A 57,671-nucleotide genomic window follows, 5' to 3' on the forward strand; every position below is an offset into this window, starting at 1 on the left:
TATAATACAGATATTTTCGCTATAATCCTAAAGGATTATAGCGATTTTTTTGATGTAAAAAGAAAATTTGAAAATAAAAAATTTTATTGACATGAGATAAAACTTATAATATAATCAATGCAACTTATAAACATACTAATTTTGTAGGTAAATAGGTTACTATATATTTATATTAGGACATACAGTAGGAAGGAATGCTCATGGAAAAGAAAGAACACAATCACGAACATAATCACGAACACCGACACGGCCATGGTGTAGACCATATTCACAGTCATAGAAATCTTATCGGATTTGATGAACATGGTATACCGACAATTACTTTAAAGTCGGACCATGAAGAAGACGGAGATGATAAAGCATTTATCAGAGATTATATGAATGCGGTTTCAGAGTATAGGAAAACTTTTCCGTCAAAAGATGAGGTGTTAGAAAATACTCCCGATCCGGCAGTAAGAGAGATGATCTTACGTCAGAATCAGCTTGGATTTGATACCACATTTGACAGATTTGACAAGCAGCAGCCACAGTGCGGTTTCGGTATGGCGGGAATCTGCTGTAAAATCTGTAATATGGGTCCATGTAAGATAACTTCAAAGAGCCCTAAGGGAATTTGCGGTGCGGATGCCGACCTTATAGTAGCCAGAAACCTGCTCCGTTCCGCTGCTGCCGGTGTAGCTCAACATGGTATGCATGGTCGTGAAGTTATTTTATCTTTGAAGTGGGCGGCAGAAGGTAAACTTGATTTGCCTATTTTGGGACAGCAAAAGATAAAGGATACTGCAAAGGCTTTTGGAATAAAGACGGAGAGAAGAAGTATAAAAAAGATTGCATCAGAGCTTGCAGATGTACTTTTGGAGGATATGAGCCGTACAGTGCCGGGAGAATATAAGATTATAGAGGCGCTTGGATCCGAAGAAAGAAAAAAGGTGTGGAAGGAACTTGATATTCTTCCTATCAGTGCTTACCATGAGGTATTTGAGTCCTACCATAAAACAGGTGTAGGTACAGACGGTGACTGGAAGAGTATAATGCAACAGTTCTTACGCTGCGGACTTGCATTTACATATTCAGGTGTTGTAAGTACCTCAATAGCTACAGACGGGCTTTTCGGAGTAGGTGACAGAGTTACATCAAAGGTAAACATCGGTGCTTTAAAAAAGGGCTATGTAAATATTGCAGTTCACGGTCATCTGCCGACGCTTGTAAGTGAGATTGTAAGAGTGGGACAGGAAGAAAAGTTTATAAATCTGGCAAAGGAAGCGGGAGCAAAAGGAATCAGATTCTACGGTATATGTTGCTCGGGACTTTCATCTATGTATCGCTATGCAGGAGTTATTCCGCTTTCAAATGCGGTATCTGCCGAGCTTGTACTTGGAACCGGAGCACTTGATCTTTGGATCGCGGATGTTCAGGATGTATTCCCGTCTATTATGGAAGTGGCAAAATGCTTCAGAACAACTGTTGTTACAACAAGTGAGTCTGCCAGACTGCCGGGAGCTGAAAGATTTGAATATGACCATCATCACTCAAATATAGGAGAGACAAGGGCACTTGCAGAAAGAATAGTGCTTCGCGGTATTGAAAGTTTTAAAGACAGACAGGGTATACCTGTATATATACCGCCATATGAAGTGGATGCCGAGGTAGGTTTCTCTCCTGAATATGTACATAAGCACTACGGTTCTATGAAGCCTTTATATGAGGCTATAAAAGAAGGCAAGATACTCGGAATTGTAAATATAGTCGGATGTAACAATCCTAAGGTGGTATATGAAAAATGTGTTATTGATGTGGCCAATGCACTCCTTAGAAATAATATCCTGATTCTTACAAACGGCTGTGCTTCATTCCCGCTTATGAAGATGGGATATTGTAATATTTCAGGACAAGAGCATGCAGGTGAGAGCTTAAATGAATTCCTTGGAGATCTGCCTCCGGTATGGCATGTCGGTGAGTGTATTGACAATACAAAGTCAAGCGGAATCTTTGCAGGTGTTGCAGGTGAGGCGGGTAAGCCGCTGTATGAGATGCCTTTTGCATTTTCATCTCCTGAGTGGAGTAATGAGAAGGGAATAGATGCGGCACTTGGGTTCAGACTTATGGGAATCAATTCATATCACTGTGTGGAAGCACAGATACATGGTTCAAAGAATGTTATAGAGTTTTTAAAGGAAGGCACAAAAGACTTACTGGGCTCCGTCATGGTGGTGAACCCTAATCCGGATGCGCTTGGTGAAAAAATAGTTGCGGATATTATAGAGAAGAGAAAAGCACTTGGTTGGGCGGTCCCGGATGAAATAGTACATAAGAATGAAGAGCTTGCATTGGTATAAGTTTTAAAGGGTAAAGTTTACATACTTTACCTTTTTTAAAATATTTTTAAATCCACATGTAAGATTAAATTTCAATTTAAAGCATAAAATAATATGTTTTTATAGATAATTAATATAAATATATATATTTATATCTTTATTAAAAATTCTTATTGTTAAAAAAGTGCTTATAATTGAAATAAACAAATAAAATTACTGCATATTATTTGAATATAAAAAACTTTGGCGGACAATTAAAAAATTTAGATTTACTTTTATTTTTATTCTGATTGTGCTAATATGTCCCCATCAGTTAGGGATAAGGCAAGCAGGCACTGCAAAGGCGCAGGGTTTGTTTGCTTTTTTCATTTATCTGAAAGAAATATTTCTTTATGGAGCTCCTTGGTGTAAATTCTTTTTAAAAGGTGAGAACAATGTTAGGAGTTATTTTACTGTATGTCGGTATGGTTCTTATGAGCAACGGATTTTATCGACTTGAAAAGATAAATGACAAGTCAAATGTAGTGATGAATATATTTACAGGCGGACTTGGACTTATCTTGAATTTAATCGCCATCGGTTACGGTGCGGCAACAGGTGCAGATGCAAGCTGGTTTTATGCAAGTGCAACAGGGCTTTTGTTTGCATTTACATATCTGTATACCGCTATCAATACTATATGGGATTTGGATCAGCGTCTATATGGGTGGTTTAGCCTTTTTGTTGCTATAAATTCTGTTCCTGCAGGTTTGCTTTGCTTTTACGGCTATGGCGGAAACCGGCTGTACGGAATTATATGGTGGCTATGGGGGATCCTGTGGCTTACAGCCTTTATAGAAATCAATTTGAAGAAAAATCTTGGGAACTTTGTTCCATACCTTGCAATTTTTGAAGGTATTGTAACGGCTTGGATTCCGGGATTTCTTATGTTGGTAGATAAGTGGCCAAAGTAGAAAGGAAGATTTTATGCAGTTAACTGAACGTGAGCAGGAAAAGATGATTATCAGTCTGGCTGCCATGATTGCACAAAGAAGAAAAGATAAGGGGTTGAAGTTAAATCACCCTGAGAGTGTAGCGATTATTACAGACTATATTTTGGAGGGTGCCAGAGAAGGAAAGAGTGTGGCGGACCTTATGAATGAGGGAGCTAAGGTACTGAAAAGAGATGATGTAATGGAGGGTGTACCTGAGATGATTCCTATGATTCAAGTAGAAGCAACATTTGTTGACGGTACAAAGCTTGTTACAATTCATGATCCGATTAGATAGGAGTAGATATGATTCCGGGAGAATATATTTTAAAAAATGAGCCTGTTGATTACAATGTAGGCTATGAGGCGATTAAGTTAAAAGTAAAAAATGTAGGTGACAGAGCCGTTCAGGTAGGTTCACATTTCCATTTTTATGAGGCAAACGAGGAAGGGTTAAAATTTGACCGTGAAAAGGCATATGGCAAGAGACTTGACATTGCGGCAGGTACGGCAATCCGTTTTGAGCCGGGAGAGGAAAGAGAAGTATCTTTGGTTGACTTTGGCGGAAAGAGAAGAATCTTCGGTTTTAACAATAAGGTTAATGATTATTTAGATAGGAAATATTAAGGAGATACATATGAGTTTTAAAATGGATCGAAAAGCCTATGCTTCACTATACGGACCTACTGTAGGAGACAGCATCAGACTGGGTGATACAAATCTTTTTGCCTGTATTGAAAAAGATTATACAGTATATGGTCAGGAGAGTATATTCGGTGGCGGTAAGGTTTTAAGAGACGGAATGGGTGTCAATGCCACTGAGACAAGAAGAGATAACCCGAAGGTAGCCGATACTATTATTTCAGGTGCCACTATAATTGATTATACCGGAGTTTACAAGGCTGATATCGGTATTCGTGACGGAAAGATTTTGGCTATAGGTAAGGGCGGAAACCCTGACAATATGGATAATATAGATTTTGTTGTAGGTGCTTCTACAGAGGCTGTTGCAGGTGAGGGACTTATAGTAACAGCCGGAGGTATTGACCTTCATGTTCACTATATTTCACCGGGACTTGCTCACGCGGCACTTGACAACGGTATTACAACACTTTTCGGTGGAGGTACAGGACCTGCCGACGGTACAAACTCTGCAACCACAACACCGGGTGCATTCCATATTCACCGTATGTTACAGGCAACTGATAATGAACCGTTAAACTTCGGATTTATGGCAAAGGGAAACGGTGCCATAGTTGATACGGTAGGTGAGCAGATAGAGGCAGGTGCGGCAGCTATAAAGACTCATGAGGACTGGGGTGCTACAGCGGCGGCTATCGACAATGCACTTAAGGCTGCGGATAAGTATGATGTACAGCTTGCGGTACATACCGATTCTTTGAATGAGGGAGGCTTTGTAAACAATACTATCAATGCCTTTGCAGGTCGTACAGTTCATGCATTCCACTCCGAGGGTGCCGGCGGTGGACATGCTCCTGATATTATGGTAGTAACAGGACAAAAGAATATACTTTCATCTTCAACAAATCCTACAGACCCTTATACTACAAATGTTGTAGATGAGCTTTTTGATATGACAATGGTTTGTCACCATCTGGATCCTAAGGTACCTGAGGATGTTGCTTTTGCAGAGTCACGTGTAAGAAAGCAGACTATTGCGGCTGAGGACGTGCTTCAGGATATGGGTGCAATCAGTGTAATGACAAGTGATGCTATGGCAATGGGACGTGTAGGCGAGGTTGCTATGAGATGTTGGCAGCTTGCAGACAAGATGAAGATGCAAAGAGGACCGCTTACAGGAGACAGCGAGTACAATGACAATAACCGTATCAAGAGATATGTTGCAAAGTATACTATCAATCCTGCTATTGTAAACGGTATTTCAGAGTATATCGGTTCTGTAGAGGTTGGAAAGTATGCAGACCTTGTTATCTGGGAGCCTTCAAGATTCGGCACAAAGCCGAAGATGGTTTTAAAGGCGGGAGTTATAAGCTACGGAATAATGGGTGATGCTTCATCTTCACTGCCTACTCCTGAGCCGAGACTTATGAAAGATCTTTACGGTTCTTTAGGTAAGTCTTGCGGAAAATCAAATATTGCATTTGTTTCAAAGTATGCATATGATCATGGTATCAAGGAGGAACTTGGACTTGATAAGATTGTACTTCCTGTAAAGAATACCAGAAATCTTACAAAGAGAGATATGAAGTGGAATGATTATACTCCAAAGACTATCAAGATTGATCCGCAAAGTTTTGTGGTTACTATTGACGGTGAGGAGATTACCTGTGAGCCTGTAGAGAGAATATCTTTGGCTCAGAGATATTATTTATTCTAAATAATTTATTACATTGGAGAGTAGACAAAAAAGCTTTCACTTTTATCTACTCTCTTTTTTCTAATAAGGGGTATTTATGATTTTTACAAAGACAGACGGAAATATAAAGGAAAGAGAAGACTTGGGTCATGTACATATTGAGACTGCAATGGTAAAGAGTGACGATCTTGCAAAGAGCATACTTCGTGTAAAGAGTGATCACCACAATGAATACGGCATCAGACTTGAAGAAGGAAAACTTGAAAACGGCTCATTCTTTTTTATAGATGATCACAATATATTGGTACTTAATGTTATCCCTGAAAAGATGATTGTTATTACGCCGAAGGATATGGATGACTGCGGTATCATTGCACATATGCTTGGAAATATGCATAAACCGGTTAAAATAAAGGGTGGGAAGATTTCACTGCTTTATGATTCTGTAGTTGCAAAGAATCTTGAGAAGTCCGATATAGATTTTAAGGTGGAAGAGATTCAGCTTGAAGAATCTCTTCGATATGTTGATTTATCATGAACAAAAATAAATTAAATATGGATAAACTAAGCCTTCTTGAAATATTTCAGGTATGTGATTCCACCTTTCCTATAGGAACTTTCAACCATTCTTTCGGAATGGAGAATTATCTTAGTGACAGAAGAATAAAAAAAGCACCTGAGTTTGAAATCTGGTTTAAAAACTACTTTGACAATCAGTTTAAATACAGTGAAGGTTTGCTTATTTTATTATGTATGCAGGCACTAAAGAAAAGTGATTTTGAAAAAATCTGCAAGTATGATAGGATTATCACCATGTCCACACTTGCAAAGGAGACCAGAAACGGTACAAAGCTTATTGCAAAGCAGATGATAAGGCTTCTTAAGGGAATGTATGGAGATATTGATACAGTCAACAGATATGAAGAAGAGATAAAGGGAAAAGAGTGTTTCGGCAGTCCTGCAATTGTATTTTCCATGTTTGCATTTGAAAAGGGCATCAGTATTGAAGATGCCTTTATTCTTTACGGCTACAGCATTGCCTCCACTATGGTTCAAAATGCTGTACGTGCAATTCCTTTGGGACAGATGGAGGGACAGGTGATTTTACACAATATAATTGAGAGACTTTTTTCTGTTTATGAGAAGATTAAAGACTTGGATGAGGAGTATCTGGGTGCAAGTATGATAGGTATCGAGCTGGCTCAGATTAGACATGAAAGTCAAGAGTCAAGGCTTTTTATGTCGTAGTAGAAAGGTTAATTATGAAGAGAGCGATTCGTATAGGTGTCGGTGGACCTGTAGGTTCGGGAAAGACACTTTTGATAGAGAGGTTGACTCGCCATATGGCGAATGACTACAGTATAGCTGTAATTACAAATGATATTTATACAAAAGAAGATGCACAGTTTATGGTGGCAAATTCCGTACTGCCGGAGGAGAGAATAATAGGTGTGGAAACAGGCGGTTGCCCACATACCGCTATCAGAGAAGATGCATCTATGAATCTGGCGGCAATTGATGAACTTGAAGAAAGATTTCCGGGGAAGCTTGATCTTATTTTCTTGGAGAGCGGAGGTGACAATCTGGCGGCTACATTCAGTCCTGAGCTTGTGGATTTTTCAATATATATTATTGATGTGGCTGAGGGTGAGAAGATTCCACGAAAAGCCGGACAGGGAATGATAAAGTCCGATCTTTTCATTATCAACAAGATTGATCTTGCACCATATGTCGGTGCGGATCTTAACAGAATGAAGACCGACTCTGAAAAATTCCGTGAGAGCGGAACCTTTCTCTTTACAAATTTAAAGACTGATGAGGGATTATCAGGTGTTATAGACTGGATAAAAAAAGATGTTTTGCTTGAGGGATTATAAATGAACGGATCCTATGACGGAGTAAGTGATATTGCCTTTGAAAAGCGTGGTGACAGGACGGTTCTTACCAATCGTTTTAGAAGCGGTAATTCAAGGATTTCCGCATTGATTCCAACAGAAGATGATATTCCTTTGTACTTTTTGGTGGCTACGGGCGGAGGATTTATAGAGGGTGAAAAGTATTATAATGTCGCAACACTTGAAAGAGAAGCTCATGCCGTTTTGACCACTCAGACTCCGAACTATATCTACAAATGTCCAAACAGCAAAACTACATCACAGTTAAATGAGGTGACGGTAAAAGAAAATGCATTCCTTGAGTACTATATAGATGAGGTTATTCCATATGAGGATGCCATATATTACCAAAAGACATTTGTTGATGTAAAAAAGGGTGGAAGCCTTATATTAACCGACGGATTGACTGCCGGTTGGTCAAAAAGTGACACACCTTTTTTGTACAACAGAGTGGATTTAAAGACAAGGATTTTATATGATAATGAGCTTGTGTTCAATGATTATTTGATAGTGAATCCTGAAGAAGAGGATATGGGTGAGATTGGACTTTTTGAGGGCTACACCAATTTCAATTCGGTTGTAATTATTGATGAAAATTTTTGTACCGAATGGATAAAAAGAAGTAAAGAAGCATTAAACACAAAAGAGTTTACCGGAATCTACGGTATCACAGCTTTGGAAAAATACGGTTTTGTGCTTCGTGTTTTGGGTAAGAGCAGCCACAACAATCTGGGAATTATGTGGGACTTTATAAACTTTTATCGCGAAGAGATAAGAGGCTTAAAACATTTGGAACTTAGAAAAAATCAAAGATAGAAAAAATAAAAATCTAAATAAAATAGAGGAGAAATATGCATATACCTGATAATTATTTGGGGCCGGTTACCTGTGCGGCTCTTAGTGTAGTATCATTGCCGCCTTTGGCTGTATCTATATCTAAAGTAAGACTTGAACTGAAAGAAAACAGAGAACTTGCACCGATGCTTGGCGTGGGAGCTTCTTTGTCATTTTTGATGATGATGTTTAATGTACCTATACCGGGCGGTACAACCGCACATGCCATCGGAGGTGTGCTTTTAGCCGTTTTGATGGGACCTTATGCCGCAAGCCTTTGTGTGAGTGTGGCACTTATACTTCAAGCCTTTTTATTCGGTGACGGAGGAATACTCTCGCTTGGTGCAAATATCTTCAACATGGCAATCCTTATGCCTTTTAGCGGATATACAATCTATGATCTTTTGAGAAAAAGAGGGCATAGCTATATCGGAGCGGGTGCGGGAGCATTCCTTGGAATAAATATCGCTGCATTTTTTACAGCAATAGAGCTTGGGATACAGCCGATAATAGCTTCAAGTAACGGATTGCCGCTATATAATCCTTATCCTCTTTCGGTTACCATACCTGCAATGATGATTCCTCATATTGTGATAGCAGGCTGGGTGGAAGTATTTTTCACTGTGGTGATTTATCGCTTTGTGAATATTGCCTCTCCGGATGCAATATACAGTGAGAAGAATGTAAGTAAAGGACTTATCGGCAAACTCTACGGTCTGATACTGTTTCTTGTAATTATCACGCCTATAGGACTTCTGGCTTCAGGCACAGCCTTTGGAGAATGGTCGGGAGAGGAATTACTTGAGAAGCTTCAATCTTCAAATACCATGGCTGCATTGCCTACAGGAATGGCGAACGGAATCTTCTTTAACTCATTATTTACAGACTATGAGATACCCGGGATAAATGTAGGCATAGGATATGTGCTTAGTGCAGTTACTGCGGTACTTTTATTTTTTATATTTGCAAAATTGATTGGAAGCATGTATGACAAATCAGACATTGCCTGATTGGATGATGAGAGAAGAAATAACGGTGAATGACTCTGAAGTTAAAAGCGGTTTTCTTCAAAGTAATCTCTCAACCGTTATTTCTCTTTTATCATATTTAAAGATTGAGGACAGAAAAAAATATAGCGGAAGTCCGGTCATAAGAATCTGTGAATTGCTTATCTTACTTGTGCTTATTTATAACAGTAAAAGCATAGTGTTTTTGTGGACGGTCGGAATTTTTCTCTTAGCTGAGATTGCTTTTTTTAGCGGTAGAGAAATAAGGTCTATTGTAAGAAAGCTTATCAGACTTGTTATTTTTACCGCCGTTATTTTACTGCCAAGCTATTTGCTTCATCCAAGTATTCATCCGACTTTTTTTCTTATCAGAACTGTGCTTTTGCTTTTAAACCTCTCCGTATTTTTGACAAAGACCTCATGGAGCGATTTTATAACGGGGCTTAGAGGACTTTATCTGCCGGAGGAGTTGGTGATGATATTTGATATTGCAATCAAATATTTTTATATTTTGGGAAATCATATAAAGAGTATATTATATGCAATAAGAATAAGAAGCTTACAGGGAGTTCCAAAAAAACTTACAGGTGCAATCTTAGGTCAGGTATATCTTATAAGCAAAGAGCATATGAAGAGTTTATATGAGGCAATGCTGCTTCGTGGATACGGTACTAAGGTTAAAGTGAGGAGAAGATTGCAATTAAATAAATCAGATATTTTGCATATAAGTATTTGTATAATACTTATAATTTTATTTTTTACTTTGAAAGGACAGATATGATTCATATTGAAAACGGAAAATATATTTATGAGAATCAAATAGGGATGGATCATATAAACCTTGATATAAAAAAAGGAGAAGGTGTATCCGTAATGGGTCCGAACGGAGCCGGGAAATCCACTTTACTTAAGATTATTGTAGGACTTTTTGCCCTTACTGAGGGCAAATATACATTTAACGGAGAAGATATAAATAAGGCATATATAAAAGACTTAAAAAAAGTATCAAATCTTTACAGAAAAATCGGATTTGTATTTCAAAACAGCGATGTACAGCTTTTCAACTTTTCGGTTTATGAGGAACTTGCCTTCGGAGTGAGACAGCTTGGACTGCCTGAGGTTGAGGTGGAAAAAAGAGTGGAAGATTGCTTAAAACTCTTACAGATAGAACATTTAAAAAACAGAGTACCTTATCAATTATCAGGCGGTGAGAAAAAACTTGTGGCTATAGGCTCCGTGCTTACTATGAATCCTGAGGTGATTATACTTGATGAGCCTTTTAACGGACTTTCACCAAAGTATGTGGAACTTATAAAGGATGTTTTATATTCTTTGAAAAAGGCGGGAAAGACAATTATAATTACAAGTCATCATTTCAATCAGATAAAGGATTTGGTGGACAGTTTGTATCTTTTCGGTGAAGAGCATACTATAAAGAAAAGAATAGAAAGACATGAATGGGACAATCTGCCTACCTTTATGGAGTTTTTGGATAATATATAGAAAATATATTGAACATAATATTAATTGATGTAGTAACTTTCATAGGGAACCTCCAACCTCCTATTATAGCACACAATACTATATAATAAGATGAACATTTTGGTAAAAATTTAACTAAAGAATGTAGGTTATATGCGGGTTGTAGGATTTTTTATGATTATTTAGGTAAACAAACTGTCAAAGGCTCTGTAAAATTTCACAATTTATAATTGCATTTAAGGAGATATTGTGGTATTATATATATAAATAGTAAGTAGAATCATTGGAAGAAATAAAAATATGTAATAGTTCGGCTTCATTGAGAAAAGCCAAAGGCTGTACGAAGATAGAGTTATTAAATTTAACAAATTTGTCTCAACAATATATTAGCAATGTAGAGAGAGGTTATACTTCCGTCTATTTATAAAACTATTATATTAGCAGATGCTTTGGGAGAATGTTACTGTAATATTTTTTATAAATGTATAACAAGCTAACATGCATAAAATTGACAAGTTCATTTATCTGAACATATAAAGCTTATATTAAATGCTCGGCAATGTAGTTTGTTATGTGGAACAATTTAGATGGAATTATTTTGATACTATATTAAAGATTAGAAAATATGTAATTTAATGAGGGAGAACTTTGATGGAAAATTTGGAGAATAAAAAAATATACAGATTTAAAAAGTTTTTAGGATTTCTAGGATTTCTAGGATTTCTAGGATTTTTAGGATTTCTAGGATTTGTATTTGATAATATAGTATTTTTTCATTTTTTTTGTTTTTATTGTTTTTTTTCATTTTTTTTCGTGAATGATACGCAGAGTATTAAGAATAAAGATGACAAAAGACATACTTTATACAGAGGTATTTTGGCCGCCATATTTACAGCCAATATAGTTGTAACTCAAAGTGGATATATCCATGATAAATACTCGGCTATGACTATTTTGATCAATGTAGCTTTTGCTATAGCTGTAATAGTGGATACTATTATTGGTAAAAGTTACGTGTAGTTTAATTTGAGTTAGTGTTTATTGTGTTTGTACTGTTGGTTACAATATATTTATACAATTGACAATTTTTCTTTATTATAGTACTATGACGATGTACACATCTTGTGTACATAAATATTGATACTAATCTCTAGCAGTAAGCTCTCCAACATCAGGAGTAAGCCGAGCCTAGAGATTTTTTGTTTTATGTGGAGGAAATATAATAAGCCGCAGCTATTGACAACTGATATATAAGATGTACAATGAATTTAAATAAAAGCTTCGTGAAAGTTTTATGTGGGGTATAAGGAGGAATCTTATGGATATGCAGTTGTTTTGGGATATTGTGGCAATAGTTATAAATATAGGAGTTTGGGTTGCCCTTGGACTTTTTATAAGGTGGTTGATATTAAAAATTAAAAAGTAATTATGCAAAAGAGTAGTTTGCCTGTTTTGACAAACTACTCTTATTACATTCTCCTTATTTCCGCCTGTAGCATATTTCCGACCAAAGACGCAAAGTTATCAAGTGATTTTACTTTTACAAAACTTCTGCCGAATATTTTTTGTACATTAGGAAGGTCTGCATTATCTCCGGTAAAGGCACATAGCACATATATGTTTTCAAGTTTTGCTTTATGTACAAGCTCAGTCATATCTTCAACAGCAATATCGCCGCTGTAATTTCTTGATTTGCCCTTTACTTCAAGCATATCATTCGGCTTGATATCAGTCAGCCATATCACAACTCTGTGAGAAGCGTTGTTTTTCTTCATCTGCTCAATCAGTGCATTTAGAGCAAGTCCGTCTCTGTTGGCACCTGTTGTAAAGAATCTGAATATTTCATTGTTTTTTGAGGTCTCATTATAATCTCTGTAAAGATTCATTACAGTGTATCCGTTCATTGAAGAATACCCCCAAACCCTTACCGGGACATGGCAGTTATCAAGTGCTTTTGCAATAATGTAGCCCTGTGTGGATACAGTGTCCATACGATGTATCTGTGAGGCGGAGGCATCAAGTAAAATATCTACAGAAATATTGCCGCTGCCTTCCGCCACCTGTTTTTCAAAAATTTTATTATTGTTAAGATACAGAGCCTTCCAGACAAGAGAAGGATTTAACTTGCCGGTTTTTGAATAAACAGCAGCAGGCTCAAGCTGTGTAAGCAGTGCGTTCTTTATGCGATTTGTAAGCTCCAGTATAGCCGCATTATTACTCCCTATATTGTCAAAGAAGAATTCTTCATTTTTCTTATACTGTTTTTTCATTTCCGTTCGCATCTTTGCGGCAAATCCGGTTACTTTTTCTTCACTCTCACCTCTTGTAAAAAATATTCTGGTACCTGTGTGGTTGCCTACACAGCACTCTCTTTGTATTTTTTCAGAGGTTTTATCATCATAGATGGATTTGCCGAAATAGCTGCTGATATATTTTCTTAAACCTTCCTCCGTAACTCTGTTAAATTTTTCCGAGTCGGTTTCAAATGCAGAGGCATCTGCACCTCCCTGATTTTCAACATAGCCAAGTACCAGTTTGGTCGCACCTGATACTTCGTTTGATACACCTGCTTTTTTACCGAAGAAAAGTCTTGGTATAGGAACTTTGAATCTGTGCTTTTGAAACCTTGCAGATACTCCGGGAAGGTAGGTAAAATATTTTGCAAGAGTACCTGAAAGACTCTTTATAAACCCTTCAGTATCCACATCCGCACCGATTTCAACTTCAGATAAGAGCTTTCTGTCCACCATATCGGGCAGTCCGCTGTCCTCACCGATTGAGATTCTATAGTGGCCTTCAAGTATCCAACCCTCTCTGCTTTCCGCAATACTTGGCATAAATTCCTTAAGCTTTTGCCTGCAATACTCTTTTCTAAGGAGTAACAGACTCGGTCTTAAATTCTTTTCCTTTTCAAAGGTGGCGTTTTCAAGCGCAATCCAAAATAATGTCTCATAGGTTCCCTGACCTATGGTTTCATGGAAAGTATTATAAAATTCCTTCAACCTTTTCCAGTCAAAATGTGCATAGCTGCTGCCAAGTATGGTATTCCAATAAAGATCGGCTCTTGCCTCATTATCATACATACGAAAGCCTATGGAAACATTATAATTACCTGCGGCATTCCAAATCATATTTGCGGCTCTCTTTTTTTCAAACTCTGTCAAGATCATGAAAAAACACTCTCCCCCGAAAGGCTTTCAGGCAATCTGGCACTTACAATATCAAGTACAAGCTGTCTTTCATACTCATCAAAGCATTTATTTATAAGTCCCATCTGTAAAGCCTTTGTAACTCCAAGTCCTTTTTTCATCATTCCTATACAGGAGATAAGGCCTCTGAGATCAAGACTTCTTGTAGAAATTTCACCACCCTCACATTTTTTCCTTATCTCATCAAAAAGAGTGGCAAATTGTGAAATATATTCAGGCTTTAGAGTAGGGTATTTGTCCTTTATAAGCTTTTGTAAATTCTCTTCCGATATAACAGGCATATGCAGTACCATAAATCTGGATGCAAGTGCTTCATTCATCTCCCTTGTTCCGGCATATCCGTAGTTCATAGTACTGATAAATCTTGTAGCCTCATGTAAAGTTATTCTGTCGTATCCCGGTAAATCAACGGTTCGTCTAAAGTCAAGCACTGCATGAAGCACAGCAAGTGATTCATTCTTTGCCATATTTATTTCATCAAGTACACCGAAACCTCCTTTTAAGGCACAGTTTAATATAGGTCCTTTTCTAAGCTTTACCTCTCCGTTTTCAAAGGTGTCGGAACCTATAAGAGATGATGCATCAGTATTGATATATAGTGATATATCCCATTGCGGTCTTGCAAATGCCGTTGCAAGGTTCTGAGCCAATACATTCTTACCTGTAGCTTTAGGACCGTCAAGCAGGATGTTTTCACCTGCTATTATAGCTGTGGCGGCTTCTTCCCAAATTTCTTTGCCATAGTAGAGATATGAATCTTTAGGGATTCTCTTTTCATCTTCAGCTTCAAGTTTATAGAAGCTTCTGAATGAACTTATCTCTGAAATAATTTTATCTGATACATTTTCCTGTTTTAAAAATTCTAAAATTTCCATATTCCCTCTGTTTAATAAAATAATAAAAAAACTCCCGAGACAGTATTATATTACAACTGCCTTGGGAGTAGCAAGTTTATTTATTTGTCTGCCGGGGTAGTACCGCCTTTTTTACCTCTCCAGATAACAAGCACCACATAAATTGCAGCGACAACTGCACCTCCGATATATGCAACACCCCAACTTTGACCGAAGCCAAGTTTTGCATTCAATATATAGCAAGCACATATATATGTATAGAATGTACCGGGGATAAGTGTCATCCAAGCCCATTTTGCTTTGTCATTTATCATAAGATAGATAGATGCGGCAGCAAGCGGGAAGAGTGCCATTGTCTGATTTGACCATGCAAAGTATCTCCAAAGTGTGTTAAATCCTTTAGGATCAACCTTAGCCCAGATAAGTATTACAGCTACGATAGCAAAAATCGGTACGGCAAGACTAAGTCTTCTTGCATTGTTGTCCTGCTTGATATGGAATGTATCGGCTATTGTAAGACGTAGTGCACGAAGTGCGGTATCACCTGATGTAACAGGTAAGATAATGATACCGATAAGTGCTACGGCACCTCCGATAGGACCGAGTGCATATCTACATACCACACCGACAACACTGGTAGGAGAAATAGCAACAAGTTCTCCACCTTTTTGTATCATATACTGCCATACACCCTTGTCACTAAGCTGCATTGTGATACCGCCTTTATCAGCTGTAAACTGAATAAGTGCCATTGTACCTGCTGCCCAAACCATTGCAATGAATCCCTCTACAATCATCATATTGTAGAATGTCATACGACCGTCTTTTTCACTCTTTATTGTACGAGCCACCAAAGCTGTCTGTGATGAGTGGAATCCGGAAAGAATACCACAGGCTACGGTAACAAAGAAAATCGGGATAAAATGCCCTGCTTTAAAGTATGCACTGTAGTCAAAAGACTGTGTTGCCCAACTGCCCCAAACTTCTACCAGCGGGTAATGTAATATAACCATTGCACCGAATACTCCGAGTGCTGAGAATACTAGGATTGCACCGAAGATAGGATAAACACGACCGATAATCTTATCTATCGGGAATACGGTTGCTATAAGGTAATAAGCGAAGATAGTTCCGTAAATAACCCATGTGGAAACTTCTGTAGGCGCACCGCTGAAACCGAAGACCTGTGTCGCCGCAATATCACCGGGTGTGTAAATAAATACAGTACCTACCAATAAGAGCAATAAACATACAAATACATCATAAATCCAGAACACCGATTTGCTTGTGTACTTGCGAACCATCTCCGGCATCTGAGCACCGCCGTCTCTTGTACAGATCATACCTGCAAAATAATCGTGAACGGCACCTCCTATTACATTACCTATCGGTATTGTAAGAAGTGCTATAGGTCCGAACAGTATACCCTGGATAGGTCCGAGAATAGGGCCTGTACCTGCTATATTAAGTAGGTTGATAAGTGCATTTTTCCATGTCGGCATAGGAACATAGTCAACACCGTCCTGCTTTGCATAAGCCGGTGTTTCTCTGTCATCAGGCCTGAAAACATGGTCACAAAGTTTACCCATAAAAAATCCGCCGACGATTAGAATCACAAGGCCGATCATAAATGTTGCCATAGAAAATTCCTCTCTTTCTTTCTATGTTTATTTTATACACATTTAAGATACTACTTGTTAATAAAATTTTCAATATTTTTTTAATAAAAACAATGAAAATACATTCATATTTAAATATCGGTTTTGATTTCCCGACTAAATATATTGACTATAATTCAGATATATCACAGAGCACTGAATATAAATAAAACACTTGACAAAGGGTTGCTACAAATTTAAAATACTTTGAGTATCAAAGTATTTTAAATCGTGATTGTGAGCGGTATATTTTAACAATCCGGTGCCTTATAACTTTGATAAAAGTCTTACGAAAGGACTTATGTAAAATGGGAATAGCACTTGCAGGAACAGGCTCAAAACTGCCGTCTAAGATTTTGACAAATGATGATCTTAGTAAAATCGTAGATACAAGTGATGAATGGATTAGTCAAAGAACAGGAATCAAACAAAGACATATAGTGGAGGAAGGTGAAAATCTGGTAAGTCTGGCATTTGAGGCCGGAAAGGAAGCACTGAAATCTGCAAATGTAGAAGGTAAGGATTTGGGTCTGATAATAGTAGGTACATCCACTCAGGATAAAAGACTTCCAAATACTGCATGTGAGTTACAACCGCTTTTGGGTGCAAGTGATTGTGCCTGTATGGATGTCAGCTCGGCCTGTTCAGGTTTTGTATATGCACTGAGTATAGCATATTCTATGATGAATACTCTGGACATTGATTATGCACTTGTAGTGGGCGGTGATGTGTTGTCAAGAGAAATGGACTGGACCGACAGAACCACATGCGTACTGTTTGGTGACGGTGTGGGTGCGGCGGTACTGAAAAAGAGCGATAATGAAGCCGGATTTTTGAGCTTTGATATCGGAGCGGACGGAAGTAAAGGGTTTGCACTGTATGACAACTCCTATGGTGATGACAGATATATAAGAATGGACGGACAGGAAGTCTTTAAATTTACTATCAGAACAGTGCCGCACAGTATAGAAAAGGCCGTCAAAAGAGCGGGAGTACATAAGGATGATATAGATGTATTTCTTTTGCATCAGGCAAACTTAAGAATACTTGAGGCGGTATCAAAAAAGCTTGATATTCCGCTTGAGAAGTTGCCGCATAACCTTGAGAGAACAGGAAATACTTCAGCAGGCAGTATACCGCTGTTACTTGACGAAGCGGTAAAAAAAGGCATAGCAAAAAAAGGAGATTTGATTTTGCTTTGCGGATTCGGAGCAGGATTAACCTGGGGAACTTGTGTATTAAGATTGTAGCTACCGGCTGCAACTTACTATAAAATAAAAAAGCCTTCGGCTTAAAGAATGGAGAAAATTATGTCAGAGAAGATGAAATCAATTATTGCGGAACAGTTAAATATCGATGCGTCGGAGATTACTTTGGAGTCAAACTTTAAAGATGATTTGAATGCGGATTCACTTGATCTGTTTGAGATGGTAATGGCACTTGAGGACAACTACGGTGTTGAGATACCTTCTGAGGATTTAGAGAAGCTTTTGACTGTAGGTGATGTGGTAAATTACCTTAAGAGTAAAGGCGTAGATAATTTATAAAAATAAAGAAACGCCTGCGGGCGTTTTCTTAAAAATGTCAGAGGAAAGTAATGCAAACAGATATAACAAAGTTATTAGGTATAGAATATCCGATAATTCAAGGCGGTATGGCATGGGTTGCCGAGCATCACCTTGCGGCTGCTGTAAGTGAGGCAGGCGGACTGGGGCTTATAGGCGGTGCCAATGCACCGGCTGATGTCATCAGAAATGAGATAAGAGAGACAAGAAAGCTTACAAGTAAGCCTTTTGGTGTAAATGTAATGCTTATGTCGCCACATGCGGAGGATATTGCAAAGGTAGTAGTGGAAGAAGGTATAAAGGTGGTTACTACCGGAGCCGGTTCTCCTGAAAAGTATATGAAAATGTGGAAGGAAGCCGGCATAGTAGTCATTCCTGTTGTTGCAAGTGTAGCACTTGCAAGAAGAATGGAAAGAACCGGAGCGGACGCTGTAGTTGCCGAGGGCACTGAAAGCGGAGGACATATCGGTGAAGCCACTACTATGACACTTGTGCCACAGGTGGTTGATGCAATAGATATCCCTGTTATTGCGGCAGGCGGTATAGCGGACGGCAGAGGACTTGCGGCGGCATTTATGCTTGGAGCTAAGGCGGTGCAGATGGGTACAAGATTTGTGGTAGCCGATGAATCTATAGTAAATGAAGCTTATAAAGACAGAATAATAGCAGCAAAGGATATAGATTCGGCTGTAACGGGAAGAAGCCATGGACATCCGGTAAGAAGTCTTAGAAATGCTATGACCAGAGAGTATTCTAAGCTTGAGGCCGAGGGTAAGAGCTTTGAAGAGCTTGAGTATTTGACACTTGGGACACTTAGAAAAGCTGTTATAGAAGGCGATATAGTACATGGAACGGTTATGGCAGGTCAGATAGCGGGACTGGTGAGCAAAAAGCAAAGTGCAAAAGAAATCATTGACGAGATAATAAGTGAGGCAACTAATCTTTTAAAGAATGCAGGGAGCTTAGTATAAATTATGAAGATAGCATTTTTATTCCCGGGACAGGGAGCTCAAAAACAAAATATGGGCAAAAGTTTTTATGAAAATGATGCGGATTCAAGAGCAGTTTTTGACAGTGTAAAGACTGTAACGGGAATAGATGCATGTGATCTGATTTTCAAAGATAATGATGAATTAAACAATACAAGATATACTCAGATAGCTATGGTGGCTACAGGTATTGCCATGTTAAAGGCTGTTGAAAAAACAGGACTTAAAGCAGATATATGTGCAGGGCTTAGCCTTGGAGAGTATGAAGCACTGTATCTTAGCGGTGCGATAAGTGCCGATGATGCAATCGCTATAGTAGATAAACGAGGACAGTATATGTCTGAGATAAAAGGCGGTGCCATGAGTGCCGTATTGTCTTTAGATAATGATACTATCAAGTCTATAGTGGATAATATAGACGGATGCTGGGTTGCAAATTATAATTGCCCGGGGCAGACGGTAATATCAGGCACCAAAGAAGCTGTAGCACTTGCAGGTAAAAAATTAAAAGAAGCCGGAGCAAAGAGAGTACTGCCGCTTAAGGTAAGCGGAGCTTTTCATTCCGGGCTTATGAAGGAAGCCGGGCAAAAACTTGCAAAGGTACTTGATGATATCAAAATAAAGGACATACAGATACCTTATGTGGCAAATGTGAATGCACAGATTGTTACAGATAAGGATGAGATAAAGAAAAATTTAATAGAGCAGGTATCAGGCAGTGTACATCTGGAGCAAAGTATAAGGAAAATGATTGAATGGGGTGTGGATACCTTTGTAGAGATTGGCCCTGGCAAGACTATGGCAGGCTTTATAAAAAAGATTGATTCACAGGTAAAGATATTCAATATTGAAGAGTATGCGGATGTAGAGAATGTATGTAGTCGGATTTTGGAGGCAAGATGAAAAGGTTGGAAGGAAAAACAGCTTTGGTTACAGGTGCAGGCAGAGGTATCGGAGCGGCTATAGCAAAAAAACTTGCAGCTGACGGAGCAATTGTATATGTAAACTATGCCATATCAAGTGAGGCGGCAAAACAAGTTGTAAAAGAGATAGAAGAAAAAGGCGGAACGGCAAAGATTTGTCAGTGTGATGTGTCAAACTATGACTCTGTAAAACAGATGATTGAAGATATTATATCTGAGGAGGGTAAGCTTGATATATTGGTAAACAATGCCGGAATTACAAAAGACAATCTGATGATGAGAATGAAACCGGAAGAATTTGATATAGTAATAGATACCAATCTGAAGGGTACTTTCAACACTATGCAAGCGGTTTCAAAATATATGATTAAGAAAAGAAGCGGAAGAATAATAAATATTTCTTCTGTAAGCGGTGTGATGGGCAATGCAGGTCAGATAAACTATGCGGCATCAAAGGCGGGAGTTATCGGTATGACAAAGACCGCCGCAAGAGAGATGGCAAGCAGAAATATAACTGTAAATGCAATAGCACCGGGATATATAAAGACTGATATGACTGAAGCAATGACTGAAGATGCCAAGTCAAAGGTAAATGCAATCATCCCGCTCGGATATCAGGGTGAAGCAAAGGATATAGCAAATATGGCGGCATATTTGGCCGGAGAAGAAGGTAGATATATTACAGGTCAGGTCATCAAGATAGATGGCGGAATGAGCATGTAAATGAGGTGACTATGAGAAGAAGAGTTGTTATTACAGGTATGGGAGCTATCACTCCTATAGGTCTAAATGTAGCTGATTTTTGGGCGAATATCAAAAAGGGCGTGCACGGCATAGGACCGATAACATATTTTGATACCGCTGAGTATAAGGCCAAGCTTGCCGCCGAGGTCAAGGGCTTTGATGCAAAACAGTATATGGATCTGAAGTCGGCCAGAAGGATGGAACAGTTTTCTCAGTTTGCAGTAGCAGCTACAAAGGAAGCCTTTGAAGATGCCAAGCTTGATATGGAAAAAGAAAACCCGTATATGGTCGGAGTGGCTGTAGGCTCAGGAATAGGTTCACTTCAGTCAATGGAAAGAGAGTATTCAAAACTCCTTGAAAAAGGACCGGGCAGAGTTGCTCCGCTTTTGGTACCTATGATGATTTCAAATATGGCGGCAGGAAATGTGGCTATTGCATTCGGATGCAAGGGCAAGAATATAAATGTCGTAACAGCCTGTGCTACCGGAACAAATTGTATCGGTGAAGCGTTCAGATCAATCCTATATGGTGAGGCGGATGTAATGCTTGCAGGCGGTACTGAAAGTTCAATAACCCCTATAGGTGTGGCAGGATTTACTTCTCTTACGGCACTGAACACTACAGATGATCCGGACAGAGCATCAATTCCTTTTGATAAGGACAGAAACGGTTTTATCATGGGAGAGGGTGCAGGCGTGCTTGTTTTGGAAGAACTTGAGCATGCAAAAAAGAGAGGGGCACATATCTATGCAGAGATGGCGGGATACGGTGCAACTTGTGATGCTTTTCATATCACATCACCTGCAGAAGACGGTTCAGGAGCGGCTAAGGCTATGGAACTTGCTATAAAGGATGCCGGAATATCTCCCGAAGATATAGACTATGTAAATGCACATGGCACAGGAACACATCACAATGACTTGTTTGAAACAAAAGCCATAAAAATTGCTTTGGGTGAGCATGCAAAGGAAGTCGGAATAAGCTCAACCAAGTCAATGGTAGGTCACTTACTGGGTGCTGCCGGAGGTGTAGAGGCAATTGTATGTGTGAAGTCTATTGAAGACGGATTCATGCACAAGAATGTCGGACTGACAGATAAGGATCCTGAGTGTGACCTTGACTTTTTGACAGAGCCTAGAGAATGTGAGGTGAATGCGGTTATAAGTAATTCACTTGGTTTTGGCGGTCATAACGCAAGTATAGTTATAAAGAAATTTGTGGAGTAGGCTTATACAAGGGGTAGATTTATGCAAATAGAAGAAATTATAAAACTGATAGAGACTGTAAGTAAGAACAATGTTGATTCATTAAACTATGCTACAGATTCCGAGAAAATCGTTATAAAGAAGAATAAGACAAAGCTCGTTGCGGGAGAAGTTCAGGCTGTACCTGTAGCGCAGAGTGTAAATTTTGAGGCAGCAAATACTGAGGATGCCGCAGTTGCCGCAGGACATACTATCACTTCACCGCTTGTAGGTACTTTCTACAGCTCTCCTTCACCTGATGCCCCAAGTTTTGTAAATGTAGGAGACAGGGTAAAGAAAGGTCAGGTAATAGGTATCATTGAGGCGATGAAACTTATGAATGAGCTTGAAAGTGATTTTGACGGTGTTATCAAGGAAATCCTTGTAAAGGATGAGACTGTAGTGGAGTTCGGACAACCGTTGTTTATACTGGAATAACGGAAAGGATATTATGTTAGGAATTAAGGAAATTCAAGAGATTATACCACATAGGCATCCTTTTTTGCTTATTGACTGTATCGAGGAGCTTGTGCCGGGTAAAAAAAGTGTGGGATATAAGTCTGTCACATACAATGAACCGCAGTTTTTAGGGCATTTTCCGGGAGAGCCTGTAATGCCCGGAGTGCTTATGATAGAGGCACTTGCACAGACAGGAGCGGTGGCAATACTTTCAGTACCTGAAAATAAAGGCAAGACAGCTTATTTCGGAGCTATAAACTCTGCTAAATTCAAGAGAAAAGTGGTTCCGGGAGACAAATTGGAGCTTTCATGTGAGATAATCAGACAAAAAGGAAGAATTGGAATAGGAAAAGCTGTAGCAAGCGTAGACGGTGAGATTGCAGTAGAGGCTGAGCTTACATTCATCATTGGAGAATAAATGTTTAGAAAAGTATTGATAGCAAATAGAGGAGAGATTGCAGTCAGAATTATCAGAGCACTTAGAGAGATGGGTATCATAAGTGTAGCGGTGTATTCTGAGGCGGATAGAGACAGCTTGCATACAATGCTGGCAGATGAGGCTATTTGTATAGGACCTGCACCGGCGGCCAAGAGCTATCTGGATATGGACAGAATACTCAGTGCGGCTGTAGCAACAGGTGCACAGGCTATTCATCCGGGATTCGGTTTTCTTTCAGAGAATGAAAAGTTTGCAAGACTTTGCACCGAAGTAGGTGTAAAGTTTATCGGACCGAAGTCTGAGACTATAGCAAAACTTGGAGACAAGGCAAAAGCCAGAGACACCATGCAAAAAGCCGGTATTCCTGTAATACCGGGAACCGACGGCAGTGTAAAGGATATTGATGAAGCCTTGAAATTGGCAAAAACGATAGGATTTCCTGTAATGATAAAGGCGGCTCTCGGCGGTGGCGGCAAGGGAATGAGAGTTTCAAGAAGTGAAGCGGATTTTGCAGAGAATTTTATGACTGCAAAGGCCGAGGCGCTTAAGGGATTTTCAGACGACTCAATGTATATTGAAAAATATATTGAAAGACCGAGACATATCGAGTTTCAGATAATGGCTGACAGCTATGGCAATGTGGTGCATTTAGGAGAGAGAGACTGCTCTATACAAAGGAGGCATCAGAAGGTATTGGAGGAGGCACCTTCAATATTTCTTGATGAAAATCTGAGAGAGAAGATGGGAAATGCGGCAGTAAGTGCAGCAAAGGCGGCAGGATATGAGAATGCCGGAACCATTGAGTTTTTGGTGGATAAGCATAGAAACTTTTACTTTATGGAGATGAACACCAGAATACAGGTAGAGCATCCTGTAACCGAGTGGATTACAGGAATGGATCTTATCAAGGAACAAATCAGAGTGGCGGCAGGTGAGAAGCTCTCAGTTTCACAAAAAGATGTGAAAATAGAGGGTCATGCCATTGAATGTAGAATAAATGCTGAAAATCCGGAAAAGAACTTTGCACCTTCTCCGGGAAGAATTACAAATATGCATTTGCCGGGCGGCAACGGAGTGAGAGTTGATACACATATATATGAAGATTATGTTATATCACCGTTTTATGATTCAATGCTTTTAAAGTTGATCGTTCATGGAAAGTCAAGAGATGAGGCTATTGCAAAGATGAGATCGGCACTCGGTGAGATTATTATAGAGGGTGTGGATACAAATATCGACTTTAACTATGAGATAATAAACAACCCCGATTTTATAAAGGGTGATATAGATACTTCATTTATAGAAAAGCAGTTTAAGATGCAGTAATGAAAGTTTTGAGGTGTTGTCATGTTTAGAAATGTGTTCAAAAAGACATATGCAAAGATAGAACCCGGAAATGAAAAACTGGATATTCCTGAGGGTCTTTGGAGAAAGTGTAAGATCTGTAAGGAGCCTATTTTTGCGGAGGATGTTAAAGCAAATTATTATACTTGTCCGAAATGCGGAGGGTATTTCAGAGTTCATGCATACAGAAGAATAGAAATACTTGTGGATGATGGAAGCTTCATTGAGTGGAACAAGACAATGCCTGTATCGAACCCTTTGGATTTTCCAAATTATGAGCTTAAGCTTGAAGAAGAAAGAGTAAAGACAAAGCTTAATGAGGCGGTAGTAACCGGTGAAGCGACTGTCGGAAATGTAAGGACTGCAATAGCCGTATGTGATGCAAGATTTATGATGTCGTCTATGGGACATGTGGTAGGTGAGAAGATAACGGCTGCTATAGAAAAGGCTACACAGGAAAAGATTCCTATCATAATCTACTCATGTTCAGGCGGTGCCAGAATGCAGGAGGGTATGATTTCACTTATGCAGATGGCAAAGACTTCAGCCGCATTAAAAAAACATCATGAAGCCGGTCAGCTTTTTATAAGTTTCCTTACAGACCCCACAATGGGCGGAGTAAGTGCCTCATTTGCAATGCTTGGTGATATAATACTTGCGGAGCCTAAGGCACTTATAGGTTTTGCAGGACCCAGAGTAATAGCACAGACTATCGGTACAAAGTTGCCGGAAGGGTTTCAGAGCGCCGAGTTTTTGCTTGAACACGGCTTTATAGATGCTATTGTGGAAAGAGCCGACCAAAGAGGTGTGTTAAAGAAACTTTTAAGAGCACATACCTGCGGATTTAAAAAGGTGAAAAAGATGGAAGAAGTGGGCGACAATGCAAAGATAGTTGACCACAAGCAGCCTAAGGTGAAGCAGCCTAAGAGTGCATGGGACAGTGTAGTACTTTCAAGAAGAGCGGACAGACCTACTGCAAAGGATTATATTGATAAATTGTTCGGATTTTTCATGGAACTTCACGGAGACAGACTTTCAGGTGATGACGGTGCAATCGTAGGCGGAATAGCAAACTACAACGGAAAGCCGGTCATGGTGGTGGCACAGCAAAAGGGTAAAAATTTAAAAGAAAATAAGATAAGAAACTTCGGTATGCCAAACCCATCCGGATATCGTAAGGCTCTCAGACTTATGAAACATGCTAATGATTTTAATATGCCGATTATCTGTTTTGTGGATACTCCGGGGGCGTTTTGCGGTATAGAAGCTGAGGAAAAAGGTCAGGCGGAGGCAATAGCGAGGGCACTCTTTGAAATGAGCGATATGAGAGTACCTGTTCTCTCGGTAGTAATCGGAGAGGGCGGTTCAGGCGGAGCATTGGCACTTGCGGTAGCTAATGAAGTGTGGATGCTTGAACATTCTATATATTCAATACTTTCACCTGAGGGCTTTGCATCAATACTTTATAAGGATGCAAAGAAGAATAAAGAGGCGGCGGAGGTAATGAAAATCACCGCAAAAGAGCTGAAGGAACTTGGTGTTATAGATAGAGTTATAAAAGAAAATCTTCCTTTGACAGTAGATACTATGGACAGTGTTGTGGATGAGCTATCCTCAAATATAGATGATTTCTTTGAGAAAACGGCTGTAAAGTCGGGAGAAGAGATCGCTAAGGACAGATACAACAGATTTAGAAAATTTTAACAGCTGAAAGGTAAATATGGAATTGTTAAAAATAGGTGACAGAAATTTACTCTATCCTATTATACAGGGAGGTATGGGGGTTGGTATCAGCCTGTCCTCCCTGGCGGCACATGTGGCAGGTAACGGAGGAATGGGCATCATCTCTACAGCACAGATAGGCTTTAGAGATGATGACTTTTATAAGAACCCGATACCTGCAAATCTTCGTGCCATAAAGACTGAACTGGATAAAGCAAGAGCTTTGGCCGCACAGGTGTTTGAAAAATTCAAAGATTCAAACAGGGCAGCGAAGTTTTTGGATAAATTAAAAGATTATGTGCCTTTTATAGGTTTTAATATAATGGTGGCAACCAATAAATATGCTGATTATGTAATAGAGGCTGTAAAAGCAGGTGCGGATATAATTATTTCAGGTGCAGGACTGCCGATAGACTTACCTGAGCTTGTACAAAAGGGGCAACAGATAAGCGGAAATGAAAAGAAAACATGTATTGCACCGATAGTTTCAAGCAGAAAGAGTGCCAAAGTCATATTAAAGATGTGGGACAGAAAGTATAAGACCACTGCGGATGCCGTAGTTATAGAAGGACCGCTTGCAGGCGGACACCTGGGCTTTTCATATGAAGAGCTTCATAATCTGGGTGCGGACACTATGGCAAGCAAAAACTATAAAAGAGAAAAGTATGATGATGAAATAAAAGATATCATAGAGGAAGTAAGAATCTATGAGGATAAGTTCGGCAAAAAGATTCCTGTATTTGTGGCAGGCGGTATATATACAAGGGAAGATATGGCACATGCTGTGAGTTTGGGGGCGGACGGTGTGCAGATGGGTACAAGATTTGTAACAACCTATGAATGTGATGCACCGGATGACTATAAGCAGACATATATAGATGCTAAAGAAGAAGATATAGTTATTACAAAATCTCCTGTAGGTATGCCCGGAAGAGCTGTCAGAAACGATTTTATGGACAGGTTAAAGAGCGGACCCATTCCGATAAGGCATTGTTGCAACTGTCTTGCCACTTCGATATGTGACAGAAAGACCATACCTTACTGTATCACGGAGGCACTTTGTTGTGCCGCCAACTCCGATGAAAGTCATGCACTGTTGTTTTGCGGAGCCAATGCCTACAGAGCAACCAAGCTTGAACATGTGGCGGATATTATGAAAGAACTTACAGAGGACATATAGATTAAAACAGATTTTCAGACCAAGTTTTTAAAGACTTGGTTCTTTTGTGTTATTATGGGTATTTTATATTAAATATTAAGATTTCTATAATGGAGTCTTTTTACACTTTATTTAAATTTTAGCTTTAAATATAAAGTCATAGCTATGTAAGATTTATTTAATACTTACGTTTAATATATGTGATACAATATTAACAGGTGTAAATTACATAGTAATTATATGGGAGTGCTTATGATCTAAAAATAAAAGTAGGAAGGGAATATGAAACTAAAAAAAATAATTTCAGGGGGATTGGTATTGGTATTATCCATAAGTGTAATATCGTTTGCACCGGAATATATGGCGGTATATGCCGACACAAAACCCGATATATCGGCACAGGGGGCGGCAGTCTACAATGCCGATACAGGTGAGTTTCTCTATGAAAAAAATGGTGATAAACAGTTTTATCCTGCATCAATAACAAAGATAATGACAGGACTGCTTACAGTAGAACAGGCAAATTTGGATGATACCATAACATTTTCAAGGTCTGCTACAACCAATTTAGAGAGCGGTTCAACAAGCCTTGGAGTGGTGGCAGGAGATACTATGAGTGTAAGAGATGCACTCTACGGAATGATGTTGGCTTCAGCCAATGAAGTGTCAAACGGATTGGCGGAACATGTGGGCGGCTCAGTTGCAGGTTTTGCAAATATGATGAATAACAGAGCAAAGGAACTGGGAGCGACACATACAAACTTTGTTAATCCGAACGGACTGAACAATCAAAATCATGTGACTACAGCCAAGGATATGGCACTTATTGCAGCGGCGGCATTTAGAAATCCGACATTCAGAGCGGTGGCGGGAGCATCTTCATACAGTTTTCCGGCTACAAAATCAAAACCTACACCTAAACTTATAAAGATGCATCATAAGATGGTCACAGGTGAGATAAGCTATGCCGGAGTAATAGGCGGTAAAACAGGGTATACAAAGAGTGCGGGAAATACACTTGTAACAGCCGCAGAGAGGAACGGAGTCAGGCTGATAGTAGTTGTGCTTAAATGTAACGGCACTCATTATACAGATACAAGAAAACTGCTTGACTACGGCTTTTCTATTGCATCAAAGGATACAGGCAGAGCGGTGGCAAAGAAGCAGGAAGCAGCTCCGGCAAAGAAGCAGGAAGTCGCTCCGGTAAAGAAGCAGGAAGTCGCAGTGACAAAGAAGCAGGAAGCCGCTCCAAAGACCGAGACTGCACAGAATGTTGAAATGGTTGACAGTGCAATGGTGGAGACGGGACCTAAGGAAATCAGAACATCGTCAATGAAGGCACAAAACTACGGTCCGGGAATGGAACCGGATATAGGCTGGAAAGAGAACAACGGCGACTGGGTTTATGTAAAATCCGATAACAGCAGTGCCAGAGCGGAAGTGCTGACTATCAACGGAAAAAAGTATTGGTTTGACTCGGACGGAAATATGGCAAAAGGCTGGAGACAGGATACAAGCGGTTCATGGTACTTTATGGAAGAAGATACAGGTACGATGAATGCTTCAGCATGGCTCAAATACAACGGACTATGGTATTATTTTGGAAGTGATGGTAAAATGTTGACAAATACCACCACACCTGACGGCTATGTTTTAAACAGCGACGGAGTCTGGGTAAGCTAGGAGTTTGATGAAAAATATATTTTCTAAAATTATAGGATTGGGAGCAGTGGGGTGTATTACCTTGCTGCTTCGTTCTTTTTATGAGAGAAAAAAGTTTAAGGTAGTACATTATAATATAACTGCCGATAAAATAAGTAGCAGTAAAAAAATAGTTTTTTTGACCGACTTACATAACAACAGCTTCGGCAAAAACAATAAAAAACTTTTGGAGGCAATAGATAAAATATCTCCGGATCTTATACTGATAGGCGGAGATATGATTACAGTAAAAGATAAGCTTGGAATAGAGAATGTGTTGCCGCTTTTAAAGAGATTGTCAAATAAATATACATGCATATATGCAAACGGCAATCATGAACAGAGGCTTGTTGAGAATAAGTTCGGACTGAATTATCAAATGTACAGGAAGATATTGGAGAATATGGGGATATTGTATCTGTCTGACAGCAGTATAGATGTAAGTGATAATATATGTATACATGGGCTTGACCTTGAAAAAAAGTACTATTTGAGAAGATTTAAAAAGCCGCTTGATAAAGGATATATAAAAGAGAGGCTTCATATAGACAAGTCACATTACAATATTCTTTTGGCACATTCTCCGCTTTTTATAAAAGATTATGCAAAGTGCGGTGTAGATTTGACATTGTGTGGGCATTTTCATGGAGGCACTGTCAGGCTTCCATATGGCATAGGAGTGATGACTCCACAGTTTCATTTTTTTTGCAGATTGGTTGTAGGAATGAAAAGATTTGGAGAGATGGTGGAGATAATAGGAGCAGGACTTGGAACGCATAGTATCAATATCAGGCTGAATGATATGTCGGAACTTATAGTAATAAATCTTAAAGGTCGCAAAAGAGATTAAAATTTGATACAATGGTAAGGTTAAGTGAGTTGATGAGAGGTGAGTATGGAGATTTCATACAAATTGGACAGGTTTGAGGGACCGCTGGATTTGCTGCTGTATCTTATAGAGAGAGACAGGATAGATATATATGATATTCCTATAGTAAGTATAACAGAGCAGTATCTGAATTATATGAATCATTTGGAAACGGATGATCTTGACCTTATGAGTGAATTTATAGTAACGGCTACCACACTCTTAGATATAAAGGCGAGGATGCTCTTACCGCCTGAAGAGGATGAGGAGACTAAGGAAGTAATTGATCCGAGAGCCGAGTTGGTAGAGCGGCTGCTTGAGTATAAGAAATATAAGCTTATGGCAAATGAGCTTGCAGGGAAATATTTTGATGCGGAAAAAATAATTTATAAAAGTCCGACTGTTCCGAATGAGGTGACACAGTACAAAGAGCCTGTAGACCTTGATGAACTGTTTGGAGATTTGAATCTGCATAAACTGAGGCAGGTCTTTGACAGAGTGATGAAGCAAAAGGACAACAGAACAGACAAGGTAAGAAGCAATTTCGGGACTATAAAAAAAGAACCGATATCACTTGAAACAAAGATAAGGGAGGTGATGGCTTATGCCGGAAAGCACAGAAAGTTTACCTTTAGATTATTGTTGGAAAAACAGCCTACCAAGCTTGAGGTCGTAGTTACATTTCTTAGTGTACTTGAACTGATGAGAATAGGAAAGATTGCACTGTCACAGGAAGAGGTTTTCGGTGAGATACAGATAGAGACCTTGGAAGAAGAGGGAAGGGAGGAGACGCTAGACCTTAGCGATATACTGGATGGCTAAATTAACTAATACGGAGGCGGCAATAGAGGCAATACTGTTTGCACTTGGAGTTTCTGTAGAAATCAGACAGCTTTGTGCGGCTCTTGAGATGAATGAGAGTGAAGTGATTCAAAATTTTGAGTCTTTGAAAGAAAAGTATGACAATGACAATAGGGGAATACAGATAATAAAATTAGGAGACTGTGTGCAGATGTGTACAAGGACTGAATACTATGACAAGCTTATCAGAGTTTGTAAGACTCCCAAAAAGCAGGTGCTTACAGATGCCATACTTGAGACCTTGTCAATAATCGCATATAAGCAGCCTATAACCAAGTCTGAGATAGAACATATCAGAGGTGTGTCATCAGATTATATAGTGAATAAACTGGTTGAGTTCGGTTTGGTATATGAGGCGGGAAAGCTGGATGCTCCCGGAAGACCTGCACAGTTTGCCACCACAGAGGAATTCTTAAGAAGATTCGGTATAGAGTCAAAGGAATCACTGCCAAGACTGAATTCGGATTTGGAAGCTGAAATAGTGCATGAGGTGGAAGAAGAGACAGGTTGGAAATTCGGTTTTGAAAGTGAGGCAATCGGAACAAGTGAGGACAAATAGTTGAAGATAAAGATAAAATATTTTAGTGATAAAATAGATAAATTAAAATTTATAGACGGTAAAAGTGATTGGATAGACTTAAGGTCTGCCGAGAGGGTGGAGCTTAAAAAGGGTGATTACAAGCTTATAAGCCTGGGAGTCGGCATGGAATTGCCGAAGGGCTATGAGGCATTGGTGGTACCGAGAAGTTCTACATTTAAAAATTTCGGAATATTGCAAACCAATTCAATCGGAGTGGTAGATGAATCATACTCCGGAAATAATGATGAATGGAAATTCCCGGTACTTGCAATGAGGGATACACTTATAGAGGTCAATGACAGAATATGTCAGTTTAGAATAATAAGACATCAGGATGCATTTACATTTGAAGAAGTGGAAACATTGAAAGAGGTTGATAGAGGTGGCTTTGGCAGTACAGGTAAGAATTAGAAGATTATTTGCGGCAGGTGTGCTTGCCCTTATTATGCTTGGCGGATGTTCAGGTAAGGAGAAAAAAAACTTTGAAGCAGGGAAAGCATTTTTAAATGAGGGGAAATATGCCGAGGCGGTAGATGCGTTTGATAAGGCAATAGATGCACATGGCAACAACAATATCAGAGGACTTGAAATAGATATACTCAGATACAGGGCTGAGGCGGAGTATAGGGCAAAGGACTATAAGGCGGCGGAGCATAGCTATAAACTGCTTACATCCGCTGATGAGAACAGAAGTGAGTACCTTGATATGCTCTCCATTATCTATACAAAGCTAAGTAATACCGATATGGATATAAATATAGATAATGCTATAGATATGTATGAAAAGGCTGCAAAACAGGATGATAAAAGCGAGCTTCATATCAATGCAGGTATTACCATAGTGCAGTACTATGAGGATATGTATGACAAAAAGCTGGATAATACATACCTTGACAGTGCCGAGGAATTCTTGGAAAAACTTTTAAAAGAGACTGACAGAAAGAACGCAAAGGTTTTGGCAGTCTATGCAAAGCATATATCAAAGAGAGAGGATTATGACAAGGCGCTTGAAGCGGTGGATGAGGGCATAGCGTTGCTTGAAAAGAAAAAGCTTAATAAAAGCGACGATGAGACCCTGAAATCTTTGATGTTTTCAAGGGGTTCATGTTATGAGTATAAGAGTGATTATAACAAAGCGCTTGAAGCATTTAATGCATACATTGAAAAGTATGGTGAGGATGAGATTGTTTCACATGAGGAGGCATTCTTAAAGGCAAGAACAAGATAGGTAATATATGAGTACATTTGAGACAAAGAAAATAGAGGAGAAAGTTATACTTCTCGGAGTGGATGTAGGTGACGATACAAATGAGTCTATGAAAGAACTGGCAGAACTTGTAGATACTGCGGGAGCGGTAGTACTTGAGTGCATCATACAGTCCAGAGAAAAGATACATCCCGGCACCTATCTTGGCAAGGGCAAGATAGAAGAGGTAAAAGACAGGATAACAGAGCTTGAGGCTACAGGTGTGGTATGTGATGATGAACTTACACCTGCACAGCTGAGAAATCTTGAAGATTTACTTAATACCAAGGTAATGGACAGAACCATGGTTATCCTTGATATATTTGCAAAAAGAGCCGTCACAAGTGAAGGAAAGATTCAGGTGGAACTTGCTCAACTGAAATTTTCGGCAGCCAGATTGGTAGGGCTTAGAAGCAGTCTTTCAAGGCTTGGTGGCGGAATAGGTACCAGAGGTCCGGGAGAGAAGAAACTTGAGATGGACAGAAGACTTATCAATGACAGGATTTCACAGCTGAAGTCTGAGCTTAAAAAGGTTGAAAGTCATAGAGAACTGATAAGAAAGTCAAGAGATGAAAACTTTGCCTTTAATGTGGCAATAGTGGGCTATACAAATGCAGGTAAGTCAACACTTCTAAACAAACTGACAGATGCAAATATTTTGGCTGAGGATAAGCTTTTTGCAACTCTTGACCCGACTACAAGGAAGTTAAAGCTTGACAGCGGACAGGAAATCCTTGTAACCGACACTGTAGGTTTTATAAGGAAGTTGCCGCATCACCTTATAGAAGCTTTTAAGTCAACACTTGAAGAAGCAAAATATGCGAATCTTTTGATACATATGGTGGATGCTTCCAATGAGGAGGCAAGCTCACAGATGCTTGTGGTATATGACACACTTAGAAGCTTGGATGTGGTAGATAAGGATATTATAACAGTCTTTAATAAGACAGATTTGACTGATAAGGACATGGAGCTTCCAAGGGATTTCCATGCAGATAAAATTCTAAGGATGTCTGCAAAGACGGGAGAAGGCATTGAGGATTTAAAGAAGACCATTGAAAATATACTGCAAAATCAAAGAGTATATCTTGAGCATGTTTTTTCTTATAAAGAAGCCGGTAAGATTGCCTTTATCAGAAAATATGGAGAAATTAAGAGTGAGGAGTATATAGACGAGGGTATCAGTATAAAGGCATATATTCCGGCCGAGATTTTCGGGAAAGTGATGGAACAGTAGTATAAATTTTGCTTGAAAAAGTCCTATAAGTAGTATATATTAGTTATACCTAACTTAGTTGCACCTAACTATACTATATTACTTTGGGGGGATTATGATATTAGCACTTTTGATTGCCGGAAAGCTGCTTGTAAGGCAGGGCGGTGACAGGCCGAACAGAGAGGAAAAAATCACAGGCAAACAGTATTTTTGGAGAGATAAAAAAGAGAAAAACGGATATAGATTACAGCAAAACTTACTGGATGATCATGCAAGGATTTTGGATAAAAATAATATAAGGAAAGCCACCGGAAGTATGAGTGCTATGGAAGAGAAGTTTGACAGGCTGGTTTCAGACAGCTTCCTAAAGCCGGGTGATGTAATAGGCGTTTCAAGAAGACTGTATGATCACTACGGTATATATATCGGTGAAGGCAAGGTCATACACTATGCGGATAAGACTAAGGACTTCGGAAAGGATATAAGTATCTATGAAACAGATTTAAAGGGCTTTATAGAGGGATCCAAAGATTACTTTGTACTGCATTTTCCAAAGGAGGGCGGTCCGCCGAGGAAGTTAAGAAGCAGTACAAATTTTACTGAAAATCCCAGAGAGAGAACAGGTATATTTGATTTTATATTCAAAGCAAAGTATCAATTGTTCTCACCTGAGGAGACCATAAAGCGAGCCAAGTCAAGGCTTGGGGAGAGAGCCTACAATATTACCAGAAATAACTGTGAGCATTTTGCACTGTGGTGCAAAACAGGCGTTTCATTTTCACGCCAGGTGGATATGGCATTATCAATATAGGGAAAGCTGTTGCACTTATGTGTGGCGGCTTTTTTTCTGCTTGAAAAATAAAGATAAATATTATATTATACATACGTACCGTAGGTATGTATAATATAATATTATTGTTGGAGGAAATATGCCGAGAAATAAATATCCTGAACAGACTGTAGAACGAATACTGAAAGCATCCTACTCTCTTTTTATTAAAAAAGGCTATGACAATGTGTCAATACAAGACATTGTAAATAATCTTGGAGATATGACAAAAGGTGCCATATACCATCATTTTAAGTCAAAGGATGAAATCCTCAGTTCGATTTTTGATAAAATGTGTGAGGAATACAGTATTGAAAAACTTGTGAAAAGATATCATGACCTTAATGCTCTTGATAAGATAAAGATGAGTTTTAAGGAATACTTTGACGATGAAGTGGCTATAAAAATAGATTTGGAAACAATGCCTTTGATGCATAATCCTCATATTTTTGCTCAACTGGTTGAAACCGTATTAAAGGTTTTTTCATTACAGATAGAAGAACTTATAAAACAGGGTATTAAGGACGGCTCTATGAGCGTTGATCCGAACTATACCAAGGAGGCGGCACAAGTATTTTCGTTGCTTTCAAAGGTCTGGCTTTTGCCGACACTTTCAGATGACGGTATGGAGGATGCATGCAGGAAAATCGATATGTTGAAAGTAATTCTGGATGCAATAGGTATTCCCGTATTGGATGAGGAAATGTCTAAGCTTTCAAAGCAATATATCAGAAGATTTTATATGGGCTGATAAGCTTGAAAGGAAAATATATGGAAAAACTTATAATTGCAAAGGACATACATAAAGAGTTTCTGTTGGGAGAGGTCAAGGTGGTAGCTCTTGATGATGTAAGTTTTGATATCTATAAAGGTGAACTTGTGGTTATTTTGGGGCCTTCAGGCTCAGGTAAATCTACACTTTTAAATATCCTTGGCGGGATTGAGACTGTAAGTGGCGGAAGTATAAGTTATAACGGAATTGATCTAAGCAGTATGAATGAAAATGAGCTTACAGCTTTCAGACGTGCAAATATAGGATTTATATTTCAGTTTTATAATCTTATGCCGAATTTGAATGCACTTGAAAATGTGGAGCTGGCGGCGGAACTTTCACCAAATCCTCTTGATCCTAAGGAACTTTTAACTCAGGTGGGACTTTGGGACAGAAGGGATCATTATCCCGGGAAAATGAGCGGAGGTCAACAGCAAAGAGTTGCTATTGCCAGAGCGATTTGTAAAAATCCGGATTTACTTCTATGTGATGAACCTACAGGAGCTTTGGATATATCAACAGGAGTTCAAATCCTCAAAATACTTGTGGATTTTAATAAGAAATACAACAAGACAATTATGATAATAACGCATAATGAAAATGTGGCAAAAATTGCAAACAGAGTGTTCTATCTTAAGGACGGAGATATCAAAAAAATAGTAACAAATGAGCATCCGCAAAGTCCTGATGAGGTGGTGTGGTAATGAAATACTTTGTAAAAAATTTGTTCAGAGCGGCAAAAAAGAGTCCGGGAACATATATAGGTGCAACTTTTATAATGGCACTTGGAATTTTTATTTTTGTTTCAATGAATGATACATTTATAAATCTTAAGTCACAGGTATATAGCTATTATGAAGAAAATAATATGGCTGATATCTTTGCCGGTGTTATATCAATGCCTAAAGAAAGGCTGAAAAGTTTTGAAGATTATCCGGGAATTAAGAAGGCATCAGGTATTTTAAGTGCAGATTTAAGAGTGACGGGAGAAAAAATCAAAGATATCGCCAATTTGCATGTATTATCTTATGATAAAGATGCATATCTTAACAGACCTTTATTAAAGCCTGATATAATCCCCGGGAATGAGCAGATATTTATAGGTGCAAAGATGATGAAATCAAGGCATTTAAAAGAGGGAGATACTCTAAGTCTGATACATAACGGGGAGAGCTATGATTTTATAGTAGCCGGAGTTGCATCCGCTCCGAATTATATATATGCAATTCCTCCAAGCGGTGCGGTAATCTCTGACGGAAAGGATTATGATATAGCAATTGTAAATTCAGAAAAACTTTCAAAGATGCTTGGCAGAGAAGATACTGTAAATGAAATAAGCTTTGAAATGGAAAAGGGTTATTCTTATGAGGCGTTAAGATATGAACTTAGAGAGCGTTTATCACAATTCGGCTTACAAAGTTTTACAAATAAGGAAAAACAAAGCAGTTACAATATGGTTGACGGTGAAATAAAGGAGCTTACCGGAACAGGTACAATATTGCCTGCAATATTTATGTCAATGTCCGTATTTATGTTATATACGGTACTTAAAAAGATGATTGACAATGACAGAAGTCTTATAGGAACTATGAAGGCTATGGGTCTTGGAAATAGGGAACTTATAGGTGCATATCTGGTGCAGGCGATTTTAATAAGCTTTGTAGGAGCATTATTGGGATGTATTCCGGCAAGATCTTTCGGTAAATATATGTTTAATCAGTATGCGGAATTTTTTTCATTGCCTTCGCCAATTTATATAGACCCCGTTTCTACAAAATTGAAGGGATTTTTGATAGCCGCTTTTGCAAGCTTTATTGCAGTTATTTTCGGTGTGGGCGGAATTGTAAAGATACAGGCGGCTGAAGCTATGCGAGCGGCAACACCGAAAGTTAATAATAATTTTTCCTTCGGTTTTATAAAAAATTTTAATGTTATGCATAAAATGGGAATACGTTCTATCTTAAGAAGTCCTTTCAGAACATTTTTTATTGCATTTGCTATAGCTTTCCCATTTTCCATGTCTTGTACATTGCTGGCTTCACAAAATGCCGTAAATAAGATGTTTATAGGATATTTTAGAGATATTGCAAAATATGATGTAAAGATTACATTGGAAAATTACAGTGACACCGACAAGGCGTTTAATGCTTTAGGTGAGGTAGCGGGTGTAGGTGAAAGAGAAGTTATATCTGAGATACCTATAACATTAAAATCCAAAAATCACAGTAAGATTGCATTGCTTTCAGGTATAAACAGAGGCTCAAATTTGTATAGAATAAGTGATGTGGATGATGTATTTTATGAACCTCCTACAGACGGCATTATATTAAATAAAAGAATTGCAAATGATCTGGATATAAAAGAGGGAGACAAAGTTGAGATCTCTACAGGATATGCCCCTAAAAAAAAGACTGAAATACCTGTAACACATGTGATTTCAGAAGCATTTGGAAGTGGCTGCTATGTGGATATAAAAAATATTGAGAAGTATCTTTCATTATCAAATTTTTCAAATACTTTAATCTTTAATACACAAAGGGGAAGTGAGGATATTATCAAGAAAACGCTTACAGAGGATACTTCACAGATTACATCATTTTCAAGTAAGAAGGATACTCTAAGGATTTATGAGGATAGAATGAAAAGCTCAAAGTTTATGTTGCAAATGTTTATATACCTGTCTTTGTTTTCAGGTGTAGTGCTTATATATAATATTTCTTTGATAAGTATAAGAGAGAGAAAAACTGAATTTGCTACAATGAAGATTATGGGAGTTTTGGATAAGGAGCTTAGACAGATGATTTTTATGGAACAGGTGGTATATCTTATAGCGGGGCTTATTCTAAGCATTCCTTTGATAAGGGTATTTAAATGGATACTTGAGTCACTGCTTGTTTCAGATTCATACACTCTGAGATTGCATATAGAATTTTCTATGTATATGGCATCTCTTATATTCTGCGTAATGATGCTTTATATATCGGGAAGAGCAATACTTAAAACTATAAAGAAAATAAATCCGAACGACAGTTTAAAAGAAAGAGGTTAGCTATGAAAAAAAACAGTTTATCAAAGCTTTTTGAAGGAAGAAAAAAGTATATAATAATGCTTGTTATTATCGCAGCGATAATAACGGCGTTTTCAATAAAAAATATTAACAAGGCTGTGAGTGTTGAAGCTTATAGTATAAATTTTGGTACACTAAATGATACATATAAAGAAAATGCGGTTATAAGTTTCGGGAAGGGCTATCATATTCTGTCAAAGGTAAACGGAAATATTAAAGAGGTGCTTGTAGACGAAAACTCGGCAGTAAAAAAGGGAGATGTACTTGTAAGAATATCGGACAGAGATCTTGTATATCAAAAGCAGTTAAGACAGAGCAATTTGGACTCATATATGGCAAAAAAAGAAGAAAGCGATATAGGAAAGCTTATGACTACATCGCCTATGGAGTATATAAACGGACTCGGTTCAAGTCTTGAGTCCGCAAGAGCGGCTTATGAGGCCGCACAGACCGAGTACAATGCAAAACAGGCTCTTTATGAATCACAAAGTATTTCTCTTATGGAACTTGAAAGTGCAAAAGCAAGCTTTGAAAGTGCAAAGTCGAATTTTGAGACTGCAAGCAGCAGACTTGATGAGAGCAATAAATATTTGAAAAGCCTTAAGGATGAGGGATTAAGTGAAAAAGATATAAGTAAGAAGTTTTATGAAAGTACAAAAAAACAGCTTGAAGCCGCTATTGATGCTGAAAAAACAGCTATAGCTCAGCTTGATATGCAGATAGCCGACTGTGAAGTAAAATCTGAATATGACGGAATAGTTTCATCTGTACCTGCAAAGAATATATCTATGGCGGTGCCGGGACAGGAACTGGCGGTGGTTGATACCGATAATAATGAATACAGGCTTGAGTGCAGCGTTTTGACAGATGTGATACCCTATCTGCATGTGGGAGATGAGATGGAAGCTGAATTTGACTTAAGAGGAACAAAAAAAGTTTATAAGGGTAAGATAAGTGAAATATATGACTTTGCAACCGAAGATAAATCACCGCTTGGACTTAAGGAATACAGGGTAAAACTTGTGGCAACTCTTAATGATGTTGGAGAAGACAATATCTTAAAGAACGGTTACGGTGTAGATGCTATTTTTACTCTATATAAAAATGATAATATAATTGCAGTGCCTTTAGGTGCGGTTTTTACTGAAAATGACAGCGATTATGTATTTAAAATAGAGGAAGGCAGAGCAAAGAAGACCCCTGTAACCGTAAGTTATAAATCATCTACAGAGGCTGTGATAAGTGAGGGCTTGCAAAAAGATGACAAAGTTATTATAAATTCGGATGAAGAAAAGATTAATGACGGAGTAAAAGTCAGAGCAAAATGATTTTACAAAAAAGGCCGTTAAATGATGACGGTCTTTTTATTTATGTAAACATTTGTTATAATCTTGGTAAAAGTAGGAGACAGCCCATGAAAATAATTCTGGAAAGCAAAGAAGCTGAGATTGTAGAAAAAAAATCAAGGTTTATAGCAAATATAGCGGCAGCAGCTTCAGAGGAAGAGGCAACCAAGTTTATAGAAAATATAAAGAAAAAATACTATGATGCAAGGCACAACTGCTATGCATATATCATAGGTGAAGACGGCAATAAGAAAAAATGTTCTGATGACGGGGAACCTCAAAGAAGTGCAGGGATGCCTATGATGGAAGTGCTTGAAAGCCAAGGCTATTTTGATATAGTGGCAGTTGTTACAAGGTATTTCGGAGGAACATTGCTTGGAGTCGGAGGGCTTATCAGGGCATATCAAGGGGCGTTAACGAAAGGACTGAGTGCAAGTATCACCGGAGAAATCCATGAAGGTTTCAGAGCAAAATACAGATTCGGATATGATTTTTACGGAAAGATAAAATATATAGCTGAAAGTGAGAGTGTGGTAATAGAGGATACCGTATTTGACGATATGGTCACAATAAGCCTGATATTTAAAAAAGGTGAAAGTGAAAGGTTGCAAAAAAAGCTTACAGAAGAGACCAATGCAAATATAGAAAAATTATTTTTGGAAAAAATAAAATATATCACAGTGAATAATAAGTGGTATGGAGAATATAGATAGAAAAGAGTTTTAACTTTGAGGATTTGTAAATGCAGATGTATTTAGGAGAAGAGGGGAAAAAATATTATTGGAGAGTAGTGGATGTCAGCAATATAACAGATGTAGAGACATTGGAAAACAAATTTGACTTGACTGAGGAGATGTCCGAATATGTTCTTGACTCAAACGAGAGGGCAAGAGTGGACTATGACGGTAAAAATTTGTTTGTTGTAATACATGTGCCGGCATTTACACAAAATGACGGACACTATGAAACAAGATCTATAAAGTTTTTTGTAAATGCAGACAGCATCTTTATGTTCGTTACATATGATACAAACTATATCGTTCCACAGATTGAAAGGCTGATAGATGTTGAAGAGGCAAGCAGCCCGATGATGATGCTGTTTTTAAGTCTGTTTGTTATATCCGACTCGTTCTTACCGATACTTGATAAGCTGAATGAGGAAAGATTACATCTGAACAGAAGGCTTAGAACAAATACAAACAATCAAGGTATTTGGGATTTATCGGATCTTGAGGTAGGACTTATTTATTTGGGTGCTGCGACAAGGCAGAATGTAGTGGCAATCAGGCAGATGAGAATAACTTCCGCAATAAAAAAATGTTCAGCTGCTGAAAAAGAGCAACTTGAGGATGCCTATATAGAAGCAAAACAAGCCGGCGAGATGGCGGATATGGCATCAAGTATTGTAGAGCAGATGAGCGGTATGTATAACAACCTTATAAATATCAGGCTGAATGAAACAATGCGTATTATGACAGTATGGTCACTGCTTATGACAATACCTACAATCATTTCAGGTTTCTTCGGTATGAATGTGGATTTGCCTCTCACCACTATGAAAGGCGGATGGATACTTATAACACTTATTACAGCCGTATTACTGTGGATAATGTGGAAATTTATATGGAAAAAGCTATGGTAAAAATAATAGTTATATTAGTTGTTTAATGACTAATGTAACTATTATTTTTTTGATATTTTAGGTAAATTATTTTTTGAAAGGGGGAAATATGAATAAAAAGATAATAGTTGCAGGACATATATCCTATGATATTACACCTGTAATATACAGCACAAAAGGCAAAGACTTCGGTAAGCTTATAAAACCGGGAAAACTGTTAAATATAGGCAAGGCTACAGTGGCAAACGGCGGAAGTGTAAATAATACAGGTATGGCATTGCATAAATTCGGTGCGGATGTATTGCTTGTTGCAAAAGTGGGAGATGATGAATTCGGGCGTCAGATAATGGAAAAATGTATGGAAAAGGGAGCAAAAACAAGCTTTATAGTATCTAAAAGTGAGGATACTTCCTATACAATAGTGATAGCACCGCCCGGTTTTGACAGAAGCTTTTTGCACTTTCCGGGAACCAATGATACTTTCAAACTTTCAGACCTTGATATGGACAGTATAAAGGACGGTTATCTTTTTCATTTCGGGTATCCTACATTGATGGAAGGTTTTTATACAGATGATGCAAGAGATTTGATAGAAATGTATAAAGGTATAAAAAAAGCCGGACTTATCACAAGTTTGGATGTTGCCGCAATTGATCCTGAAAGTAAGGCAGGTAGACTTGACTGGGAAGAAATTCTAAAACAGGTGTTGCCATATGTGGATATATTTGAGCCGAGCTTTGAGGAGCTTTTATATATGGTGGATAAAAAAGCATATAAGAAAATACTTGAAAGAGCCGGGGAGGAGGATGTATGTATGTGTTTAAGTCTCAATAAAGATATACTGCCTCTTGCAAAAAAGGTGATGGGATTCGGCGCATCGATACTTCTTATAAAATGCGGTGCGGCAGGTATGTATTTATGTACAGCCGACGGTGTTTCAGGCAAACTCGGACTTGATTGTGAGTGGGACAATATTTCATATTTTCAAAAGAGCTTTAAGCCTGACAGGATAAAGTCTGCTATAGGTGCGGGAGATACTTCGATAGCGGCATTTCTTTATGGAATTATAAACGGTTATAAGCCGAAGGATGCTGCCAAAATAGCGGCAGGGACAGGTGCTGTGTGCATTACCGAGTATGACACTTTCAGCGGTTTGCTAAGTATAAATGAGCTTGAAGAAAAGATAAGAAATAATTGGGAGACACAGGATTTTATCAAAGAATAGGGGGAAAAATGTTAATAACATTAAAAAATATTTTAGATATAGCTGAGAGTAAAAATATGGCTGTAGCTGCATTTAATGTAACATCACTTGAGGGTATACTGGCAGCCATAGAGGCGGCACAGGAGGAAGATACACCGGTAATATTACAATTTGCCAATATAGCACATGGGAAGTACATTCCTCTTGAGACTATAGGAAAAGTGATGGTAATGACGGCGGATGAAAGCAAAGTACCTGTATGTGTGCATTTAGACCATGGAGATAACTTTGATGAGATAAAAAGGGCATTGGATCTTGGCTTTACAAGCGTAATGTATGACGGGTCGGCACTTCCTTTCAGTGAAAATGTTGCAAATACAAGATATGTAACTTCTCTTGCAAATGAATACGGTGCAAGTATAGAGGCCGAACTCGGTGCAATGGGTGCTGAAGGAGATAATGAAAATATTTTGGGGGAATATACCGACCCTAAAGCTGCAAAATTATTTGTAGGTGAGACCGGAATAGATGCACTTGCAGCTTCTTTCGGAACGGTTCATGGCATATATAAGAGTGAACCTAAACTTGATTTTGAACGAATAAAAAAAATCAGAGAGAGTACAGGCATTCCTGTGGTAATGCATGGCGGTTCAGGTATAAGCGATGCGGACTTTAGAAAATGTATAGATTGCGGGGTAAGAAAAATTAACTTTTATACCTATGCCGCAAAATATGCAGGTGATGCGGTGAGGCAAATGGTGGAAAGTACAAGCGGAAATATATATTCACATGATATATTGGTAAGCTTAAGACAGAGCATGATAAAGACATATAAGGATGCAATAAGAATATTTAAAAACAGATAGAGTTTCTAAATCCGATGCTTTTATATGACAATTGTCATCTGATGTTTATTACAAAAAACAATTATAATAAGTCCCTGATATTGTTATTATTACTATACAATAAAGTAAAAAAAGGAGAGTTTATGAAAAAGAGATTGATGGCAGGTGCATTGGCACTTATGATGGCTGGAAGTTTGGTCGCATGTGGAGGCGGTAAGGATACAAAGGCTTCATCTGAAGGAGAGAGCAAAGAGACCACTGTGGCAGAAAAAAGCGAGAGCCAAAGCGGTGAAAAGAAACATTATAAGTTCGGATACACCTGTATGGACGGAACAAATCCTTTCTTCGTTACCATTCAGGATAAGATTAAGGAACTTGTAGAGGCAAAGGGAGATGAGCTTATTGTAACGGATCCGGGAAATGATGTTACAAAGCAGATTTCACAGGTAGAGGATATGCTTTCACAAAAGCTTGACGGTTTGTTTATGAATCCTGTTGATGCACAGGGTATTATACCTGCACTTGATTTGGCTAAGGAAGCAGGAGTGCCGATGGTAGGATTTGATACTGAAGTAGGTGATATGTCATATTTGGTTTCCTATACAGGATCGGATAACTACAATGCGGGAAAGGTGGTAGGAGAGGACCTTGTTAAGAAGGCACCTAACGGTGGAAAGATTATAGTTCTTGATTCACCTACAATGCAGTCTGTAGTAGACAGAACCAACGGATTTATGGATGCAATAAAGGACCATGGATTTGAAGTGGTGGCACAACAGGATGCAAAGGGAAATCTTCAGGTTGCAATGGGTATTGCAGAGGATTTATTACAGTCAAATCCTGATGTAGTGGCAATATTCGGAGGTAATGATCCTACAGCTCTCGGAGCATTGGCTGCTGCAAATGCGGCAGGTATCAAAAAGTGTATGATTTACGGTGTAGACGGTTCACCGGATATCAAATCAGAGCTTGCATCAGGTAATTCTTTGATAGAGGGAACCGGTGCACAGTCTCCGGTTTCAATAGCTGAAAAGGCGGTTCAGATAATGTATGACTATGTGGAAGGAAAACAGGTTGAGGCAAGATATCCTGTGGAAACATTCCTTATTACATCAGATAATGTTGCACAGTACGGAACAGACGGCTGGCAATAATATTTCAGGTAAAGTATCGGAAAAATATTAATTATAATTTTGGGGCATCCTTTCGGGTGCCTTATTTAAAATAAAAGCAGGTGAAACAGTGGCGGACAATATTTTATTGAGAATGAAAAATATATCTAAAAGTTTTCCGGGAGTTAAAGCTTTAGATAAAGTAAACTTTGAACTAAAGGCCGGAGAAGTGCATGCACTGCTTGGAGAAAACGGTGCGGGTAAATCAACGCTTATAAAAGTACTGGGCGGAATATACAGCCTTGATGAAGGTGAGATAGAGATTGAGGGCAAAAAGGTATCCATAGAATCGGTGCATGATGCCTCAAAAAACAATATTGCGATAATCCATCAGGAGTTGGTACTGGTGCCATATATGAGTGTGGCGGAAAATATATATCTTGGAAGAGAGTCCGGAAAGGGCTTTAGTGTAAATATCTCAAAAATGGAAAAAGATGCCGGGAAGATATTGGATGATTTGGGTATGGATATAGATTCAAGAGAACTTGTTATGAATCTGCCTATAGCTAAGCAGCAGATGGTGGAAATAACAAAGGCGGTATCTGTAAATGCAAAAATACTGGTTATGGATGAACCTACATCCTCTATAAGTGACAGAGAGGTGGAAAATCTGTTTAAGATAATGAGAGATTTGACAAAGAAGGGCGTGGGTATCATATATATATCACATAAGATGAGCGAACTTGAAGAAATATGTGACAGAGTAAGTGTAATGAGAGACGGAGAGTATGTAGGAACCAAGGTGGTAAAGGAAACTGATAAGGATGAACTTATATCCATGATGGTTGGAAGAACTTTGACAAATTACTATGTAAGAGATTTTATGCCTACAAAAGATGTGGTTTTAAAGGTGGAGAATCTAAAGGACGGTGATAAGGTAAAGAATGTCAGTTTTGAGTTAAGAAAGGGAGAAATAATAGGTTTTGCCGGACTTGTAGGTGCAGGCAGAAGTGAGGCTATGCAGGCAATATTCGGGCTTTCAAAAGATGTGGTCGGGGATATATATATAGAGGGTAAAAAGGTCGGCATAAAAAATCCCAAGGATGCTATAAAAAACGGACTGGCACTTGTGCCTGAGAGTCGAAAGGAGCAGGGGCTTTATTTACTTCAGGATATAAAATACAATACCACGATTGAGGTGCTGGATGAATTTATAAAAAATCTGAATGTAAATTCCAAAAAAGAGACTGAGATAACTCAAAAATATATAGATATGATGGCTACCAAAACACCTTCACAGGAGCAGGTAATCGGGAATCTCTCCGGCGGAAATCAGCAAAAGGTGATGATTGGAAGGTGGCTTGCGACAAATCCGAAGATTCTTATACTGGATGAGCCTACAAGGGGAATAGATGTAGGTGCAAAATCTGAGATATATAAAATAATGAATGAACTGGTAAAAAACGGAGTTTCAATCATTATGATATCTTCCGAATTGCCTGAAATAATAAATATGAGCGACAGGGTATATGTTATGGCGGCAGGAATGATAAGAGGTTGTATAGACCACAAAGAAATATCACAGGAAAGTATTATGGCATTGGCTGCTATATAATGGAGGTAAAAAGTGAAAAAATCAAATAATATGAAGGCATTAAATTTTTTCAAAGAGAATATGGGAATCATTATTGCATTGCTGGTGCTGGCAATATTCCTTACGGTATTTCCTGCAACAAGCAGCTCATTCCCTACAACAAAGAATGTTTTTAATGTACTTAGACAGATATCTACAAATATGCTTCTTGCATGCGGAATGACAATGGTAATCATACTTGGCGGTATTGATTTGTCCGTAGGTTCCGTAATAGCACTTTCAGGAGTGTTTGCTGCCGGCTGTGTATCCAGATATGGTATGAATATATATTTGGCAATGATTATCGGAGTGCTTATCGGACTTATAATAGGTGCATTTAACGGATTTGTTATTTCAAGAACTACAATACCTCCATTTATCGTGACATTGGCTACAATGAATATTGCAAGAGGACTTTCGGGAGTATATACCGGAGGTTCACCTGTAAGAGTTGTATCTAAAGAATGGCAGTGGATTGGAGCCGGATATGTCGGGATTTTCCCTGTACCTGTTATTATAATGATAATATTATTTATAATATCTGTACTTATAATGAACAGAACAAAAATCGGAAGATATATATATGCGGTAGGCGGAAATACACTTGCGGCAAAGTTTTCAGGTATAAGTGTTTCAAAAGTAAAATTCATGGTATATACTTATTCGGGACTTATGGCAGGACTTGCAGGAGTTATTTTGGCTTCACGTATGTATTCCGGACAGCCTACGGCAGGTGACGGTGCGGAGATGGATGCGATAGCTGCGGTTGTAGTAGGCGGAACTTCCATGTCCGGAGGATATGGAAAGCTTGGAGGAACACTTGTAGGTGCGCTTATTATAGGAATACTTAGCAACGGACTTAACCTTATGAATGTAAACTCTTTCTGGCAGACTGTTGTAAAGGGTATTGTTATACTGCTTGCGGTATTTATTGACTATATCAGGAATTTAAAAAAGAGTAAATAATGAAAAAAAACGGTGGAACTAAGCTAAGAGTATTTTTAATGCTCTTAGCATATGTTTTTTTATTGTGTTTGTTAATAATTTTGGCAAAATATAAAAGTAAAAATAAGAAAATCATATTCGGTTCAACATATATGACTATGAACAATCCATATTTTAATGTACTTAATGAAAATTTAAGAGATACTATTGAGGCAAACGGTGATATACTTATAACCAGAGACCCGGCACAGAGTCAGGAAAGGCAGAATGCACAGATTACAGATATGTTAAATGAAGGCATTGATATTTTATTTGCCAATGCGGTAGATAGAAGCGGGATAGAGAGTGCCTTATATGAATGTGAGAAAAGGGGAGTTCCGGTGATTTTGTTGGATACTGATGTGGATAACAGAGTGGGAGTGATAAGTGCAATTCAATCAGATAACTATAAGGCCGGAGTATTGTTGGCAAAGGATCTGATAAATAAAAAGCCTGACGGAGCCAAAATACTTATTGTGGCAAACCTTATTGCTTCATCCATGGTTCAAAGAAGGCAGGGATTTATAGATACTATATCAAATGAGCCGAAATATGAGATAGTGGATGAAATTGACGGTGTCAGTGAGATAGAGACTGTAAATGAAGCTATGAAAGAATATTTGAAAACGAACAATAAGGATATAGATGTTATTTTCGGACTGAATGACCCTACGGCAATAGGTGCAATTGCGGCATTACGTGAGAAAAGCGAAAAAAGGATTTTGATTTACGGAGTGGACGGTTCACCGGATGCAAAAGAGCTTATAAAGCAGGGACTTTTTACGGCTACCGTAGCACAGCATCCCATATATATGGGCAAGGAAGCCTCCAAAGTGGCGTATGATTATTTAGCCGAAAGAGAAGTGAAGTCTGATATTTATATAGACGTAGATCTGATAAATGCAGGCAATATAGCCAAATTTGATATCTCAAAGTGGCAATGAATATGAAGAGCATAGGAAGTTTAAAAATAAATACGATACTTGAGCTGATGCTCACTGTAGCCGTTGCAACTATGGTTCTGACTTCAGGTTTTGTATGGATAATTACTGAAAGAATTATAGATGTACATGAGGCAAAACTGTTTTTGTCAGGGGCAATGAATATACCGGGTAATACACTTTATATATTTATATTTACAGTTATTTCATCTATATGTATTATAGTAACTTTCAGCATAAGAAGTTATAGCAACATAAATGATACGGGAATTATATTTCTGTCAATTATGATTGAGTTTATTTTAGAATTGATATGTATTACATTGTTAAACTTTAACTATAACGGCATTTTACTTTGGACATTTGCCAATGCACTGATTTATCTGAAGAAAAATAAATATATGCCGATAGTTATTGTGATTGCTACTGTAAGCTATTTATGTACAACACATGAACTTGTAAAATTGTTTGTAAATATATACGATATTTCCACTTATATAAAAGTCTGTAGTGTGGGGTTACAGACAGTGATATTTTTTGTATATAATGTACTCAATTTGATGACTGTTATATGTTTTGTACTATGCTGTATCAGTATCATAGTAAATAAAGAAGAAATTATAGAGAAAAACCTTGAACTTAATAAAAAGCTTGAAACAGCAAACTTGGATCTGCAAAAGGCAAATGTGGAACTTGAAAAGTCTTTGACTGACAATGCAAGGCTTGCGGAGATTAGAGAAAGAAACCGTATCGCCAGAGAAATACATGATACTTTAGGGCATACGCTTACAGGTCTTGCGGCAGGGATTGATGCCTGTATTGCACTGGCAGGAGATGAAAGAACTCCGCTTAGAAACCAGCTTGATTTATTATCAAAAGTCAGCAGAAACAGTATAAAAGATATCAGAATGAGTGTGAGCTCATTAAGACCTGATGCTCCCGACAGATTGAATTTAAAAAGTGCAATAGAGGAGCTTGTGGAAAATACAAGGAGAGTTGCCGGTGTGAATATAATATTTGACTGTGAGGACAGCAATTTGAAGTTTGACGAAGATGAGGAAATGGCTATATATAGGATTATACAGGAGAGTTTAACAAATGCTATAAGGCATGGAAATGCCGGGAATATAGAAGTTGCGGTAAAGAAAAATTTCGGAAGTATCGGACTTATGATTCATGATGACGGAATAGGCTGTGAGAAGATAGAAGCCGGGTTTGGCCTAAGGCATATCAGAGAAAGAGTAAATATGCTGAAAGGGCAAGTAAACTTCAGAAGTGAGAACGGCTTCATTGTGGAAGCTATGATACCGATAAGATGGGGAGAGGAATATGATTAAAGTTTTAATTGCAGATGATCAGGAGCTGATAAGAGAAAGTTTAAAGATAATCCTTTTAAGTAAACCGGATATAGAGGTGACAGATGCTGTTTGTGACGGGCTTGAGGTGATAAGAAGTGTCAGAGAAAAAAGACCGGATATAATACTTCTTGATATCAGAATGCCGAGACTTGACGGAGTGTCCTGTACAAAGATTATAAAGGAAGGTTATCCTGATATAAAGATAATTATACTTACAACATTTGATGATGATGAATATGTGTTCAATGCATTGAAGTACGGTGCAAGCGGTTATCTTTTAAAGGGAATAAGTATGGACAGCCTTATAGAGGCTATAAATACGGTGTATCAAGGTCAGGCAATGATAAATCCTGATATTGCCTCAAAGGTTTTAAGATTTTTTTCAAAGCTTGCGGTAAATAATGAAACGATATATGTACCGGCAGAGAACATAAAAATGATTACAAAAAATGAATGGACTATAATAAGGGAAGTGTCTAAGGGAAAAAGCAATAAGGAGATAGCAAAGGACTTGAGCTTTTCAGAAGGAACTGTAAGAAACTATTTGTCAAATATACTTGATAAACTGGAATTGCGAGACAGGACACAGCTTGCGATATGGGCAATCGGCAGAGGTGAGTTGTGAAAATCTCAAAGAAGATTAGAATTGTATGTATATTAACAGTTCTTTTGTCTGCATTGAGTATAGTGTTTTTTTATAAGTGCGGAAAAAAAGAAACTGTAATAGAATTTGCTATGTTTAACGGAAGCAATTGGGGTGTGGCGGTACAGGAGAGTTATTCAGTAATTGATAAGGCTATAGAAAAATTTGAAAGTGAACATAAGGGTGTGAGAATAAAATATGAGAGCGGAATACCGAAGGAAGACTACAGTGAATGGATGTCGGAAAGAGCTTTAAAAGATAAAATGCCTGATGTGTTTATGATGCTTGATGAGGACTTTGAGAATTATATAAACCTTGGACTGATAGAAAAGCTTGACAGATATGTGAGCGAAGACAGTGACTTTGATATAGAAAAATACTATGAAAATATAGCAAATTCAGGTGTGTTTTCAGGATACAGATATGCCTTGCCATATGAAGCTATGCCGACACTTATGTTTGTAAACAGGACATTACTTGAAAACTTTCACCTTAATATTCCCGACAACAATTATACATTTGATGATTTTTACAGGCTTTGCAGGATGATAACTCTTGACAGAGATTTGGACGGCAGCCCCGACTACTATGGTATATACAAATACGATTGGATAAATGCGGCTCTTTCAAATGATGTTACATTGTTTTCAAAAGACGGTAAGAAATCATATTTTAATCAGGAAAAGCTTGCCGAGGCTATAAGGTTCGTTAAGAGTTTGGAAGCTCTGAACGGAAATCAGAATGTAACAAAAGAAGAGTTTGACAGCGGTAAAGTAGCTTTCAGTCAGATGTCGTTAGCGGAATATAGAACATATAAGTCATATCCTTACAAAATAAAAAAGTACACAAATTTTGCATGGGACTGTATACCTATGCCGGCAGGAAAGTCGGGAAATAATGTGAGTATGATTGACAGTTTAAATATTGTGATAAGTGCAAAGTCAAAAAAGAAAAGATTGGCTTGGGAATTTTTAAAAACTCTGACCTATGATGCGGAAATACAACAGACATTATACAATGACATGCCTGTGGCATCTGTACTTAAAGAAGTAATGGAGAGCAAAGAATCTGAAAATGTATTTAAAGAAAATGAGGATATTATAGATTCCAAGCTTATCTGCCATATACTTGAAAACGGAAGTGAAAAGCCGAAATTCAGCGGATATGAAGGAGCCATACCATTGGCGGATTCAAAGATTTCAAAGTTAAATAAGGAAGATGATATAGAAAATGCACTTAGGATTTTGCAAAGGCAAATGAGTAAGTATTTGATACAAGAAAGGGGTAAGACATGAAGAGGTCACAGATTAACAGTATTATAAGAGAGATGGAGGAGCTGATAAGACAAAACGGTTTTCATCTACCGCCGTTTTGTAACTGGACACCTGATGAGTGGGAAAGTAAAGGACATGAATATGATGAAATAAGGGATAATATGCTTGGTTGGGATATCACGGATTTCGGTTTGGGAAATTTTGACAAGGTAGGTTTCGGACTGATTACTCTTAGAAACGGCAACAGAAATAATGCTAAGTATAAAAAGGTATATGCCGAGAAGCTGTTATTCCTGAGAGATGATATGATGGCACCTATGCACTTCCATTGGTTTAAGTCTGAGGATATAATTAACAGAGGTGGTGGAACTCTCCTTATTAAGGTGTACAATGATGACGGCAAGGGCGGACTTAGCGACTCGGATGTGCTTATAAACTCTGACGGCAGGTCATACTATGTAAAGGCAGGCAGCATGGTAAAGCTTTTGCCGGGCGAGAGCATCACGATATGGCCTCATCAATACCATGAATTTCATGTAAAACCGGGAAGCGGCAGTGTGCTTATAGGTGAGGTATCACAATGTAATGATGACAATATCGACAACAGATTCTATGAGGATATAGGCCGCTTTCCGAAGATAGAAGAGGATGAGAAGCCTTACAGACTGCTTTGCAATGAGTATCCTGTGGCAAAAGATTGAGAAAGAGAGAATAATGGAATTAAAAATCAGTAATGTCGGAAAGATAGATTCGGCAAATATAGAGATTAAAGGGATTACAATAATAGCAGGTTTGAACGGCACAGGGAAAAGTACAGTCAGCCGAAGTTTATTTGCAATGTTTCACTCATTCAGCAATATGTCAAGGAAAATAAATTTGGAAAAAATGTATGCTATTGATAATCTATTTTCTAAGCCAGGTAGTATTTTTTGGAGATCTAAACTTAAATGGGGTCAAAGAAGAGAATTGGCAACTCTTTTAGTTGGAAATATTGATGAAAATAGTATTAGAGAAATTTTACAGGATTGTTTAGGGAAAGATGAATACATTTCTAATGAAATTGATGATATAATGAAAATTAATTTGACACCTAATAGTTTACTTATAAATGAAATTGTTTCAGAAATATTTTCAAGAGAGTTTAATGACCATATAACAAATATTCGAAGTAGTGCTGGAAGTGAAATAGTTTTGAAAATAAAAAACTTTAAAATGGATATTTGGTTTGATAATAATAACAAGATACTTGTTAAGGATAGTGGAGAGGAGTTAAAACAACAAATAGTATACATTGATGATCCGTTTATAATTGATTCCTATAATTTAGTTGACATTAATACTAAAATATTACTTCATGTCGCTAATGATGAAATAATTACCAATCATAGAGATACTTTGATATCTCAATATAAAAGCACTAAAAATTTAAATTTGGTAGATAGAGCAAACTTAAAAGAAAAATTAAGTGCGGTATATCAAAAAATCAACGATACCTTAGGTTCGGATATGTCATTATTTGAAACGGATAAAGACGGTATCTCAGGTTCTAAGAGGACAAGGGGATTATCATTAGACAGCCTTTCATCAGGTATGAAAACATTTTATTTAATTAAAAGCCTGATAGATAACGGAACCATAGTACAAAATGGAACTTTAATACTTGATGAGCCTGAAGTTCACCTTCATCCTGATTGGCAGGTTACACTGGCTGAAATTATAGTGTTACTTCAAAAAGAGATGGGACTGCATATTTTGATAAATACTCATAGTCCATATTTTTTACGTGCAATCGAAGTATTTTCCAGAAAATATGATACAGAAGATACTGTTAAGTACTACCTGTCATATAATGAAGGGAATAATGCAAAGATGAAGGATGTCACCTATAATATATCAGAAATTTATAGAGTATTATCTGATCCGCTGCAAAGGATTGAAAATGAGGCATATAATGACGGAGATTAAGGATAAAGTAGAGACTGATATATTTATAGATAATAAAAGACCTTTATTTGAAGTGTCTAAAGATAGTTCAGATAAAGAAAATCCGGTTTACATGGTTGGTATTGACGAAGATATTTCAAAAGATATTGTAATTGACTTTGATGATGTGAAAACTGCTTTTTGCAAAAAGTTTCATAAATCTTATAAGGTCTTTAAATCGGCAGATGCCCTGCTTTATAGTGAAGTCAAAAATAAGCTTATATTTGTGGAATTTAAGAACGGTAAGGTTAAAGAAGTTAAGACAAAACTTAAAGATTCCCTTCTCGTTTTTTCAAATATAGTAGATGTGGACTTGAAGTTCTGCCGCAAATATTTGGAATACATTGTGGTATATAATTACGAAAAAAACAAACAATATGTTGAACAGGAAAAAGTTAAATACAGAAAAGAAAAGCAAAACAAGGCTCAATCTCTTAGTGAGGAATATATAGAAGGATTTGTAAAGCCGTTATTTAGACTTGCAAAAGATGAAATTATTTTATGGGATTTAAAATTGATGAAGGATATCTGTGTATCAGAGGTTCATACATATACTGTGGATGAATTTATAAAATATTATTCTAAAAATTGCAGTAAATAGCGGACGGACAAAATGTTATTAGGGAGTATTGAAAATTTTTAAATAAATGAAAGGAGAAATATGGCAGGAGATTTCAGATATGATATAGTAGAGAAGATTGGAGTTTTGTCAGAGAATGCAAAGGGGTGGAGAAAGGAACTAAACCTTATTTCATGGAACGGGGCGGCACCAAAGTATGATATCAGAGAATGGGCACCTGAACATGAGAAGATGGGAAAGGGAGTGACACTTACAAAAGAAGAACTTGAGGCTTTGAAGAAACTAATAATATAGATACAAGATAATGACATAATTCATAAAAAAAGCATCCGCCAATAAGAGCAGGATGCTTTTTGCTTTACTTAAAAACAAGTGTTGAAATAACATATAAAATTCCGATATGCAAAGGATAGAAAATATAGAAGAAATTCTTTATACCCTTTCCTTTTTCACCATTATAAAGTGCTATCGGAACAGCTGCAAATATCATAATACTTTGAATCCTGTCACCGGTGATAAAGATATATGCAGACATTGCAACCAGAACAGCTATCTGTAGTACTCTGTCCTTTCTAAAGATATAGAATAATAATCCCAAAAGTACAGAAAAATAACTGCCTTCAACAATCAATATACTTGGAAGATACAGAGAAAATATTGCTATATAACGCACAATATCGGGTGAAATATTTTCATTTGTAACAAGAAATCCACCTATCAGCACAGGCATGGACAGCAGAACAGGTATAAAACATAGAAGTATTGCGCCAATTATCTTAAGTATAGACTTTTGATGAATACCGTCTACAAATATATCCCAAAATAACATATATAATCCGCTTACAAAGAATGTGCTGAAAGCATTGTTCATAAGTGCAACATTATCATTTGGGAGAATACCCTGTAACACAAAAGTAAAAGTGGTCATAAACCAGCTTGCAATCAAAAGTCTCAGTAAATATCTCTTTTTGCTATGTGTATAATGAAAGCTTTCTGAAGCCGCAAATAAGAACATAGGAAATACAAGTCTGCCTATCATAGTAAGCCATATAGGTGCTCCGACATGTGAAAACATCTCATGAATGTGATCAATGAACATCAGTGTGGCGGCGATAAGCTTTAGAGTTGTAGCATTTAAAAACTGCCAATTTGATTTTTTAGTATCCAATAAATAACCTCCTTAAATATCGCCCCATTGTAATAAAAATCAAATGCTATGTCAATACACTTATAAAAGGCTTTTTTTGACACATTGACACAGAAAATCAGACGGATTATAATATGTTGATATTTGGAGTGGTAGAACGCTTTGCAAATATGGGATAAAAGAAGTTAAATACTATAAAAAATATATGGAATTGTAAAATCATATTAAGCATAAAAGAGCCGATATTTAATCAAGATAAAAAAGGAAAAGTTTGATAATCAGGGCTGTACAGTGATCTATATCGGAACGGATAAAAGACTTGCAGGTTATGTGGTACTTTCAGATACATTAAGAAGTGAAAGCAGACATATGATTGAGGGTTTAAATGATATTGGGGTAAAACCTGCGTTGTTTACAGGTGATAATAAAAATGCAGCCACATCTATAGCAAATGCATTAAGTATCAATGAATATTGTGCAGAGTGCATGCCGAAGGACAAGTTAAACTTTATTGATAAGAGGGAAAAACAAAAGAAATCGGTTTGTATGATTGGAGACGGAGTAAATGATGCACCGGCACTTAAAAGAGCAACTGTCGGAATAGCAATGGGCAAAATAGGAAGTGATATAGCCATAGAGGCGGCAGATATAGCACTTGTAGATGATGAGGTGGAGAAACTTCCACACCTGTTGTCACTGTCCGGAAAAATGATGGATACAATCAAACTGAATATGTCATTTTCAATGGTGCTGAACTTAATTGCAACAGTTTTTGCAATTACAGGTATTCTAAATCCTATAGTCGGCGCATTGGTACATAATGCAGGTTCGGTACCGGTTATAATAAATTCTTCTTTACTGCTTAAGTGGAGAGGCTGATATAGATATAAAAAAGGCGGTTCATTTTTGGACTGCCTTTTTTATATGATTTAGTATATAATGATACGAGGTCAAGAATCAGAAAATTTCATGAGACCGATAATCAAAAATAATTATAGATAAGTATAGAGGAGAAAAATGAACGAAAAAGAAAAGATGCTTGCAGGAAAGATATATGATCCGACTGATGAGGAGTTGACAAGATTAAGAACCAAGGCACATAGACTTTCACAGCGGTATAACACATTATTTGAAGATGATGAATTGAGGGATATTGTTATAGATGAGCTTATACCGAATAAGGGAAAAGGAGTTTATCTTCAAGGACCTGTCTACTTTGACTATGGTGTATTTACAAGTTTTGGAGAAAATTGCTATGCAAACTTTAACTTTACAGTGCTTGATGTATGCCCTGTGAATATAGGCAATAATGTGTTTTTCGGACCGAATTGCAGTCTGATGACACCCATGCATCCGTTCAGGTGGCAGGAGAGAAATATCAAGTTTAAAGAGGACGGAACAGCATATGGTGATGAGTATGCAAAGCCGATAAATATAGGTGATAACTGCTGGATTGCCGCAAATGTAGTGATAACAGGCGGAGTGACTATAGGAGAAGGATGTGTGATAGGTGCAGGAAGTGTAGTCACAAGGGATATACCTGCCAACAGTCTGGCATCAGGTAATCCATGTAAAGTTATCAGAGAAATAACTGAGAAAGACTCAATAAAATATAAGAGCGAATTGTTTTGATGATAGGAAAGAAGATGAATAAAGAAATATTAAAAGAGTGGTCAACAGATATCTTAGTGGATATCATTGCAGGTATCTTTATGGGGATAGGTACTTACTGTTTTGCAGCTGCATTTAAATTTCCTATGGTGGGCTTTACAGGGCTTGCACTTATACTATATCAGCTGTTTGGACTGCCTGTAGGTATAGGAACAATAATTCTTAATATACCTTTTGCCGTTATTTCATATAGGGAGATAGGCAAAAAATTTCTGTTAAAGTCAGTTAAGTCAATATTGATTACTTCAATAATGGTTGATGTAGTTGCAAAAGTCTTTCCGGTTTATAATGGAGATTATATGTTGGCGGCTATATGTACAGGAATAATTTCCGCAGTCGGATATGCACTTATTTTTATGAGAGATTCTTCCACAGGAGGTTCAGACTTTATAATGGTACTGATACATCATTCTTTACCGCATTTTTCACTGGGAAAGATAGCACTTGTAATAGACTCTGCTATAATTGTATTGGGCGTTGTACTGGTATCGGGTAATATAAACAGCTTGATATATGGACTGATTATAGCATATCTTGTAGCTGTAGTGCTTGATAAGGCAATGGACGGACTTTCTGCCGGAAAACTTATTATGATTATATGTGATAAGCCTAAGGATATGTCAAGGGAAATAGCAACACTTATTGATCGCGGCTCCACATATCTTAAGGCGGTGGGAAGCTACACAGATGAGGAGAAAGATGTAGTGATGTGTGCCTGTAGAGTGAAAGAAGTACATGCAGTTCGTCAGGCGGCAAAGAAATTAGACCCAAGTTCATTTGTGATAATACTTGACTCAAATGAGGTTGCAGGAGAAGGATTTAGACATTTATAAGGATAAGATATGAATATATTTGAAGAAAAAAAGATAAAAGTAAGAGATGCCGTCCTTGCACTTGACCTGGACGGAACATTGACCGATTCAAAAAAGCGGATCAGTGAAAGAACCAAAGAATCTATAGATAAATTTATAACCGCAGGCGGAACTGTGGCACTTGCATCAGGCAGACCGACCTTTGGAGTAATGCCGGTAGCAAAGA

The 57,671-nt window shown here is 37.9% G+C and carries 60 protein-coding genes (1 of these 60 cut by a window edge); 56 read left to right on the forward strand and 4 right to left on the reverse strand.

Annotated features, from left to right (window positions below; translation table 11 throughout):
- Nucleotides 1-194 precede the first annotated feature (194 nt).
- From cooS to HMPREF0381_RS03425, 14 genes are all read left to right on the forward strand, one after another.
- The gene (gene cooS, locus HMPREF0381_RS03365; RefSeq protein ID WP_008750468.1) at nt 195-2,336 is read left to right on the forward strand and encodes an anaerobic carbon-monoxide dehydrogenase catalytic subunit; all 2,142 of its coding nucleotides are present in this window, start codon (nt 195-197) and stop codon (nt 2,334-2,336) included.
- Nucleotides 2,337-2,749: 413 nt separating this feature from the next.
- A complete protein-coding gene (locus HMPREF0381_RS03370) occupies nt 2,750-3,268 on the forward strand; it encodes an AmiS/UreI family transporter (RefSeq protein WP_008750469.1) in 519 nt (172 codons plus the stop codon).
- A 13-nt stretch (nt 3,269-3,281) separates the two neighbouring features.
- Nucleotides 3,282-3,584, forward strand: coding sequence for an urease subunit gamma (locus tag HMPREF0381_RS03375; protein ID WP_008750470.1), 303 nt, complete (start codon nt 3,282-3,284; stop codon nt 3,582-3,584).
- Nucleotides 3,585-3,592: 8 nt separating this feature from the next.
- A complete protein-coding gene (locus HMPREF0381_RS03380) occupies nt 3,593-3,913 on the forward strand; it encodes an urease subunit beta (protein WP_008750471.1) in 321 nt (106 codons plus the stop codon).
- A gap of 10 nt (nt 3,914-3,923) precedes the next feature.
- Nucleotides 3,924-5,645 carry an urease subunit alpha gene (gene ureC, locus HMPREF0381_RS03385; RefSeq protein WP_008750472.1) on the forward strand — a complete coding sequence of 574 codons (1,722 nt, stop codon included), beginning with the start codon at nt 3,924-3,926 and terminating at the stop codon, nt 5,643-5,645.
- 76 nt (nt 5,646-5,721) lie between these two features.
- Nucleotides 5,722-6,162 carry an urease accessory protein UreE gene (locus HMPREF0381_RS03390; protein ID WP_008750473.1) on the forward strand — a complete coding sequence of 147 codons (441 nt, stop codon included), beginning with the start codon at nt 5,722-5,724 and terminating at the stop codon, nt 6,160-6,162.
- Entirely contained in the window at nt 6,159-6,872 is a 714-nt protein-coding gene (locus tag HMPREF0381_RS03395) for an urease accessory protein UreF (RefSeq protein WP_008750474.1), read from the forward strand. Before HMPREF0381_RS03390 ends, HMPREF0381_RS03395 begins: the two co-directional genes overlap by 4 nt.
- Nucleotides 6,873-6,886: 14 nt before the next feature.
- Nucleotides 6,887-7,501, forward strand: coding sequence for an urease accessory protein UreG (gene ureG, locus HMPREF0381_RS03400; protein WP_008750475.1), 615 nt, complete (start codon nt 6,887-6,889; stop codon nt 7,499-7,501).
- Nucleotides 7,502-8,335: an urease accessory protein UreD gene (locus tag HMPREF0381_RS03405; RefSeq protein ID WP_008750476.1), complete on the forward strand. Its 834-nt coding sequence runs from the start codon at nt 7,502-7,504 to the stop codon at nt 8,333-8,335.
- A 35-nt stretch (nt 8,336-8,370) separates the two neighbouring features.
- Nucleotides 8,371-9,363 carry a cobalt transporter CbiM gene (gene cbiM, locus HMPREF0381_RS03410; RefSeq protein WP_008750477.1) on the forward strand — a complete coding sequence of 331 codons (993 nt, stop codon included), beginning with the start codon at nt 8,371-8,373 and terminating at the stop codon, nt 9,361-9,363.
- Complete coding sequence (locus HMPREF0381_RS03415; protein WP_008750478.1) at nt 9,341-10,141, forward strand: energy-coupling factor transporter transmembrane component T; 801 nt, start codon at nt 9,341-9,343, stop codon at nt 10,139-10,141. The genes cbiM and HMPREF0381_RS03415 overlap by 23 nt, the downstream gene beginning before the upstream one ends.
- Nucleotides 10,138-10,863, forward strand: coding sequence for an energy-coupling factor ABC transporter ATP-binding protein (locus HMPREF0381_RS03420; RefSeq protein WP_008750479.1), 726 nt, complete (start codon nt 10,138-10,140; stop codon nt 10,861-10,863). The genes HMPREF0381_RS03415 and HMPREF0381_RS03420 overlap by 4 nt, the downstream gene beginning before the upstream one ends.
- 298 nt (nt 10,864-11,161) lie before the next feature.
- Entirely contained in the window at nt 11,162-11,269 is a 108-nt protein-coding gene (locus HMPREF0381_RS15980; RefSeq protein WP_242824442.1) for a helix-turn-helix domain-containing protein, read from the forward strand.
- Between the two features lie 224 nt (nt 11,270-11,493).
- Nucleotides 11,494-11,862, forward strand: a complete 369-nt coding sequence (locus tag HMPREF0381_RS03425) for a DUF3796 domain-containing protein (RefSeq protein ID WP_008750480.1) — start codon at nt 11,494-11,496, stop codon at nt 11,860-11,862.
- Nucleotides 11,863-12,311: 449 nt separating this feature from the next.
- Here the strand turns inward: HMPREF0381_RS03425 and HMPREF0381_RS03430 are convergent, their stop codons facing one another.
- The 3 genes from HMPREF0381_RS03430 to HMPREF0381_RS03440 form a co-directional block, all read right to left on the reverse strand.
- The gene (locus HMPREF0381_RS03430; protein WP_008750482.1) at nt 12,312-14,012 is read right to left on the reverse strand and encodes a vWA domain-containing protein; all 1,701 of its coding nucleotides are present in this window, start codon (nt 14,010-14,012) and stop codon (nt 12,312-12,314) included.
- The gene (locus tag HMPREF0381_RS03435) at nt 14,009-14,926 is read right to left on the reverse strand and encodes an AAA family ATPase (RefSeq protein ID WP_008750483.1); all 918 of its coding nucleotides are present in this window, start codon (nt 14,924-14,926) and stop codon (nt 14,009-14,011) included. The genes HMPREF0381_RS03430 and HMPREF0381_RS03435 overlap by 4 nt, the downstream gene beginning before the upstream one ends.
- Before the next feature lie 80 nt (nt 14,927-15,006).
- Nucleotides 15,007-16,545, reverse strand: coding sequence for a carbon starvation CstA family protein (locus HMPREF0381_RS03440; RefSeq protein ID WP_008750484.1), 1,539 nt, complete (start codon nt 16,543-16,545; stop codon nt 15,007-15,009).
- A 326-nt stretch (nt 16,546-16,871) separates the two neighbouring features.
- Here HMPREF0381_RS03440 and HMPREF0381_RS03445 point away from each other — a divergent pair, with 326 nt between their 5' ends.
- From HMPREF0381_RS03445 to HMPREF0381_RS03630, 38 genes are all read left to right on the forward strand, one after another.
- Nucleotides 16,872-17,813, forward strand: a complete 942-nt coding sequence (locus HMPREF0381_RS03445) for a beta-ketoacyl-ACP synthase III (RefSeq protein ID WP_008750485.1) — start codon at nt 16,872-16,874, stop codon at nt 17,811-17,813.
- 60 nt (nt 17,814-17,873) lie between these two features.
- Complete coding sequence (gene acpP / locus HMPREF0381_RS03450) at nt 17,874-18,110, forward strand: acyl carrier protein (RefSeq protein ID WP_008754959.1); 237 nt, start codon at nt 17,874-17,876, stop codon at nt 18,108-18,110.
- Nucleotides 18,111-18,160: 50 nt separating this feature from the next.
- A complete protein-coding gene (gene fabK / locus HMPREF0381_RS03455) occupies nt 18,161-19,099 on the forward strand; it encodes an enoyl-[acyl-carrier-protein] reductase FabK (RefSeq protein ID WP_008750487.1) in 939 nt (312 codons plus the stop codon).
- 3 nt (nt 19,100-19,102) lie between these two features.
- Nucleotides 19,103-20,020 (forward strand): ACP S-malonyltransferase, encoded by a 918-nt coding sequence (gene fabD, locus HMPREF0381_RS03460; protein ID WP_008750488.1) that lies wholly within the window; start codon nt 19,103-19,105, stop codon nt 20,018-20,020.
- Nucleotides 20,017-20,763: a 3-oxoacyl-[acyl-carrier-protein] reductase gene (gene fabG / locus HMPREF0381_RS03465; RefSeq protein WP_008750489.1), complete on the forward strand. Its 747-nt coding sequence runs from the start codon at nt 20,017-20,019 to the stop codon at nt 20,761-20,763. Before fabD ends, fabG begins: the two co-directional genes overlap by 4 nt.
- Nucleotides 20,764-20,774: 11 nt before the next feature.
- Entirely contained in the window at nt 20,775-22,010 is a 1,236-nt protein-coding gene (gene fabF, locus HMPREF0381_RS03470) for a beta-ketoacyl-ACP synthase II (RefSeq protein WP_008750490.1), read from the forward strand.
- Nucleotides 22,011-22,031: 21 nt separating this feature from the next.
- On the forward strand, nt 22,032-22,466 hold the full coding sequence (accB, locus tag HMPREF0381_RS03475; protein ID WP_008750491.1) for an acetyl-CoA carboxylase biotin carboxyl carrier protein: 435 nt from the start codon (nt 22,032-22,034) through the stop codon (nt 22,464-22,466).
- Nucleotides 22,467-22,479: 13 nt separating this feature from the next.
- Nucleotides 22,480-22,905, forward strand: a complete 426-nt coding sequence (gene fabZ, locus HMPREF0381_RS03480) for a 3-hydroxyacyl-ACP dehydratase FabZ (RefSeq protein ID WP_008750492.1) — start codon at nt 22,480-22,482, stop codon at nt 22,903-22,905.
- Nucleotides 22,906-24,252: an acetyl-CoA carboxylase biotin carboxylase subunit gene (locus tag HMPREF0381_RS03485; RefSeq protein WP_008750493.1), complete on the forward strand. Its 1,347-nt coding sequence runs from the start codon at nt 22,906-22,908 to the stop codon at nt 24,250-24,252. It abuts the gene before it with no gap.
- Between the two features lie 21 nt (nt 24,253-24,273).
- The gene (locus HMPREF0381_RS03490; protein WP_008750494.1) at nt 24,274-25,974 is read left to right on the forward strand and encodes an acetyl-CoA carboxylase carboxyl transferase subunit; all 1,701 of its coding nucleotides are present in this window, start codon (nt 24,274-24,276) and stop codon (nt 25,972-25,974) included.
- 16 nt (nt 25,975-25,990) lie between these two features.
- Nucleotides 25,991-27,172: an NAD(P)H-dependent flavin oxidoreductase gene (locus HMPREF0381_RS03495; protein ID WP_008750495.1), complete on the forward strand. Its 1,182-nt coding sequence runs from the start codon at nt 25,991-25,993 to the stop codon at nt 27,170-27,172.
- Nucleotides 27,173-27,433: 261 nt separating this feature from the next.
- A complete protein-coding gene (locus HMPREF0381_RS03500; RefSeq protein ID WP_008750496.1) occupies nt 27,434-28,834 on the forward strand; it encodes a serine hydrolase in 1,401 nt (466 codons plus the stop codon).
- A gap of 7 nt (nt 28,835-28,841) precedes the next feature.
- Nucleotides 28,842-29,702: a metallophosphoesterase gene (locus tag HMPREF0381_RS03505; RefSeq protein ID WP_008750497.1), complete on the forward strand. Its 861-nt coding sequence runs from the start codon at nt 28,842-28,844 to the stop codon at nt 29,700-29,702.
- Between the two features lie 45 nt (nt 29,703-29,747).
- Nucleotides 29,748-30,542 carry a segregation and condensation protein A gene (locus HMPREF0381_RS03510; RefSeq protein ID WP_008750498.1) on the forward strand — a complete coding sequence of 265 codons (795 nt, stop codon included), beginning with the start codon at nt 29,748-29,750 and terminating at the stop codon, nt 30,540-30,542.
- Nucleotides 30,535-31,140, forward strand: a complete 606-nt coding sequence (scpB, locus tag HMPREF0381_RS03515; protein ID WP_008750499.1) for an SMC-Scp complex subunit ScpB — start codon at nt 30,535-30,537, stop codon at nt 31,138-31,140. Before HMPREF0381_RS03510 ends, scpB begins: the two co-directional genes overlap by 8 nt.
- Nucleotides 31,141-31,572, forward strand: a complete 432-nt coding sequence (locus HMPREF0381_RS03520) for a dUTP diphosphatase (RefSeq protein WP_008750500.1) — start codon at nt 31,141-31,143, stop codon at nt 31,570-31,572.
- A complete protein-coding gene (locus HMPREF0381_RS03525) occupies nt 31,544-32,389 on the forward strand; it encodes a tetratricopeptide repeat protein (RefSeq protein WP_008750501.1) in 846 nt (281 codons plus the stop codon). The genes HMPREF0381_RS03520 and HMPREF0381_RS03525 overlap by 29 nt, the downstream gene beginning before the upstream one ends.
- A gap of 7 nt (nt 32,390-32,396) precedes the next feature.
- Nucleotides 32,397-33,644 (forward strand): GTPase HflX, encoded by a 1,248-nt coding sequence (hflX, locus tag HMPREF0381_RS03530; RefSeq protein WP_008750502.1) that lies wholly within the window; start codon nt 32,397-32,399, stop codon nt 33,642-33,644.
- 94 nt (nt 33,645-33,738) lie between these two features.
- On the forward strand, nt 33,739-34,434 hold the full coding sequence (locus HMPREF0381_RS03535) for a lecithin retinol acyltransferase family protein (protein ID WP_008750503.1): 696 nt from the start codon (nt 33,739-33,741) through the stop codon (nt 34,432-34,434).
- A 118-nt stretch (nt 34,435-34,552) separates the two neighbouring features.
- Entirely contained in the window at nt 34,553-35,203 is a 651-nt protein-coding gene (locus HMPREF0381_RS03540) for a TetR/AcrR family transcriptional regulator (RefSeq protein WP_008750504.1), read from the forward strand.
- Between the two features lie 20 nt (nt 35,204-35,223).
- Nucleotides 35,224-35,928: an ABC transporter ATP-binding protein gene (locus tag HMPREF0381_RS03545; RefSeq protein ID WP_008750505.1), complete on the forward strand. Its 705-nt coding sequence runs from the start codon at nt 35,224-35,226 to the stop codon at nt 35,926-35,928.
- Nucleotides 35,928-38,273 carry an ABC transporter permease gene (locus tag HMPREF0381_RS03550; protein WP_008750506.1) on the forward strand — a complete coding sequence of 782 codons (2,346 nt, stop codon included), beginning with the start codon at nt 35,928-35,930 and terminating at the stop codon, nt 38,271-38,273. The genes HMPREF0381_RS03545 and HMPREF0381_RS03550 overlap by 1 nt, the downstream gene beginning before the upstream one ends.
- A 2-nt stretch (nt 38,274-38,275) precedes the next feature.
- Entirely contained in the window at nt 38,276-39,619 is a 1,344-nt protein-coding gene (locus tag HMPREF0381_RS03555) for an efflux RND transporter periplasmic adaptor subunit (RefSeq protein WP_008750507.1), read from the forward strand.
- A gap of 86 nt (nt 39,620-39,705) precedes the next feature.
- Nucleotides 39,706-40,350, forward strand: coding sequence for an IMPACT family protein (locus tag HMPREF0381_RS03560; RefSeq protein ID WP_008750508.1), 645 nt, complete (start codon nt 39,706-39,708; stop codon nt 40,348-40,350).
- Nucleotides 40,351-40,379: 29 nt separating this feature from the next.
- Nucleotides 40,380-41,279: a magnesium transporter CorA family protein gene (locus tag HMPREF0381_RS03565; RefSeq protein WP_008750509.1), complete on the forward strand. Its 900-nt coding sequence runs from the start codon at nt 40,380-40,382 to the stop codon at nt 41,277-41,279.
- Between the two features lie 88 nt (nt 41,280-41,367).
- A complete protein-coding gene (locus tag HMPREF0381_RS03570; protein ID WP_008750510.1) occupies nt 41,368-42,483 on the forward strand; it encodes a carbohydrate kinase family protein in 1,116 nt (371 codons plus the stop codon).
- 8 nt (nt 42,484-42,491) lie between these two features.
- Nucleotides 42,492-43,328: a class II fructose-bisphosphate aldolase gene (locus tag HMPREF0381_RS03575; protein WP_040461111.1), complete on the forward strand. Its 837-nt coding sequence runs from the start codon at nt 42,492-42,494 to the stop codon at nt 43,326-43,328.
- A gap of 122 nt (nt 43,329-43,450) precedes the next feature.
- Nucleotides 43,451-44,461: a sugar ABC transporter substrate-binding protein gene (locus tag HMPREF0381_RS03580; RefSeq protein WP_040461113.1), complete on the forward strand. Its 1,011-nt coding sequence runs from the start codon at nt 43,451-43,453 to the stop codon at nt 44,459-44,461.
- Nucleotides 44,462-44,549: 88 nt separating this feature from the next.
- On the forward strand, nt 44,550-46,034 hold the full coding sequence (locus HMPREF0381_RS03585; RefSeq protein ID WP_008750513.1) for a sugar ABC transporter ATP-binding protein: 1,485 nt from the start codon (nt 44,550-44,552) through the stop codon (nt 46,032-46,034).
- Between the two features lie 12 nt (nt 46,035-46,046).
- On the forward strand, nt 46,047-47,018 hold the full coding sequence (locus HMPREF0381_RS03590) for an ABC transporter permease (protein WP_008750514.1): 972 nt from the start codon (nt 46,047-46,049) through the stop codon (nt 47,016-47,018).
- Nucleotides 47,018-47,980, forward strand: a complete 963-nt coding sequence (locus HMPREF0381_RS03595; protein ID WP_008750515.1) for a sugar ABC transporter substrate-binding protein — start codon at nt 47,018-47,020, stop codon at nt 47,978-47,980. Before HMPREF0381_RS03590 ends, HMPREF0381_RS03595 begins: the two co-directional genes overlap by 1 nt.
- Before the next feature lie 2 nt (nt 47,981-47,982).
- Entirely contained in the window at nt 47,983-49,314 is a 1,332-nt protein-coding gene (locus tag HMPREF0381_RS03600) for a sensor histidine kinase (protein WP_050784242.1), read from the forward strand.
- Complete coding sequence (locus HMPREF0381_RS03605; protein ID WP_008750517.1) at nt 49,307-49,960, forward strand: response regulator transcription factor; 654 nt, start codon at nt 49,307-49,309, stop codon at nt 49,958-49,960. The genes HMPREF0381_RS03600 and HMPREF0381_RS03605 overlap by 8 nt, the downstream gene beginning before the upstream one ends.
- Nucleotides 49,957-51,273, forward strand: a complete 1,317-nt coding sequence (locus HMPREF0381_RS03610; RefSeq protein WP_008750518.1) for an ABC transporter substrate-binding protein — start codon at nt 49,957-49,959, stop codon at nt 51,271-51,273. The genes HMPREF0381_RS03605 and HMPREF0381_RS03610 overlap by 4 nt, the downstream gene beginning before the upstream one ends.
- The gene (locus HMPREF0381_RS03615; RefSeq protein WP_008750519.1) at nt 51,270-51,953 is read left to right on the forward strand and encodes a D-lyxose/D-mannose family sugar isomerase; all 684 of its coding nucleotides are present in this window, start codon (nt 51,270-51,272) and stop codon (nt 51,951-51,953) included. The genes HMPREF0381_RS03610 and HMPREF0381_RS03615 overlap by 4 nt, the downstream gene beginning before the upstream one ends.
- Nucleotides 51,901-53,217, forward strand: a complete 1,317-nt coding sequence (locus HMPREF0381_RS03620; RefSeq protein WP_242824386.1) for an AAA family ATPase — start codon at nt 51,901-51,903, stop codon at nt 53,215-53,217. The genes HMPREF0381_RS03615 and HMPREF0381_RS03620 overlap by 53 nt, the downstream gene beginning before the upstream one ends.
- Complete coding sequence (locus tag HMPREF0381_RS03625) at nt 53,204-53,836, forward strand: hypothetical protein (RefSeq protein ID WP_008750521.1); 633 nt, start codon at nt 53,204-53,206, stop codon at nt 53,834-53,836. The genes HMPREF0381_RS03620 and HMPREF0381_RS03625 overlap by 14 nt, the downstream gene beginning before the upstream one ends.
- 60 nt (nt 53,837-53,896) lie before the next feature.
- A complete protein-coding gene (locus tag HMPREF0381_RS03630) occupies nt 53,897-54,109 on the forward strand; it encodes a YdbC family protein (protein WP_008750522.1) in 213 nt (70 codons plus the stop codon).
- A gap of 64 nt (nt 54,110-54,173) precedes the next feature.
- Here the strand turns inward: HMPREF0381_RS03630 and HMPREF0381_RS03635 are convergent, their stop codons facing one another.
- The gene (locus HMPREF0381_RS03635; protein ID WP_008750523.1) at nt 54,174-54,983 is read right to left on the reverse strand and encodes a TraX family protein; all 810 of its coding nucleotides are present in this window, start codon (nt 54,981-54,983) and stop codon (nt 54,174-54,176) included.
- Between the two features lie 234 nt (nt 54,984-55,217).
- On the opposite strand from HMPREF0381_RS03635, the gene HMPREF0381_RS03640 reads away from it, so the two are divergent.
- From HMPREF0381_RS03640 to HMPREF0381_RS03655, 4 genes are all read left to right on the forward strand, one after another.
- A complete protein-coding gene (locus HMPREF0381_RS03640) occupies nt 55,218-55,841 on the forward strand; it encodes an HAD-IC family P-type ATPase (RefSeq protein WP_330370353.1) in 624 nt (207 codons plus the stop codon).
- A 138-nt stretch (nt 55,842-55,979) separates the two neighbouring features.
- Nucleotides 55,980-56,594: a sugar O-acetyltransferase gene (locus HMPREF0381_RS03645; RefSeq protein WP_008750525.1), complete on the forward strand. Its 615-nt coding sequence runs from the start codon at nt 55,980-55,982 to the stop codon at nt 56,592-56,594.
- Between the two features lie 14 nt (nt 56,595-56,608).
- Nucleotides 56,609-57,466 (forward strand): YitT family protein, encoded by an 858-nt coding sequence (locus tag HMPREF0381_RS03650; protein WP_040461656.1) that lies wholly within the window; start codon nt 56,609-56,611, stop codon nt 57,464-57,466.
- Nucleotides 57,467-57,475: 9 nt separating this feature from the next.
- Nucleotides 57,476-57,671: the start of a Cof-type HAD-IIB family hydrolase gene (locus HMPREF0381_RS03655; RefSeq protein ID WP_008750527.1), read on the forward strand. It continues 650 nt past the right edge of the window; the window shows 196 of its 846 coding nt (coding positions 1-196); it begins with the start codon at nt 57,476-57,478; its stop codon lies beyond the right edge, outside the window.

The organism is Lachnoanaerobaculum saburreum DSM 3986 (assembly GCF_000185385.1).
Classification (GTDB): domain Bacteria; phylum Bacillota; class Clostridia; order Lachnospirales; family Lachnospiraceae; genus Lachnoanaerobaculum; species Lachnoanaerobaculum saburreum.

What these genes read in the sequence shown, in the direction of transcription:
- HMPREF0381_RS03565 (WP_008750509.1), top strand. Translation starts at nt 40,380, where the DNA reads ATGCAGATGTATTTAGGAGAAGAGGGGAAAAAATATTATTGGAGAGTA.
- HMPREF0381_RS03485 (WP_008750493.1), top strand. Translation starts at nt 22,906, where the DNA reads ATGTTTAGAAAAGTATTGATAGCAAATAGAGGAGAGATTGCAGTCAGA.
- HMPREF0381_RS03540 (WP_008750504.1), top strand. Translation starts at nt 34,553, where the DNA reads ATGCCGAGAAATAAATATCCTGAACAGACTGTAGAACGAATACTGAAA.
- HMPREF0381_RS03425 (WP_008750480.1), top strand. Translation starts at nt 11,494, where the DNA reads ATGGAAAATTTGGAGAATAAAAAAATATACAGATTTAAAAAGTTTTTA.
- fabK (WP_008750487.1), top strand. Translation starts at nt 18,161, where the DNA reads ATGCAAACAGATATAACAAAGTTATTAGGTATAGAATATCCGATAATT.
- cbiM (WP_008750477.1), top strand. Translation starts at nt 8,371, where the DNA reads ATGCATATACCTGATAATTATTTGGGGCCGGTTACCTGTGCGGCTCTT.
- HMPREF0381_RS03570 (WP_008750510.1), top strand. Translation starts at nt 41,368, where the DNA reads ATGAATAAAAAGATAATAGTTGCAGGACATATATCCTATGATATTACA.
- HMPREF0381_RS03650 (WP_040461656.1), top strand. Translation starts at nt 56,609, where the DNA reads ATGAATAAAGAAATATTAAAAGAGTGGTCAACAGATATCTTAGTGGAT.
- hflX (WP_008750502.1), top strand. Translation starts at nt 32,397, where the DNA reads ATGAGTACATTTGAGACAAAGAAAATAGAGGAGAAAGTTATACTTCTC.
- HMPREF0381_RS03535 (WP_008750503.1), top strand. Translation starts at nt 33,739, where the DNA reads ATGATATTAGCACTTTTGATTGCCGGAAAGCTGCTTGTAAGGCAGGGC.
- HMPREF0381_RS03580 (WP_040461113.1), top strand. Translation starts at nt 43,451, where the DNA reads ATGAAAAAGAGATTGATGGCAGGTGCATTGGCACTTATGATGGCTGGA.
- HMPREF0381_RS03490 (WP_008750494.1), top strand. Translation starts at nt 24,274, where the DNA reads ATGTTTAGAAATGTGTTCAAAAAGACATATGCAAAGATAGAACCCGGA.
- HMPREF0381_RS03375 (WP_008750470.1), top strand. Translation starts at nt 3,282, where the DNA reads ATGCAGTTAACTGAACGTGAGCAGGAAAAGATGATTATCAGTCTGGCT.
- ureG (WP_008750475.1), top strand. Translation starts at nt 6,887, where the DNA reads ATGAAGAGAGCGATTCGTATAGGTGTCGGTGGACCTGTAGGTTCGGGA.
- scpB (WP_008750499.1), top strand. Translation starts at nt 30,535, where the DNA reads ATGGCTAAATTAACTAATACGGAGGCGGCAATAGAGGCAATACTGTTT.
- HMPREF0381_RS03435 (WP_008750483.1), bottom strand. Translation starts at nt 14,926, where the DNA reads ATGGAAATTTTAGAATTTTTAAAACAGGAAAATGTATCAGATAAAATT.
- HMPREF0381_RS03390 (WP_008750473.1), top strand. Translation starts at nt 5,722, where the DNA reads ATGATTTTTACAAAGACAGACGGAAATATAAAGGAAAGAGAAGACTTG.
- accB (WP_008750491.1), top strand. Translation starts at nt 22,032, where the DNA reads ATGCAAATAGAAGAAATTATAAAACTGATAGAGACTGTAAGTAAGAAC.
- HMPREF0381_RS03505 (WP_008750497.1), top strand. Translation starts at nt 28,842, where the DNA reads ATGAAAAATATATTTTCTAAAATTATAGGATTGGGAGCAGTGGGGTGT.
- fabF (WP_008750490.1), top strand. Translation starts at nt 20,775, where the DNA reads ATGAGAAGAAGAGTTGTTATTACAGGTATGGGAGCTATCACTCCTATA.
- HMPREF0381_RS03420 (WP_008750479.1), top strand. Translation starts at nt 10,138, where the DNA reads ATGATTCATATTGAAAACGGAAAATATATTTATGAGAATCAAATAGGG.
- HMPREF0381_RS03615 (WP_008750519.1), top strand. Translation starts at nt 51,270, where the DNA reads ATGAAGAGGTCACAGATTAACAGTATTATAAGAGAGATGGAGGAGCTG.
- HMPREF0381_RS03445 (WP_008750485.1), top strand. Translation starts at nt 16,872, where the DNA reads ATGGGAATAGCACTTGCAGGAACAGGCTCAAAACTGCCGTCTAAGATT.
- HMPREF0381_RS03405 (WP_008750476.1), top strand. Translation starts at nt 7,502, where the DNA reads ATGAACGGATCCTATGACGGAGTAAGTGATATTGCCTTTGAAAAGCGT.
- HMPREF0381_RS03415 (WP_008750478.1), top strand. Translation starts at nt 9,341, where the DNA reads ATGACAAATCAGACATTGCCTGATTGGATGATGAGAGAAGAAATAACG.
- HMPREF0381_RS03440 (WP_008750484.1), bottom strand. Translation starts at nt 16,545, where the DNA reads ATGGCAACATTTATGATCGGCCTTGTGATTCTAATCGTCGGCGGATTT.
- HMPREF0381_RS03500 (WP_008750496.1), top strand. Translation starts at nt 27,434, where the DNA reads ATGAAACTAAAAAAAATAATTTCAGGGGGATTGGTATTGGTATTATCC.
- HMPREF0381_RS03370 (WP_008750469.1), top strand. Translation starts at nt 2,750, where the DNA reads ATGTTAGGAGTTATTTTACTGTATGTCGGTATGGTTCTTATGAGCAAC.
- HMPREF0381_RS03495 (WP_008750495.1), top strand. Translation starts at nt 25,991, where the DNA reads ATGGAATTGTTAAAAATAGGTGACAGAAATTTACTCTATCCTATTATA.
- HMPREF0381_RS03625 (WP_008750521.1), top strand. Translation starts at nt 53,204, where the DNA reads ATGACGGAGATTAAGGATAAAGTAGAGACTGATATATTTATAGATAAT.
- fabD (WP_008750488.1), top strand. Translation starts at nt 19,103, where the DNA reads ATGAAGATAGCATTTTTATTCCCGGGACAGGGAGCTCAAAAACAAAAT.
- HMPREF0381_RS03595 (WP_008750515.1), top strand. Translation starts at nt 47,018, where the DNA reads ATGAAAAAAAACGGTGGAACTAAGCTAAGAGTATTTTTAATGCTCTTA.
- fabG (WP_008750489.1), top strand. Translation starts at nt 20,017, where the DNA reads ATGAAAAGGTTGGAAGGAAAAACAGCTTTGGTTACAGGTGCAGGCAGA.
- fabZ (WP_008750492.1), top strand. Translation starts at nt 22,480, where the DNA reads ATGTTAGGAATTAAGGAAATTCAAGAGATTATACCACATAGGCATCCT.
- HMPREF0381_RS03560 (WP_008750508.1), top strand. Translation starts at nt 39,706, where the DNA reads ATGAAAATAATTCTGGAAAGCAAAGAAGCTGAGATTGTAGAAAAAAAA.
- HMPREF0381_RS03575 (WP_040461111.1), top strand. Translation starts at nt 42,492, where the DNA reads ATGTTAATAACATTAAAAAATATTTTAGATATAGCTGAGAGTAAAAAT.
- HMPREF0381_RS03430 (WP_008750482.1), bottom strand. Translation starts at nt 14,012, where the DNA reads ATGATCTTGACAGAGTTTGAAAAAAAGAGAGCCGCAAATATGATTTGG.
- HMPREF0381_RS03380 (WP_008750471.1), top strand. Translation starts at nt 3,593, where the DNA reads ATGATTCCGGGAGAATATATTTTAAAAAATGAGCCTGTTGATTACAAT.
- HMPREF0381_RS03555 (WP_008750507.1), top strand. Translation starts at nt 38,276, where the DNA reads ATGAAAAAAAACAGTTTATCAAAGCTTTTTGAAGGAAGAAAAAAGTAT.
- HMPREF0381_RS03605 (WP_008750517.1), top strand. Translation starts at nt 49,307, where the DNA reads ATGATTAAAGTTTTAATTGCAGATGATCAGGAGCTGATAAGAGAAAGT.
- HMPREF0381_RS03510 (WP_008750498.1), top strand. Translation starts at nt 29,748, where the DNA reads ATGGAGATTTCATACAAATTGGACAGGTTTGAGGGACCGCTGGATTTG.
- HMPREF0381_RS03645 (WP_008750525.1), top strand. Translation starts at nt 55,980, where the DNA reads ATGAACGAAAAAGAAAAGATGCTTGCAGGAAAGATATATGATCCGACT.
- cooS (WP_008750468.1), top strand. Translation starts at nt 195, where the DNA reads ATGCTCATGGAAAAGAAAGAACACAATCACGAACATAATCACGAACAC.
- HMPREF0381_RS03545 (WP_008750505.1), top strand. Translation starts at nt 35,224, where the DNA reads ATGGAAAAACTTATAATTGCAAAGGACATACATAAAGAGTTTCTGTTG.
- HMPREF0381_RS03600 (WP_050784242.1), top strand. Translation starts at nt 47,983, where the DNA reads ATGAAGAGCATAGGAAGTTTAAAAATAAATACGATACTTGAGCTGATG.
- HMPREF0381_RS03395 (WP_008750474.1), top strand. Translation starts at nt 6,159, where the DNA reads ATGAACAAAAATAAATTAAATATGGATAAACTAAGCCTTCTTGAAATA.
- ureC (WP_008750472.1), top strand. Translation starts at nt 3,924, where the DNA reads ATGAGTTTTAAAATGGATCGAAAAGCCTATGCTTCACTATACGGACCT.
- acpP (WP_008754959.1), top strand. Translation starts at nt 17,874, where the DNA reads ATGTCAGAGAAGATGAAATCAATTATTGCGGAACAGTTAAATATCGAT.
- HMPREF0381_RS03630 (WP_008750522.1), top strand. Translation starts at nt 53,897, where the DNA reads ATGGCAGGAGATTTCAGATATGATATAGTAGAGAAGATTGGAGTTTTG.
- HMPREF0381_RS03550 (WP_008750506.1), top strand. Translation starts at nt 35,928, where the DNA reads ATGAAATACTTTGTAAAAAATTTGTTCAGAGCGGCAAAAAAGAGTCCG.
- HMPREF0381_RS03620 (WP_242824386.1), top strand. Translation starts at nt 51,901, where the DNA reads ATGAGAAGCCTTACAGACTGCTTTGCAATGAGTATCCTGTGGCAAAAG.